General features: G+C 63.8%; 45 protein-coding genes (1 of these 45 running past the window's edge). 25 read left to right on the forward strand and 20 right to left on the reverse strand.

What is annotated here, in order from left to right; all coding sequences use genetic code 11:
• On the forward strand, positions 1-170 hold a 170-nt coding region (locus F3J17_RS09585), incomplete at its 5' end, for an oligopeptide/dipeptide ABC transporter ATP-binding protein (protein ID WP_345891172.1).
• Between the two features lie 176 nt (positions 171-346).
• Here F3J17_RS09585 and F3J17_RS09590 read toward each other — a convergent pair.
• Positions 347-982: a lipocalin family protein gene (locus F3J17_RS09590; RefSeq protein WP_167057716.1), complete on the reverse strand. Its 636-nt coding sequence runs from the start codon at positions 980-982 to the stop codon at positions 347-349.
• Between the two features lie 147 nt (positions 983-1,129).
• Positions 1,130-1,981, reverse strand: coding sequence for a cytochrome c (locus tag F3J17_RS09595; RefSeq protein ID WP_167056686.1), 852 nt, complete (start codon positions 1,979-1,981; stop codon positions 1,130-1,132).
• Positions 1,982-2,486: 505 nt separating this feature from the next.
• Here F3J17_RS09595 and F3J17_RS09600 point away from each other — a divergent pair.
• A complete protein-coding gene (locus F3J17_RS09600; protein ID WP_167056688.1) occupies positions 2,487-3,650 on the forward strand; it encodes a porin in 1,164 nt (387 codons plus the stop codon).
• A 67-nt stretch (positions 3,651-3,717) separates the two neighbouring features.
• On the opposite strand, the gene F3J17_RS09605 is transcribed toward F3J17_RS09600, so the two are convergent.
• On the reverse strand, positions 3,718-4,662 hold the full coding sequence (locus tag F3J17_RS09605) for a LysR family transcriptional regulator (protein ID WP_167056691.1): 945 nt from the start codon (positions 4,660-4,662) through the stop codon (positions 3,718-3,720).
• 177 nt (positions 4,663-4,839) lie between these two features.
• Between F3J17_RS09605 and F3J17_RS09610 the strand changes: the two genes are divergently transcribed.
• Both F3J17_RS09610 and trpS read left to right on the forward strand, forming a co-directional pair.
• Positions 4,840-6,054 carry an FAD-dependent monooxygenase gene (locus tag F3J17_RS09610; protein ID WP_167056693.1) on the forward strand — a complete coding sequence of 405 codons (1,215 nt, stop codon included), beginning with the start codon at positions 4,840-4,842 and terminating at the stop codon, positions 6,052-6,054.
• Positions 6,055-6,372: 318 nt separating this feature from the next.
• On the forward strand, positions 6,373-7,383 hold the full coding sequence (gene trpS, locus F3J17_RS09615) for a tryptophan--tRNA ligase (protein ID WP_167056696.1): 1,011 nt from the start codon (positions 6,373-6,375) through the stop codon (positions 7,381-7,383).
• A 33-nt stretch (positions 7,384-7,416) separates the two neighbouring features.
• Here trpS and F3J17_RS09620 read toward each other — a convergent pair whose 3' ends face one another.
• Together F3J17_RS09620 and F3J17_RS09625 are read right to left on the reverse strand one after the other, a co-directional pair.
• Positions 7,417-7,968, reverse strand: coding sequence for a GNAT family N-acetyltransferase (locus tag F3J17_RS09620; protein ID WP_345891157.1), 552 nt, complete (start codon positions 7,966-7,968; stop codon positions 7,417-7,419).
• A 116-nt stretch (positions 7,969-8,084) separates the two neighbouring features.
• Positions 8,085-8,462, reverse strand: coding sequence for a gamma-glutamylcyclotransferase family protein (locus F3J17_RS09625; RefSeq protein WP_205194715.1), 378 nt, complete (start codon positions 8,460-8,462; stop codon positions 8,085-8,087).
• 181 nt (positions 8,463-8,643) lie between these two features.
• Here F3J17_RS09625 and F3J17_RS09630 point away from each other — a divergent pair, with 181 nt between their 5' ends.
• On the forward strand, positions 8,644-9,195 hold the full coding sequence (locus tag F3J17_RS09630) for a YbaK/EbsC family protein (RefSeq protein WP_167056699.1): 552 nt from the start codon (positions 8,644-8,646) through the stop codon (positions 9,193-9,195).
• A gap of 283 nt (positions 9,196-9,478) precedes the next feature.
• Positions 9,479-9,805, forward strand: a complete 327-nt coding sequence (locus F3J17_RS09635; RefSeq protein ID WP_167056703.1) for a DUF4148 domain-containing protein — start codon at positions 9,479-9,481, stop codon at positions 9,803-9,805.
• Between the two features lie 53 nt (positions 9,806-9,858).
• Here the strand turns inward: F3J17_RS09635 and F3J17_RS09640 are convergent, their stop codons facing one another.
• The 3 genes from F3J17_RS09640 to F3J17_RS09650 all read right to left on the reverse strand — a co-directional run bounded on the left by F3J17_RS09640 (position 9,859) and on the right by F3J17_RS09650 (position 14,085).
• On the reverse strand, positions 9,859-10,674 hold the full coding sequence (locus F3J17_RS09640) for an alpha/beta hydrolase (RefSeq protein ID WP_167056704.1): 816 nt from the start codon (positions 10,672-10,674) through the stop codon (positions 9,859-9,861).
• Between the two features lie 81 nt (positions 10,675-10,755).
• Positions 10,756-11,412, reverse strand: coding sequence for a helix-turn-helix domain-containing protein (locus tag F3J17_RS09645; RefSeq protein ID WP_167057723.1), 657 nt, complete (start codon positions 11,410-11,412; stop codon positions 10,756-10,758).
• A 303-nt stretch (positions 11,413-11,715) separates the two neighbouring features.
• Positions 11,716-14,085, reverse strand: a complete 2,370-nt coding sequence (locus tag F3J17_RS09650) for a bifunctional diguanylate cyclase/phosphodiesterase (protein WP_167056707.1) — start codon at positions 14,083-14,085, stop codon at positions 11,716-11,718.
• Positions 14,086-14,268: 183 nt separating this feature from the next.
• On the opposite strand from F3J17_RS09650, the gene F3J17_RS09655 reads away from it, so the two are divergent.
• Positions 14,269-14,667, forward strand: a complete 399-nt coding sequence (locus tag F3J17_RS09655; RefSeq protein ID WP_167056710.1) for a VOC family protein — start codon at positions 14,269-14,271, stop codon at positions 14,665-14,667.
• On the opposite strand, the gene F3J17_RS09660 is transcribed toward F3J17_RS09655, so the two are convergent.
• Positions 14,664-15,092: a hypothetical protein gene (locus F3J17_RS09660; protein ID WP_167056713.1), complete on the reverse strand. Its 429-nt coding sequence runs from the start codon at positions 15,090-15,092 to the stop codon at positions 14,664-14,666. The two genes, F3J17_RS09655 and F3J17_RS09660, sit on opposite strands and share 4 nt — an antisense overlap.
• A gap of 18 nt (positions 15,093-15,110) precedes the next feature.
• Positions 15,111-16,388, reverse strand: coding sequence for a transglycosylase SLT domain-containing protein (locus tag F3J17_RS09665; RefSeq protein ID WP_240160884.1), 1,278 nt, complete (start codon positions 16,386-16,388; stop codon positions 15,111-15,113).
• Between the two features lie 905 nt (positions 16,389-17,293).
• Between F3J17_RS09665 and F3J17_RS09670 the strand changes: the two genes are divergently transcribed.
• From F3J17_RS09670 to F3J17_RS09680, 3 genes are read left to right on the forward strand one after another with little or no spacing between them, the layout of a single operon-like run.
• On the forward strand, positions 17,294-18,193 hold the full coding sequence (locus tag F3J17_RS09670; RefSeq protein WP_167056718.1) for a glycosyltransferase family 9 protein: 900 nt from the start codon (positions 17,294-17,296) through the stop codon (positions 18,191-18,193).
• Positions 18,194-18,201: 8 nt separating this feature from the next.
• Positions 18,202-19,527 (forward strand): O-antigen ligase family protein, encoded by a 1,326-nt coding sequence (locus tag F3J17_RS09675; protein WP_167056721.1) that lies wholly within the window; start codon positions 18,202-18,204, stop codon positions 19,525-19,527.
• Positions 19,472-19,951 carry a hypothetical protein gene (locus F3J17_RS09680; protein WP_167056724.1) on the forward strand — a complete coding sequence of 160 codons (480 nt, stop codon included), beginning with the start codon at positions 19,472-19,474 and terminating at the stop codon, positions 19,949-19,951. The genes F3J17_RS09675 and F3J17_RS09680 overlap by 56 nt, the downstream gene beginning before the upstream one ends.
• Here the strand turns inward: F3J17_RS09680 and F3J17_RS09685 are convergent.
• A complete protein-coding gene (locus tag F3J17_RS09685; protein ID WP_167056727.1) occupies positions 19,887-21,245 on the reverse strand; it encodes a hypothetical protein in 1,359 nt (452 codons plus the stop codon). The two genes, F3J17_RS09680 and F3J17_RS09685, sit on opposite strands and share 65 nt — an antisense overlap.
• Before the next feature lie 360 nt (positions 21,246-21,605).
• On the reverse strand, positions 21,606-22,673 hold the full coding sequence (locus tag F3J17_RS09690; protein ID WP_167056730.1) for a LacI family DNA-binding transcriptional regulator: 1,068 nt from the start codon (positions 22,671-22,673) through the stop codon (positions 21,606-21,608).
• 173 nt (positions 22,674-22,846) lie between these two features.
• On the opposite strand from F3J17_RS09690, the gene F3J17_RS09695 reads away from it, so the two are divergent.
• The 9 genes from F3J17_RS09695 to F3J17_RS09735 all read left to right on the forward strand — a co-directional run bounded on the left by F3J17_RS09695 (position 22,847) and on the right by F3J17_RS09735 (position 41,819).
• Positions 22,847-23,923 (forward strand): fatty acid desaturase family protein, encoded by a 1,077-nt coding sequence (locus tag F3J17_RS09695; protein ID WP_345891158.1) that lies wholly within the window; start codon positions 22,847-22,849, stop codon positions 23,921-23,923.
• A gap of 39 nt (positions 23,924-23,962) precedes the next feature.
• On the forward strand, positions 23,963-24,271 hold the full coding sequence (locus F3J17_RS09700; protein ID WP_167056735.1) for a non-heme iron oxygenase ferredoxin subunit: 309 nt from the start codon (positions 23,963-23,965) through the stop codon (positions 24,269-24,271).
• A gap of 3 nt (positions 24,272-24,274) precedes the next feature.
• Positions 24,275-25,531 (forward strand): FAD-dependent oxidoreductase, encoded by a 1,257-nt coding sequence (locus tag F3J17_RS09705; RefSeq protein WP_167056738.1) that lies wholly within the window; start codon positions 24,275-24,277, stop codon positions 25,529-25,531.
• 39 nt (positions 25,532-25,570) lie between these two features.
• Complete coding sequence (locus F3J17_RS09710) at positions 25,571-26,404, forward strand: sugar phosphate isomerase/epimerase (RefSeq protein ID WP_167056741.1); 834 nt, start codon at positions 25,571-25,573, stop codon at positions 26,402-26,404.
• A gap of 220 nt (positions 26,405-26,624) precedes the next feature.
• Complete coding sequence (locus F3J17_RS09715) at positions 26,625-27,857, forward strand: SpoIIE family protein phosphatase (RefSeq protein ID WP_205194716.1); 1,233 nt, start codon at positions 26,625-26,627, stop codon at positions 27,855-27,857.
• Positions 27,858-27,874: 17 nt separating this feature from the next.
• Positions 27,875-28,435, forward strand: coding sequence for a SiaB family protein kinase (locus F3J17_RS09720; RefSeq protein ID WP_167056744.1), 561 nt, complete (start codon positions 27,875-27,877; stop codon positions 28,433-28,435).
• A 14-nt stretch (positions 28,436-28,449) separates the two neighbouring features.
• Positions 28,450-28,836 carry a DUF1987 domain-containing protein gene (locus F3J17_RS09725; protein ID WP_167056747.1) on the forward strand — a complete coding sequence of 129 codons (387 nt, stop codon included), beginning with the start codon at positions 28,450-28,452 and terminating at the stop codon, positions 28,834-28,836.
• A gap of 8 nt (positions 28,837-28,844) precedes the next feature.
• Positions 28,845-29,615, forward strand: a complete 771-nt coding sequence (locus F3J17_RS09730; RefSeq protein ID WP_167056750.1) for a GGDEF domain-containing protein — start codon at positions 28,845-28,847, stop codon at positions 29,613-29,615.
• Positions 29,616-30,323: 708 nt separating this feature from the next.
• Positions 30,324-41,819 (forward strand): autotransporter-associated beta strand repeat-containing protein, encoded by an 11,496-nt coding sequence (locus F3J17_RS09735; RefSeq protein WP_345891159.1) that lies wholly within the window; start codon positions 30,324-30,326, stop codon positions 41,817-41,819.
• Positions 41,820-41,916: 97 nt separating this feature from the next.
• Here the strand turns inward: F3J17_RS09735 and F3J17_RS09740 are convergent, their stop codons facing one another.
• Together F3J17_RS09740 and adh are read right to left on the reverse strand one after the other, a co-directional pair.
• Entirely contained in the window at positions 41,917-42,306 is a 390-nt protein-coding gene (locus F3J17_RS09740) for a DUF779 domain-containing protein (protein WP_167056753.1), read from the reverse strand.
• Between the two features lie 130 nt (positions 42,307-42,436).
• Positions 42,437-43,957 (reverse strand): aldehyde dehydrogenase, encoded by a 1,521-nt coding sequence (gene adh, locus F3J17_RS09745; protein ID WP_167056755.1) that lies wholly within the window; start codon positions 43,955-43,957, stop codon positions 42,437-42,439.
• Between the two features lie 284 nt (positions 43,958-44,241).
• On the opposite strand from adh, the gene F3J17_RS09750 reads away from it, so the two are divergent.
• A complete protein-coding gene (locus F3J17_RS09750) occupies positions 44,242-44,631 on the forward strand; it encodes a BON domain-containing protein (RefSeq protein WP_167056758.1) in 390 nt (129 codons plus the stop codon).
• 43 nt (positions 44,632-44,674) lie between these two features.
• Here F3J17_RS09750 and F3J17_RS09755 read toward each other — a convergent pair whose 3' ends face one another.
• Both F3J17_RS09755 and F3J17_RS09760 read right to left on the reverse strand, forming a co-directional pair.
• A complete protein-coding gene (locus tag F3J17_RS09755; RefSeq protein WP_167056761.1) occupies positions 44,675-45,418 on the reverse strand; it encodes a type IV toxin-antitoxin system AbiEi family antitoxin domain-containing protein in 744 nt (247 codons plus the stop codon).
• Positions 45,419-45,565: 147 nt separating this feature from the next.
• A complete protein-coding gene (locus F3J17_RS09760) occupies positions 45,566-46,321 on the reverse strand; it encodes an SDR family oxidoreductase (protein ID WP_167056764.1) in 756 nt (251 codons plus the stop codon).
• A gap of 266 nt (positions 46,322-46,587) precedes the next feature.
• Between F3J17_RS09760 and F3J17_RS09765 the strand changes: the two genes are divergently transcribed.
• Entirely contained in the window at positions 46,588-47,394 is an 807-nt protein-coding gene (locus F3J17_RS09765; protein WP_167056767.1) for a hypothetical protein, read from the forward strand.
• Here the strand turns inward: F3J17_RS09765 and F3J17_RS09770 are convergent.
• The 4 genes from F3J17_RS09770 to F3J17_RS09785 form a co-directional block, all read right to left on the reverse strand.
• Positions 47,391-48,221: a Sir2 family NAD-dependent protein deacetylase gene (locus tag F3J17_RS09770; RefSeq protein WP_167056770.1), complete on the reverse strand. Its 831-nt coding sequence runs from the start codon at positions 48,219-48,221 to the stop codon at positions 47,391-47,393. The genes F3J17_RS09765 and F3J17_RS09770 overlap by 4 nt on opposite strands.
• 84 nt (positions 48,222-48,305) lie before the next feature.
• Positions 48,306-49,520, reverse strand: coding sequence for an Ig-like domain-containing protein (locus F3J17_RS09775; protein ID WP_167056773.1), 1,215 nt, complete (start codon positions 49,518-49,520; stop codon positions 48,306-48,308).
• Positions 49,521-49,863: 343 nt separating this feature from the next.
• Entirely contained in the window at positions 49,864-50,847 is a 984-nt protein-coding gene (locus F3J17_RS09780; RefSeq protein ID WP_167056776.1) for a DUF6492 family protein, read from the reverse strand.
• Between the two features lie 24 nt (positions 50,848-50,871).
• Positions 50,872-52,896 (reverse strand): hypothetical protein, encoded by a 2,025-nt coding sequence (locus F3J17_RS09785; RefSeq protein ID WP_167056779.1) that lies wholly within the window; start codon positions 52,894-52,896, stop codon positions 50,872-50,874.
• Between the two features lie 338 nt (positions 52,897-53,234).
• Between F3J17_RS09785 and F3J17_RS09790 the strand changes: the two genes are divergently transcribed.
• The 4 genes from F3J17_RS09790 to F3J17_RS09805 all read left to right on the forward strand — a co-directional run.
• The gene (locus F3J17_RS09790; RefSeq protein ID WP_167056782.1) at positions 53,235-53,975 is read left to right on the forward strand and encodes a polysaccharide biosynthesis/export family protein; all 741 of its coding nucleotides are present in this window, start codon (positions 53,235-53,237) and stop codon (positions 53,973-53,975) included.
• 118 nt (positions 53,976-54,093) lie between these two features.
• Positions 54,094-55,335, forward strand: a complete 1,242-nt coding sequence (locus F3J17_RS09795) for a hypothetical protein (protein ID WP_205194717.1) — start codon at positions 54,094-54,096, stop codon at positions 55,333-55,335.
• Positions 55,313-56,983, forward strand: a complete 1,671-nt coding sequence (locus tag F3J17_RS09800; RefSeq protein ID WP_167057732.1) for a glycoside hydrolase family 44 protein — start codon at positions 55,313-55,315, stop codon at positions 56,981-56,983. The genes F3J17_RS09795 and F3J17_RS09800 overlap by 23 nt, the downstream gene beginning before the upstream one ends.
• A gap of 76 nt (positions 56,984-57,059) precedes the next feature.
• Positions 57,060-57,671 carry the 5' portion of a hypothetical protein gene (locus tag F3J17_RS09805; RefSeq protein ID WP_345891160.1) on the forward strand. The gene runs 741 nt beyond the window's last position, so the window shows 612 of its 1,353 coding nt (coding positions 1-612); the start codon lies at positions 57,060-57,062; its stop codon lies beyond the right edge, outside the window.

The following is a 57,671-nucleotide window of genomic DNA, read 5'->3' on the forward strand; positions in this document are numbered from 1 at the left end:
AGATCAAGCTCGAAGGTGAACTGCCTTCGCCGCTGAATCCGCCGTCGGGCTGCACGTTCCATCAGCGCTGCCCGTATGCGATCGAGCGATGCCGCCAGGAAGTGCCGCAACTTCGCGAAGTCGATGGGCGTCAGGTATCCTGCCATCGTGCTGAGGAGGTGGGGGAATAGGGATGCGCTGGCAGGGTGGTGGGGTTGCCCTGTCATGACGATGAAATCCAGTCTCGGCTTATGCGCGAGGCTGGATTTCAGCGCAGGAGCGCCCGATGCGATTCACGCCTTGATTCGGGCCATCTGCACAATCGCGTTTGATCCAGCGGTTCAATATCCCTACCGGCTCTGGCCCGTCAGTCGCTACCGTCCTGCCGTGCGAATCCTGGCTGGCCAGTCTGAGCCGGAACCTGGGGCACGCGCCGGAAACGCGAGGTGTCGTAGCCCATCGCGTCGAGGCGGCCCAATAGTGATCGATAGGTCTCCTCGCTAATCTGCGGATCACGCGCAAAAATCCAGCCAAGCGTCTTGCCCGGATAGCCCAGGATCGTATAGCGATACTCGGGATCGACATACAGGGTGAGTTGCGTCACGTGGATCGGCCAGAACAGCCGCACGCTCCACTCGCCACCGCCGCTGCCGGGCTTGACCGTGTCGAGAAACTGGTAGCGCCGCTCAGGTCCATCGAAACCGCCTTTACGGCCGATAAAAACATCGTCGATACGGCCGTCGTCGCGCAGCGTCCATTCGGCGCGGCTCGCGACAAAGCCACGCTCGGCCACGTACGGAATATTGGCGATCACATACCAGCGGCCCATATAGCGAGGCAGATCCACGGGCACGGTTTGCAGCGGCAATCCGGCGCGCGGATTCGGGTTCGGCGGACTGTTCGTGCATCCCGCGTCGAGCAAAGAGGCCGTTGCGGCGAGCAGCGCTGACACGAAGACCGGGGCGCTTTTAGCGCGCAGCCGCAAAGCTTGCGCCCGCGCCATTTCAATTGCGAACGCGGCGATGAAGACAATGGGATGCATCCTGAGAGCGCTCCGTTTGACGACGTCAACGCTAATACGGACGCGACGGTGTAACGGATGCATCAGCCGGCGGACCGGCGCAACTTTGGGGCAAAGCGTCAGCGTGCCTTACTGCTGGACCTTGTGGTGTGCCATGTACGTCAGGTAGTCGATGACGAGTCCGATTTCGCGATCGCTCAGTTGCTCCGGGGAAAACGCAGGCATGGTGCGCCCGGGCCAGTCGCGCACCGAAGCGGGATTGCGAATGTAACGGCGCAAGGCGGCGGCCTGAAAATACTCGACGGGATTCATCGGCACGTTGAGGTCTGGCCCGATGCTGGCGTTGCCCGCGTGATTAAGCCGATGGCAGGCCAGGCATTGCGTGATGAACAGACTCTGGCCGGTGCGGATCGGGTCCGTCGCCGCCAGGCGCGAATCGACGGCGAGCGCCGGCCAGCGTGCGGCCGGTGAGGGTTGCGTGGCGAGTTGCGCGATCTGGTACGGCCACTGCTCGCTACGCACCGAGGTCGCCTGCCTGCCGACCCACACCAGATAGAAGGGCCCCGCACTGACGGATTTGCCCGGCAGATCTGGCCAGCGATGCGCCGGATCCTCGATGGCGAGCCAGGCGACGGCGGTTGCCGTATCGCGATTGCGTACGAGATCCATCGGCAGTTGTGCGGCAAAACCGTCGGTCGCGCGCGCTTCGAGCACCTGATCGGCGGGGAGCGCCGCGTTGCCGAGCAGATCGGCCAGCGGCACGGCCCGGAAGGTCATCGCCGTGCCGTACGCAATGTCCTTCTCAACGCGAATCGTCGCGATGTCCGTGCGGGCAAGCAGCGCGCGCTGGCTGAAGGACTGGACCGTGCCGCCAATCCTGAGTTCGAGCGCGGGCGTGGCGGGTGTCTGCGCATTCACGTAGGGAGCGCTCACGCATTGCAGCAGCACCATCGTCATCGCAAGCCAGATCCGTCTGAACATTCCCGCTCCGTCGTATCAGAACCCTCACCATCAATTGGCCACAGTTGCGCGTCGCGGTGAGATTGCCAGCGCCCGGATCGCTGGTTCGGATTGTCGACGATTCCCGCGCCTTCTGTCGAAGGCGTGCCGTTGAGTGTACTGAACCAGTTGACCCGTTATCTCATGTAAATGGGGAACAATCAACCTCACACGGAGTCTTCGCCGAGCACTACGGTCGGAAAACCTCGTGCAGGATTATGGTATTCCATAATATTTTCAATTTTTTCCTGTCTATACTATGGCATACCATAATATTTGTGACGCGAGACCGAGGTGGTCTGATCGATAGTCAACGATAGTCAGCCGATGCGTCCCGCCATCTGAAAGCCAGGCTCCGCACGCTGATCGATCGCGTGCGCCTTCGGCTATCGAGGCAAGCCAAACAATCAGTACACCGAATAAAAATGCAGGCCATGGCGGAAAGTCCAAGCGGACAGTAGCGAATTTGACGAGGAGAGGGGAAAGCATGAAGCATCGTTCTATCGGGAAGGCGCATCTCGCGTGGTTGCTGGCGAGCAGCGCGCTGGTTTCACTGAATGCACACGCGCAATCGTCGGTGACGCTCTACGGCGTGATCGACGAAGGGATCGATTACGTCAACAACAGCGGCGGTCATTCACTGTGGCGCATGCGCGATGGCACCTATGACGGCGTCTACGGCAGCCGCTGGGGTTTGAAGGGCACGGAGGATCTTGGCGGCGGATTGAGCGCGATATTCAAGCTCGAATCCGGCTTCAGCACGGAAAACGGCCAGAGCCGTCAGGGCGGCCGGCTATTTGGCCGCCAGGCCTACGTGGGACTGTCGGATACCCGCTTTGGCACGGTGACACTGGGCCGACAATACGATTCGGTCGTCGATTATCTGCAACCGCTTACCGCGCCCGGCCAACTGGGCGGCCCGCTCGTGCACGCCGGCGATATCGACAATACGGACAACTCGTTTCGCGTCGATAACGCGATCAAATATGCGAGCCCGAAGATTGGCGGCCTGACGTTTGGCGGCCTGTATTCCTTCACCAACACGAATGCGGCGGGCCGCGGCACCACGGGACTGTGGAGCATCGGCGCGAACTACGCCTTTGGCGGCTTCAACATCGCGGGCGCGTATCTGTACGCGAAAGACCCGGCCGTATTGCTCAGCGACGGCGATTTCATCGGCAACACCACGGGCGCGGCGATCGGCGCGAGCGGCCCGTTCAGCTACGTGGGCAATCCGGCCAATGAACAAGTATTCGGCGCAGCGGTGAATTACTCGCTGGGTTCGGCCACGCTGGGTGTCGATTACACCAATACCAAGTTCAACGATGCGAACGGAACGCGCAGCACGGTGATCTTCACGAATTACGAAGCGTGGGGCCGCTACAACCTGACTTCGGCGTGGTACGTAGGCGCGCAATACGTTTATACGCACGGCAACATCGGCTATAGCCAGCAGGTGCCGATCTACCATCAGGTGGGTCTGACGACGGCGTATGCCTTGTCGAAGCGCACGTCGATCTACGCGATGGGCGTCTGGCAGAAGGCGGCAGGCGCGGCATCGAACGCGGATATCTTCGACTATTCGGTGGCGTCGGCGTCGTCGAACAACCATCAAACGATGGTGCGCATCGGCATGTATCACCAGTTTTAAAGCCACGATTTAATAATGTTTTAAAACCGTTGCTTCGCGCGATCCGGCTAAACGCCGGCTCGCGCGTTCATTTCTTTTTGGTGGTTGCGGCCTTGCGGGCATGGCTTGCAGTATCGGCGAACAGATCGATCACGACGCCGCGCAGCCAGCGATTGCCTTCGTCCTGTTGAACCCGTTCGTGCCAGAGCAGATGAATCGGCGCGGAAGGCAAGGCGATGGGCAGCGCGCACATGCTCAGCGAAAACAGCGGCGCCAGTTGCAGCGCAAGCCGTTCCGGCACGGTGGCGATCAGATCGGTGCGCTGAAGAATGTAGCCCACGCTCATGAAGTGCGGCACCGTTAGCCGTACCTGCCGCCGCACGCCGCGCCGTTTCAGCCACTCGTCCACCTGACCGTGACCCGTGCCGGCCGACACCACGACCAGATGCTCCGCCTCGCGCCAGGCGGCGAGCGTCATTGGCGCGTCGTCCAGCGGATGGCCTTGCCGGTACAGACACACATAACGCTGATCGAACAGGCGGCGCTGATAGAAACCACCTTTGAGTTGCGGCAGCAAACCGATCGCCAGATCGACGCGGCCATCGGCCATTTCGTTGCCCAGATTGACGCTGGTGTTGCGCACCGTATTGAGCGCGACGCCGGGCGCTTCGCGCGACAGTCGCTCAACCAGCGCAGGCAGGAACACGACTTCGCCGATATCGGTCATGCCGATCGTGATGGTCCGCGTTGCGCGCAGCGGATCGAAACCCGTCATGGGATTGAGTGCGGCGTGCAGCGTGGCGAGCGCCTGCGAAACTGGCTCGGCCAATCGCAATGCATACGGCGTGGGCACCACGCCGCCCGGCGCGCGCACGAATAGCGGATCGCCCAGCCGACGGCGCAGTTTGGCCAGTGCGTTACTCACGCCCGGCTGGCTCATGTTCATCTGCTCGGCGACGGTCGCCACGCGGCGCTCCTGCATCAGTCGCTGGAATAGCAGTAGCAGATTGAGGTCGATCTCGCTCAGCTCCATCCCGGTTTCCTCCCCTTCACACGGCCCCTTTTGCGTCACCGACGCTCATTCATTTGAGTGATGAAGACGATTCATTCCATCTTATTGAGCAATGAAAGTCCAGTGCTGAAAATACGGACACGGTTCGCGTTCCAGCAGGTCCGGGCCCATAAATCCAGTACAAGGAGACAATTCATCATGCAGATGGATATGAAGATTGCGATCGTCGGCGCAGGAATCGGCGGTCTGACGCTTGCGCTTGCGTTGCGCGAGCACGGTATCGACGCACGGCTTTACGAACAGACCGACGCGCTGCGCGAAGTCGGTGCGGCAGTCGCGCTGTCCGCCAACGCGACGCGCTTTTACGAGCGCATGGGCCTGCGCGCCGCGTTCGACAACGTCTGCGCCGAAGTGCCAGGCCTGGTCTATCGCGATGGACGCAGCGGCGAAGTCATCGGCCATCATCGCGGCGCGCCCAGCTATCGCGAGCAGTTCGGCGGCTCGTACTGGGGCGTCCATCGCGCCGATCTGCAAGCCATCCTGTCCACCGCAGTCGGCCTCGAACATATCAAGCTCGGCCATCGACTGATGGATCTCACGCAGCATCCGGACCGTGTGAGCCTGACATTCGAGAATGGCCAGCGTGTCGATGCCGATCTGGTGATCGGCGCGGACGGCGCGCGTTCGATCACGCGTCGCTGGATGCTGGGCTACGATGACGCGCTGTACTCGGGCTGTTCAGGTTTTCGCGGGGTGGTGCCGGCCGATCGCATGGCTCTTTTGCCCGATCCGGAAACCATCCAGTTCTGGGTGGGGCCGGGCGGCCATCTGCTGCACTATCCGATTGGCGATCAAGGCGACCAGAATTTCCTGCTGGTCGAACGGCATCCCTCGCCGTGGCCATCGCGCGACTGGGTGCTCCCCGCAAGCGAGGGTGAGCAGCTGCGCCTCTTCAAGGACTGGCACCCGGCTGTTGTGGAGATGATCACGGCGGTGCCGGTCAGCCAGCGCTGGGGCCTGTTCCATCGGCCGCCGCTTGGGCGCTGGAGCAAGGGCCGCGTGACGCTGATCGGCGACGCCGCGCACGCGCTCGTGCCACATCACGGGCAGGGCGCCAACCAGTCGATCGAAGATGCCGTGGTGCTGGCCGATCAACTCGCAAAAGCCGGCCCGCGCAACTGGCGCGAGGCGCAGGAGGCTTATGAACGTTTGCGCCGCGGCCGCACGCGCAAGGTCCAGTACGCGTCGATCACCACTGCGGACATGCTGCATCTGCCGGACGGACCCGCCGCGCAGGAGCGCAATCGCCGTCTGGGGACGCGCGAAAGCATGCTGCACCATCTGGACTGGATTCACGATTTCGACGCGTTGAAGGACGAGCCAGGCGAACGTCAGGGCGGCACCTGGCTTTGAATGCGCAGTGTTTGCGGCGCGTTTGCGCCGCGTTTGCGCGGCACATCCGGGCACATCCGGGCACGCGTCGACGGAGGGTTTGAACGCCCGCTCTCGGGGCCGCCGCCGACGTGACCTGCCTCACTGCGCTATACTCGCCCACATGAATACGAAACCGAACTCGCTGAATTTGCAGGGTTGGTGGCGCGCCTGAATCCGGCGGCCCGTTTTCTCACGCGTATCCCACGCAAATCGCAAACGTGATGCCGCCAGTCCTGGCGGCATTTTTGTTTCTGCGCGCTCAAGACTGGTGTCATCGATATTTTGAGGCTCCAGTTCATGACTCACGCAAACCGTCACACCATCCTGACCGGCGACCGCACGACCGGGCCGCTGCATCTTGGCCACTATATCGGCTCCTTGCGCGCCCGGGTTCAACTGCAGCACGAAGCCAACCAGTTTCTGCTGCTTGCGGATACCCAGGCATTGACCGATAACGTCGGGCGCCATCAGAAAGTCACGGCGAACGTCATTGAAGTCGCGCTGGATTATCTGGCCGTTGGCATCGATCCGGCGAAGTCCACCATTCTCATTCAGTCGCAGGTGCCGGAACTGGCGGAGCTGTCGCAATATTTGCTCAACCTGGTGACGGTTGCGCGGCTCGAACGCAATCCCACCATCAAGGAGGAAATCCGGCTGCGTGGGTTCGAACGCGATATTCCCGCAGGATTCCTGACTTATCCGGTCAGCCAGGCGGCGGACATTACGGCGTTCAAGGCAACGCAGGTGCCGGTGGGCGACGATCAGTTGCCGATGATCGAACAGACCAACGAACTGGTGCGCCGCTTCAATAACACCGTCGACCGGCCGGTGCTGGTCGAATGCGAGGCCGTGCTGTCGCAGGTTACCCGATTGCCCGGCATCGACGGCAAAGCCAAGATGAGTAAATCCCTTGGGAACGCAATTACGCTGGGCGCGACGCCCGACGAAATCACGAAAGCCGTGAACAACATGTATACCGATCCGCTCCATTTGCGAGTCAGCGATCCGGGTCGCGTGGAGGGCAACGTTGTCTTCGCGTTCCTCGATGCATTCGAGCCCGATGTGCAGAAAGTGGACGAGCTCAAGGCGCATTATCGTCGCGGAGGTCTGGGCGACAGCGTGGTCAAGCGGGTGCTCAACGAACGACTCCAGGCGCTCATCGAGCCGATTCGTACGCGTCGTGGCGAACTGAAGAAAGAGCCGGGAGAAGTGCTCGCGATCTTGCGTAGCGGTACGGAGCGCGCGCGGGAAGTGGCGGGGAAGACGCTTTCCGAGGTGAAAGGCGCGCTCGGTCTGAATTATTTCTAACGGGCGCTCGCAGTGCGTCGCGCGTTCGAACCCCTATCTGGACAGAACGTGCCGACGTCGAAACACGGTCACGTCTTTGTTCTTGTAAGTGACGGTGCGATCCGCCTGATAAGCCAATTTTGTGGCCAGTCTGATCGAGGCGGCGTTTTCGGGCGAGATGATGCAAACCGTTTCGCCGCCAGGCCAGCGCTCATCCGACCAGCGCAGCGCGGCCTCGACCGCTTCTGTCGCATAGCCTGATCGCTGCGATTGTCTGGCCAGCATCCAGCCTGTTTCGGGCGCGGCGTCAAAGTCTTCGCCGATACCGCGCATCAACCTGACGAAGCCAACTTCGCCCACAAAGTCGCCATTGCATTTGTTCGCGACAATCCAATGGCCGAAACCCATCGCGGCCCAATGGCCCAGACTGCGCAGGAGTCGCGCCCAGACGTCTTCCTGCGTGAGTGCCGCACCCGTCACGTGGCGCACGACTTCCACATCGGACCACATGCCGTAGAGCTGACGAAAGTCGCTCAGCTCGGGCGGGCGCATGACGAGACGTTCGGTTTCGATGATGGATCCGGAAGCAGACATATCGGGAGGCACGGATGATTGGATGAAGGCGTTGCGCTGGAAGCGTCAACCAGGCTGAAATCTGCACGATCGTCGTGTGCATCGACGCGCTCAGGCGATTGCGCCGCGGCTGCGCCGACGTCGGATCCTCAGGCGGAGGCGGGAGAGGGCGAGTTGGCGTCCACATACACCCACGCCGATACGCCCGATGCCAGCGTGACCCGGTCGCGACGGTATGCGGCCACTTCGTATTCGTCGGCCTGAGCGAGTTCTTCCGGCGTGATCGCGAACACCGCGCCGCTGACGCGATCCGCGGGATTGCCGGTCCAGGCGACCACCGGGTGATGCGTCTTGCCGCTCGTCGCGACGACCTGCGGATCCTCGATCTTCAGCATCGTGAGCGAGAAACCGGGCATGTCGTCGGTCTGGCCGTCGAGCTTGCGGCCGAAGGTGGCGATCTGCACCTGTTCGAGCTGCAACGTGCCGTAGGAGAAAAGGCGTTCGGAGAATGTCGGATCGATGGTCATGGTGTTCGAGGGTGCAGGGAATTGACGTGAGGAGACGTAAGGAGGGCGCGGACACGACGCGAAGTGGAACGCGAAGCGCCAGATCATTCGTCATTATAGGGAGCGTTGCGGGCGAGCGTCGACGCAATGGCAACCGATAGAATGCCTTGCAAGACCCTGAAATCAATGGAGACCCGCTTTCATGAACGCCCCGCATCACAGCCTCGACATCGTTCCCGACGCGCAACGCGAACACCACGTTCCGCACAATGTCATGGCCCGTCTGCCCGCACAGGGCGTAACGGTCTTCACGGTGGCCGACGACGCGTCCGATACCGCGCAATTCAGCGAGCGCTATGGCTTTGGCCTCGAAGACTGCGCGAACACACTGGTGCTGCGCTACAAGCGCGACGGCGCGGAGCATCATGCGGCGGTGGTGACGCTCGGATCGCGCCGCCTCGACGTCAATGGCGCGGTCAAGGCGCGGCTGGGCGCGCAACGTCTGTCCTTCGCGAAGCGCGAGCAGGCGGTCGAACTCACGGGCATGGAGTTTGGCGGCATCACGGCGTTTGGCGTGCCATCCGACTGGGTCGTGCTGGTCGATGCCGCCGTGATGGCGCGCGAGCGTATCGTCATGGGCGCGGGCGTGCGGGCCACCAAGTTGCTGCTCGCGCCCGCGCTGCTGGAGCATTTGCCCAACGTCGATATCGCGCCGCTCGTTTTCGACGAAGACGCCGGCGGCGAGGCTTCCTGAGCAATCAGGCGGTTCCAGCGGAGGCATCGGATAAAGGGTGAGATCCGGGTAACGGTCGCGGCGGCGCAGATTTGTATCGCTGTGTATCCGCAGGGCGGTGAGACAAGAACGCATGCGTAGCGGCGGGTTGGCGCAAACATGCCGGATACGTTGGGGGCGTCAAATACCTCCATGCCAGCCAGCGACGCAACGCTTCCGCGAAACGCCGCAACTGGTAACGGCGCAGCGCCCGCCATACCGGCTGGTACGCGCAGAACCTCACTCTCACTCGAAGGTGCCCATCATGAAGCTCGTCCAGTCGCTCATCGTTGCCGTTGCCATGGTTGCCCCGGTTGCCGCGTTCGCACAGTCCAGCCAGCCGCTCACGCGTGCCCAGGTGCAGGCCGAACTCGCTCAACTGGAACAGGCTGGCTACAACCCCGCGAGCAACGACCTGAACTATCCGCAGGATATTCAGGCTGCGGAAGCGAAAGTGCAGGCGCAGAACGCGGCTTCGGGTTATGGCGGCGTGGCGAACGGGTCTTCGGCTTCGGGTTCGGTGTCGTCAGGCGCTTTCGCTCAATCGCAGGATGACACGCCCGGACTCGGCCCGATCTTCGCGCATCCTTGAGCGACGCTGTGCTCTCCAGCTGCGCTCCCCAGTTGTGCTCTTCAACTGCGCGCTCAGTCCGTTCGCAGCGCGCGCCGCGCCACGCGTTCGATGGCATCGACGATGGCTTGCGGCGCGTCGCGCTGCACGAAGTGCTCGCTGTGCGGCACGCGAATGAGTTCGGCGCGCGACGATAAGCCCAGAAAGCTCGCCTGCATCGCTTCCCATTGATGCTGCAAGTCGGCGCGCCGCCGCTCGTCGAAGAAGGGCGAGTGCGCGAACGAATCGGCGATGAGCACCGCGAGGGGGAGATCGCCCAATGTGCCGATCGTCCGCGCCGCGCGAAAGCTCGCGGGAAAGTCGATGCCTTCGGGCGTCGTGCGCGCCTCGCGCCAACCGTCACGCCAGAGTGCGCGCATGGTGGTAAGCGCGGCGGAATCATCCGGCGCGGGCGCGACGAACGCCGGGCCGAATGCGTCGAACTGATCTTCGTGCATGGCCTCGACGAGCACGAGGCCGCAGGTCTGCGCACGAAAGCGCCGGGCGAACAACCGCATCAGCAACCCGCCGTACGAATGGCCGACCAGCAGCCAGGGCGCGGGCATGTGGGCGGCGTGGAGCAGCCTCGCAAGATCGTCGGTCATTGCGATCGCGTCGCGTGGCCCATCGACGCGATCGCTTGCGCCGCGTCCCGCGCGGTCATAGCGGAATACGCGAAACCGGTTTTCGATGGCGGCCTGCACGGGCTGCCATTCGGCGCTCTCGGCGCCCAGACCCGTCTCCAGCACGACAGTCGGCGCGCCGCTGCCCGACGACCACCAGGCAAGACGCCTGCCATCGATATCGGCGAAATGCGCAGGGGCAGCGGACGGGAGGGATTTTGAGGACATGGCGCGCGAGACCCCGGCGAAGGCGACAGGGCCACTATAACCGCGTAGCCCGGCGCCAGCCCTCGGCCTCGCGCGCAGCGCTTACAGCGCACGCAGCCCTTCGATATCGACGATGCGGATCAGCTTGCCCTGCGCGTCGATCAGATTGCGCTTCTGGAAGCGCGACAGAATGCGGCTCACGGTTTCGAGCGTGATGCCCAGATAGCTGCCCATATCCTCGCGCGACATTCGCAGATGGAATTCGGCGTGCGAATAGCCGCGCTGCCAGTTGCGCTCCGATACATCGAGCAGGAAATTCGCCACGCGCTCTTCGGCGGAGAGCGAGCCCAGCACCATCATCTGCGCGGCTTCGCGGTTGAACTGGTCGCCCATCAGGCGGTGCAGGCGGTCCTGCATCGTCACGGTTTCGCGGCACAGATTCTTGAGCGCGGCGTAGGGCAAGGTGCAGATCGAGCTGTCTTCCAGCGCGATCGCGCTGAATGCATGCGTGTCATTGGCGATGCCGTCGAGGCCGAGCGCTTCGCCCGCCAGTTGCAGTCCGGTGATCTGTTCGCGGCCGTCGCGATGGACGATGAGCGTCTTGAGCGAACCGGACCGCACGGCGTAGAGGTTGTCGAAGTGATCGCCCGCGCGGTAGAGCGCTTCGCCGCGGCGCACCTTGCGCACGCTGCAGATCAGGGCTTCGAGTTTGGGGACTTCGTCGGAGGCGAGTCCTTGCGGCATGCACAGATGGCGCATGGCGCAGGCGGAGCAGCGTGCCGCCGTCTGGCGCGCCGGCGCGGGTGCAGGCGCGAGGCTGGCCGGGTTGATCTGACGGACTGCGACTGGGGATACCGCGGTAGGCGACAGCATCGAAACACTCCTCTGATCGGTTCCGGAATATTGTCCCCTTACAGAGTAAGGTTAAATAGGCGTCAAAATGACGCGCCTGAGCGACGATCTTATTGGAGCCTTGTCAGGCGGCGCTTTGCGAGAGCGTGCTAGCGCCGCCTTGCATCGAAAACAACATCCATCGTGCATCGATAAAACGACGCGGCACGGTCATGCCGCTTCCGGCCAGGGCAGATCCGGCGAGGCCCAGTCCAGTTCGACCGCAATCAGTACCTGCTGATTGCTCACGTCGATTGCGATCGAGGCGATCACGCACAGGCAGCCTGTCAGCGGCGAGAGCATCGGGCCGGAGTAGACCGCCTGACCGTTCTTGCGCGTCGCCTTCCAGAAGAATGCGCGATGATCCCAGCGCCCGCCCGCTGCGTCGCTGCCATTGTGCAGGCTCAGGGGCGGGTCGGTGCGCGCCGCGCCACGCGCTTCGAACAGCGTCGGCCGCCCCGTGGGACCTAGTGCGAAGGCGCGCACGCATTGCCGCCCGGCCAGCAGTTTCGCGAGCGATTCGGCGTAGGGCACGCCCGCCTGCACCTGATGGCTGGCCTCGGCGAGATCGGCGAGCCACGGCCGGATCGCGCAATCGAAGCGGCTCATGCGTACCGCGCGGGCTTCGGCAGCCAGATCGAAAGCGTGGTCGATGCGCGTGGGCGTGGTGCTGGCGGGCGCCAGCGAGGCGTTGGGCCGTCCCAGCAGGAAGCCCTGAGCGATATCGACCTTGGCTTCGACGGCCAGCACGAGTTCCTCGGTCGTTTCGACACCCTCGACCACCACGACGATGTCCGACTGATGCAGCAGCGTGACCAGGTCGCGCAGCAAAGGGCGGCCCGAGCGGCGGTTGCGCGCGCGGATCAGTTCGCCGTCGAGCTTCACGAGATCGGGCTGGATGCGCAGCAGGCGGTCGAGATTCGAATAGCGCGCGCCGAAGTCGTCCACCGCGATCAGGAAGCCGCAGTCGCGATAGCGGTTGGCGGCCAGCGAAAGCGCGTCCGGTCCCGCGTCGTCGGATTCGAGCAGTTCCAGCACGATGTCGCCGGGCGCGAGACCCGCCGCGTCGACCATGCTGGCGAGCTCCGCTTCGTAGCCGGAGCGAATGAACGTGGACGGCAGGATGTTGAGGAACAGGCGCGCGCCTTCAGGCATGCGTCCCGCCGCGCTTTGCAGATGGCAGCGATGCGCGAGCACGTCCAGCTCGCCCAGTTCGACCGCCGATAACCCGCCGAACAGCACCATCGGCGTCACCAGCGCACCGTGTTCGTCTTCGCCGCGCAGCAGCGCTTCGATGCCGATGAGCTTTTCGCGCGGCAGACTCCATAGCGGCTGGAAATGCGAAACCAGCGTGACATCGCGCCAGCGCAGACGCGGCATGGTTGCGGGCGCAACCGTTTGTTGGAGCGCATCGTTGGCCGCCGTGTTGCGCACCGCCACCAGCGATGCGCCGCGCTCGAACGCCACCTGATTGCGTCCGGCCTGCTTGGCGCGGAACAGTGCTTCGTCGGCGCGTTCGAGCAGCGCTGCGAGATCGTCGCCGTGATGGCCAGCGTCGCTGCCTTCGCCCTGCATGCGCGCCACGCCGATGCTCACGGTCACGAAGCCATCGGGCCGCTCGATCTGCGAAATTGCATGGCGCAGCGATTGGGCCAGGCCGGCGACAGGCGTGGGCGGTTGTTCCTCTACCAGCACGACGAATTCCTCGCCGCCCATGCGCGCGACCAGCGCGCCCTCGGGCGCGTGCTGCACGATCGCATCGGCCACGTTCTGCAGCGCCTTGTCGCCCGCGCCATGGCCAAATTGCTCATTGATCGATTTGAACTGGTCGATATCGACGAACAGCAGGGCGATTGCACGGCCCGTCTTGCGGCGCGTGGCGATAAAGCGCGTGGCGTCGTCGAGAAAGGCGCGGCGGTTCATCACGCCGGTCAGCGCATCGGTGGCGGCGAGCGACGTGAGCGCTTCCTCCAGCTTGAAATGGCGATAGCGAAAGTGATAGAAGCCGAAGTGAAACACCACGGCCGTGGTGAACGCGATGAACACCCACACGCCGAAGATCGCAAGCTGCGCCACATCGTGCGGCAGGCTCAGCACGAAGGGCAGCGTCGAGGCGTAATAGCACGCACTGCCCAGCAGGAAATGGCGCGGCGTGAGCCACAGCGGCGCGGCGCAGAGCGTGATCGCCACCACGGCGGGCGTCATCCAGACAAGCGGATCGCCGGTGTCGCGCGCGAGTGCGTTGGCGGCGAGCTGCATGATGACCACGTAGGCCGCGCCGATCATGCCGAATTCCGCCGTCGAGCGCGAACGCGGAATGGCAAGCACCAGCAGCACGAGTCCGAGGCCCGCCAGCACGGCGATCCAGAACGGAAAGGGCGCGGCGACCAGTTGGGCGCGCGCCGCCGCGAACAACGCATAAGCCCCGATCGACAGCGCCATGGTGACGAACGAAAGCGGGCGCTGATGCTGAAGCGAGCGCGCGTGAAATCGATTTCGTTCGGCCGCGTTGGTCGGTAGCGGAAAGACGGAAGACCCCATGACTCGCACTCCGGCGATTTGTCGGACAAAAAAGGAGGGCCCAGTATAGCCGCCGGGGATGTTTTGCGGATATGCACGCCAAAACGAGCGTGGCGAGATGCGCAGGCGCGTGCGGGAGCGGCGCCCCGGATTTGCCGGAATAGCTGTATAAAATAGGCCCGATCTCAACCTGGGCCCATGCGCATGCAACTACTCGACCATGTCTCGATTGGCGTACCCGACCTCGCCGCGGCGCGCCCGTTTTATGACGCAATCATGACAGCGCTCGGCGCGCGCAAGGTCTATGACCGCGAAACGGCGCTGGGTTATGGCGAACGTTGCGATGCCAACGACAGCGCATCGACCTGCCTTGCCGTTTATCTGGACCCGGGCGAGATCGCGGAAAACAAGCGCCATTGGTGCTTCAAGGCGGCGACGCGCGCCCAGGTGGAGGCGTTCTTTAGCGCCGGACTGGCGGCAGGCGGTCGCTCCGATGGCGAGCCGGGCCTGCGCGAGCACTATCACCGCGACTACTACGCGGCTTTTCTGATCGACCCGGCGGGCAATCGCGTCGAGGCCGTCTGCCACGCCGCGCAGGCCTAACCGGCGCGGCGCTCCCACGGCGCGTCGCGCCCGCTGCGCGCGAAATGAGCCAGGCGCTCCTGCGCCTTGAGCACGGTAAACACCGGCGCGCGCCGCAATTGCTGTTCATGCAGATCGAGCAGCCAGACGGCGAGCGACTTGTCGTCCTCACGCAGCGCGTAGAGATCGAGATCGGTATCGTGCGCCGTATTGCCGATCATTCGTTCGATATCCTTAAAGTCGGTGTGATCGGCGTGACAGACACCCGCATCGCATAAAAACCACGTGAGATAGGCGGTTTCGATCAACACAGCCAACTGGTGGCCGTTGCCTTTGCCGGCCAGCAGCGCCGCGAGCGCAAGGTGAATACGCAGCACGCGATCCTGAACCGACGCGGGTGAACCGGGTAACAACATCGACTTGCTGAGGGGTTTCTTGCCGTACATGGTGCCGTTCAGTCGATGTCACTTCGTGACGTACCACAGGGCGCTGGGCGCTGCGTTGCCGGTGGTGGCCGGTTTGGCCGGCGCGGTGGGCGACGACGGCTTCGCGCCGGGTATCTGCGCAACGGGCCACGTGGCGCCCGGGGCGGCGGTTTGTGCGGCTTTATCGGCGGCAGCGGTGGTGGCAGTTGTAGCAGTGGTAGTGGCAGCGGGCGTGGGCGGAACCTGGGCCTGAGCTTGAGTCTGAACTTGAGCTTGAACCTGCGCGCCCTGGCGCGGCACCGAGAGATACCAGAGCGCGTCGGTCGAAGGCGTCGATGCCGTGGATGACGCCCCGCGCGCGCTGGCAACCTTCTCCTTTGCAGGAGGCAACACGCTGCCGCCAGGCGCAGCAGCGGTCTGCGCGCCAGCAGGCGCAGCGCGACCGGCATCGCCATTGGCGGTCTTCTGCGCGCGCGCCTCGGTCGTGCCGATCTGGAAAATCAGCGTGCGCTCCAGCGACGAAATCACGGCATAAGGCGGCTGCGCCTCCCAGCGCAACAGCACCCGGCCGCGCGGCGTATCCGCGAAGATCGCGGGCGGGCGCTTCATGTCGCTGAACTGCACATAGACCTTCGCGCCGTCGTCGAAGACCTGTACGGGCTTCACGTCGTCCGCGCCCGTGACCGTCCAGCCGAAGCTATACGCGCCGGGCGCCGCGCCCTGGGCGATCGCCTGCGAGGCCGGCAAGGCGGCCGGAGCCGATTGCGCGGTGCGCGGCGCGTTCATGCGGACCTGGGTGACCTCGAGATTCGAAAACGGGTTGTAGCCGCCTGCGGGCGGCGTGTAAGAGGGCGGGAGGATAGGCATGGGCGAGTCCGGCGAACTGGTGATGGATTGCGCGGTGGCGTAGACCTTTTGCGCGTAGGCGAGCCGCTTGTCGGGCGACGCGGCGTTATACGCTCCGATCGCATTCCATGTCGGGCCGAACTGACGGATGTTTTCCGCCAGAATCCAGGCCGCGACGTAGGCATTGGTGCAGGGGTCGTAGAGACTCTGTTCGGTGATGCCCACCTGCGCGAGGCGCGGCAGCCACGAACTGTTGATCTGCATCAGGCCGATATCGACCGTGCCGTTGCTGTTGCGGTTGACGACATTGGTCTGGGTGCCTGACTCCACCTGCGCGATGGCGCGCATGAGGCTCACGTTGACGTGCTGGAACGCGGCCGCGTCGTCGATGCAATCGGCGAGGGCGAGTCCGGGCGTGGCGCCCAGCAGCGCGGCGAGCGCGATGAACTGAGGCGGGATAGGGCGTAGCAAGGGCGTGGTCGGGCACTGCATGATTGGTCTGGTCTATGCGTGATATTTCGCCGTGCGACGGCGATCGTTTTTCTTGTCGGTGACATTCCCCGGTCATGGTGGATTTAAATCGCGCCGCTCTTTCAATGAGCTGGCGGCGAATCGACGGCACACTGCGCTTTCGTCATTTTTGCCGGTTTGCCGTCGGCAGGTATTTTATGCTGATGCTGTTGTTCTCACGCGGCGTTAATTCGCGCGGTGCGGTATTTTAATTTGAATTCACCGAATGATGATAGATGGTGAAGTGAATAATATCGCTGATGGGTTTTTTATTGAGGGGGACGGCGGCTTGTGCGGCGCGAGCCTTGATCTGGCGCGGCTCGGCGAGTATCGACGTGCTCCGGTAAAAAGTCCCGTCATATGCCGTGTGCATTGCTTTAAGGGAAATTTTTTCGTGCAAAGTGTTCGCATGCGCCTGAAGATCTTTAAATTAATCAAGATTCATATGGCGGATATATAAAAAGTTCACGGTGAATTTCGTCATAAACGAAAGCATTTGCAGAAGCGCCCTTCAAGGCTCTCAATATCGCCATTCCGGCCGCGGATCGGATTCACCTGGTGGCTCTCATGCAGGCACAAGCGGAAACCCGCTGCCGATCATCACGGCCGCTCACCAGCCACCCCGATTGCACGCATCCAGGCAATCTGGTCGGGTTTGCAGAGATATTGTTAGTCTTGTAATAAATCCGGCGTTATACTCGCGCGGGCTCGCGCTCAAGGCGCGGGCGGTGCGTGCTCCTTTATCCGGGAGCGCCGGGCGATCACCGGTTTGCGCAGATATTAAATACAGACCGGATTGCCACGGTGGGGAAGAAGTCGCTGCGCTCAATGCGCGGACGCCGGCAATCGATGCAGTTGGCATAGTCATGAAATTTCAAACCGGCAACACACTGGCGATCGCCTTACCGCCGCCAATCGGGGATAGCCTTATCGGCATGGTCCTCGTGAACAACCTCGTGCGCAACGGTTACCGGCCCGTGGTTTTCGGCTGGGTCGCGCAGGAGTTGAAGGACTGGTTTCCCGCTGTCGAGGTGGGCCGCGTGGACGACCATCTGGGCGCCTTCGACACGGTCATCGAACTGAGGCCAACGGACTTTGGCAAATCGCTGAGCCGCGACGGCCAGACCCAGGTGCTGGCCGATCTGCCGGAATACAGCGGCTCGAAGCATATGGTCGACCGTGTCGTCGACATCGCGGGCAAGCTCTTCGAGTTGCAGGACGTCACGCGTTCGAACGGCATGGTGGTTCCGCCGGGTTGCCAGCGCAATCGCCATCCGAATCGGGTGGTGATTCACCCTACGGGGAGTCACCCCGAAAAAATGTGGAGCCGGCACAAGTTTCTCGCGCTTTCGCGCGCGCTCTCCCGTCTGCATCTGCGCTCCAGTTTCCTGGTTGCACCGAACGAATATAACGCGTGGCGCGACGCCAGCGCGGCGGGCTTCGACGTGCATGCACTGAACGATCTCGACGAAGTGGCGCGCTGGATCGCTGAATCGGGCTGGTTCATCGGCAACGATTCGGGGCTGGGGCATATTGCTTCGGCGATTGGCGTACCCACGCTGACGCTCTTCATGCGCCGCGGCCTCGCGCGCTCGTGGCGTCCAGGCTGGGGACCAGGCGACATCGTGTTGCCGCCCAATGTGATTCCGTTCGGGGCGCTCAAGGAACGGTTGTGGAAGCAACTGCTTTCCGTTAGCCGCGTGATGTCCAGTTTTCACGCTTTACGCACCACAAGCACTTCGAACACCTCGGTTCTTCCCCGCTAGAAAAGTACATGTTTTTATCTCCTGTAGTTTGCTGGTTTGTTGCACTCCTGCTGTTGCTTGCTCCCGCGGTAAATCTGATCTGGCAAGGTGGCACCGGTTATTGTTTCTTCGCGCTACTGGCGCTGGCGCTGTTTTCCGCTTTCAGCACACGGCGGCCCGCCGGTTACTTCGCGGGCCTGAAGCGCTACCCGTGGTATGTCGCCGGAATGGGCGCATTTCTGGTCGCCATTGTCATCCAGCAAGTGGTCCATGGCTGGTGGATGCCGCGCCAGTTCGACGCGATTTCCCGCTTCGCGCTGGCGATCCCCGTGTTTCTGCTGTTGCGTCAGCTGCCGTCGCGCTACTTCCCCGCAATCGGCTGGGGATGCGCCGCCGGTGCGCTCATCATCGGCGCGATTGCGCTCGCGCAGCGCCCGTCGGGCGGATGGACGGATGTGGATCGGCTCAACAACTACTACACGAATGCGATTCCCTTCGGCGATACGTCGCTGCTGCTGGCGTTCCTTTCGATTTTCACGCTGGGATGGGACGAGCGCTGTAAAAAGGCGTCGCGGGTGCTCAAGCTGGCTGCGCTTCTGGCAGGCGGCTTTGCGTCCTATTCGTCGGGTACGCGCGGTGGCTGGGTCGCTGTTCCCGTATTTCTCTTCATGCTGGGCGTGCAGTACGGCGTGTTCGCCACGCGCAGGCGCATCATGCTGGCCACGCTGACGGCCGCCATTTGCGTGGGCGGCCTGCTGGCGACGTCGCGCATCCAGCAACGCATCGCCGATTGTGTCAGTGACCTCACGCTCTTCTCGCAAGGCAAGACCGATAGTTCGACGGGAATCCGCCTGGAGTTGTGGAAGGGCGCTACGCGCCTTTTCGTGACGCATCCTGTCTATGGCATCGGCAAGGGCAAGCTGGAGGATTCGTACAACGCGCTGGCCGATCAGAACTATATTCCGCGACAGTTCGTCAACGAGCGCGCGCACAGCGACTTCTTTTCCACCATTGCGGAAAGTGGCTCGATCGGCGTGCTTTGCCTGCTGACGTTCTATTACGGTTCGGCCGTCTATTTCTGGCGCAAGCGGCGCGCGGCCGATGCGTTCGTCCGCACAGCCGCATGGTCCGGACTGGCCGTTGCCTTCAGCACGATGATCTTTGGGCTGACCATCGACGTGCTCGTGCCTGTCATGGTCACGACGCTGGTTGCCCTGCTTGTCGCCGTACTACTCGCAGCGATCGACGCACGCGAGCGAGAAATAAATGAAAAGGCCGCAAAGCGGCCAGCATCGGGGAATGAAGTTGCAATCGAACAGCTCTCAAACGCTCAAGTACCGGGCCAACCCGGCTGATCGTCAGCAAGCCGGCTTGCCGCCCTTGCAAGCCGGTGGAATCGGTCCGGGCGCGCAGGCGGGTGACGTGCAGCATCAGGTTCGGATCGACGATGTGATCGTGCAGGTGGTGCGGCTGGGCCGCACCTTCGATTGCAGTTTTGCCGTGAACGTGTATGACGCGGCAAGCCGCACGATCCGCGCGCAGCGCACCTATACGCCGTTGCAGGGCGAAGCCTGGTTGCTGGGCACGGCGCGCGACGGCAGGGGGCGTCTTCTGCTGCGCTTCATGCAGGGCAGCCACGAGCCCGAAGAAGTGATTCTGCGCATCGACTACCGACGCTTTTCGATCCCGCTGCTTTGGCCGCGCTTGCGCTTCGTCAGGATGGCGCTTGCGTCGCTCGATCCGGCGCTGGCGTGGTCGCTCGATGCCGCGGGGCGTTAAGCACGGAAAGCTCACCCGGCGGTTGCGCCGGGCGACGACCCTGGCCGCCCCAGCCGCGCAACGCCCCAATCCCCAGCGAGCGCCGCATGAGGTTCACCGTCTTTGCCGACAACCCCACGCGTTTGGCGACCTCGAAGTCCGATATCCTGCCGAGCAGCGCAATTTCCTCCGCCGTCCACGTATGTTTGACAGGCGCAATGCCTAGCTCCGTACGCTTCTTGTACACCGTCGTGTTGCTGCAGCCGATCCGTTCGGCCACGACGGCGTCGCTTACCGTTCCCAGCATCGCAATCTGTTCGTCGGTCCATTGGCGGCGCGCGCGCATGGCGGGCAGGCCGCGCTTGACGCGTGCGTAGCGCACGGTGTTGTAGCTCTTGCCGAAGCGCCAGGCCAGTTCCAGGTCGGGCACGATGCCGAGCAGCGCAAGACCCTCCTCATGCCAGTTGCCGGCAGCTGGATTGCCCTGGTTGCCCTGGTGGTCGTGGCCCGGCGGGTTCGCTGCGATGCCTGGCGTGTGCCAGTTGCGTGACCTGTCACGCTGCCCCTTGCCGCCGCGATCGGCCACTGCCGGAAGTCCCAGTTTGCGGCGCTGCAGGCGTACCGACACGGTAGAGAGCCCAATGCGCCGGGCGACCCGCGCATCGGGCAGTTTGCCGAGCAGTTGCAGTTCCTCGGCGCTCCAGTGATGCCGCGCGCTGCCGATTCCGAGCCGCCGCCGCTTCTTGTTCACCACCGTTTCGGACAGATCCAGCTGCCGCGCGACCCTGGCGTCGGACATCGTGCCGAGCAGCGCGATCTGGTCGTCGGTCCAGGCGTGCACGGTCTTGCAACTGGCTATGCCGCGGGCGAGCCGCGCGCGCTGGATCACGCCGGTGCTCACGCCCACCTGCCTCGCCAGCGACGCATCGCTTTGCCTGCCCAGCAGCGCGAGTATTGCTTCGCTGAGTTCGATGGCGCGGGTCCTGGGCGCGATGCCGAGTTTCTGCCGCATGGCGCCGACCGTTTGCGGCACGATGCCAAAGCGCTGGGCCGCTTCGGTGTCGGTAATCGTGCCGAGCAGGGCGATTTTCTCGCGGGTCCAGCGATGGCCGATCGCGCCGCGTGTGCGCGCGGATTCAATGCCGAGTTGTCGCCGCTTGGCGCTGACGGTGGGCAAGGAGGCGCCGGTGATTTTTGCGACCTTCGAATCGGTCATGGTGCCGAGGAGCGCGACGATTTCGGGCGGCCATTCATAGCGCGGCGGGCGGCCCCGGCCGTCGCGGCGGCAGGGTGGGCGCAACGTGGTGGGCGCCACGCTGGACGCGGCTTCGGCCGTCGGGCGGCGAGCCGGCGTTTGAATGCCGGGTGGCGGACTGCAAGGGTTGCGAGGCGTCGAGTCGCTGAGCAAGGGAAAAATGGGCATTTAGTTGGTCATCCTGATGAATGGAATGAGGCGACGCGCCGAGGGTGGTCGACGTGTCGATCATGCGTGTCGCCTCACGCGATGAATTCACACAGGGGACTCACGCTAGCTGGAGCGTGGCGCCGCCGGTTTCGCTAGATTGAGCTAAATGTCGCTTTTGAAATACGCGAAAAATCCGAATTTCGGCGTTCAGCCGGGGCGAGCGGCTCCAGACGGCAGCGATTTCACCATCGATTGACATTCGACAACTCGTCACGGCCGCAGATACGCGCTTTGCCGCACGTTCGCGGAGCAGAACACGCGGAATTCGACCGGTTCGTCGGCGCTGGCGCGCTCGACGATGCCGCAGGCGTGCAGCGCATGCTGAAGCGCGGACATCACCTGGCCGTCCGGGTCCTGATCGATGACGATGTCCATGATGCCGGCGTCGATGTACTGCCGGTGCGCGTCGAACATCTCGTGACCGACCCAGACGACCTCGCCCGCCAGTCCCGCCTTGCGCAGGGCGGCTTCGACGCCCGCCGAGCCGTAACCCGTGTTGTAGATGCCGGCGAGCTTGCCGCGCCGGATCGCCTCGTTCATGGCGCGATAGCAGTGCGCGTCCTGATCGAGCGATTCGACGGGCGAGACGTCGCAAACCAGATGATCGAAGTGGGCGGCGATCTCCGTGCGGCAGCCTTCGATGCGGTCAGTGTGCGCGCGGTAGTCGAGTCGCGCGGGCAACAGCAGCACGCGGCCGGGTTGCGCGAAGCGGCCCAGAAAATAGCCGGCGGTGCGGCCCGCGCGCAGGTTGTCGATGCCCGCGTAATGCAGACGGTCGATTCCGCCGATATCGGTGACCATCGTGATCACCGCCTCGCCGCGCGCGATGGCCGCGGCGAGCGCGGCGCGCACCTCGGGCGTGTCCTGGGCCGTGACGATCAGCGCCGCGCGCCGGTGGCGCGAGCGGCCCGCATGCGCGATGGAGGCGGGCAGGCGCGCTTCGTCGGCGGCGGACAGCATGGTGCGATGGACGATCACGCGCCGGTCGAGCATTTGCGCCGAGCGTTGCAGCGCTTCGCGCAGGCGGCTGAAAAATGGCGATTCGCTGCCCGGCACCATCACGTCGATGTGCACGAGGCCGTGCTGGGTGTCCGGCAGCAGGCGCGGCACCGCAAGCTGCTTTGCGGCGGCGATCACCCGTTCGCGCGCCTGCGCCGACACGCTGCCGCGCTCATTGAGCACGCGGTCGACTGTGGTGGGGCTTACGCCCGCGAGTTCGGCGATCTCGACAAAGCGCGCGGTGCGCTTGCGCCAGCGCGGCGGCGTTTCCTGGGTCACGGTGTCTCCGGTTCGACAGGCCAGTCGCCATGGTGAAAGAATGACGAAATTTCGTCAATTTTCCCGTTGAGGCCGATGCGTCCCTGGCCTATGTTCATGACATGTGTTCCGCGCAAAACGCGCCCGCATCGAACGGGAGCCGAGCCGGAACCGCCTCGAACAAGGAGACAACAGTGGCGCAAACCGACCCTACCCAGAGCGACGCGCACGGCCCGCGCGATGCCTACCGGCTGATCGGCGGTGCGGGCGAGCGCGCCCGCGCGGCGGGCCTCGTCAATGCCGACTGGTACAAATGCGCGGTCGCGCGCCCCGTGATGAAGCGATTGATGCAGCGCAGCGACGCGCGCGCGATCCGCGACACGCTGCTCTGGTACGCGGCGATTGTCCTGAGTGGAGCGCTGACGGGCTACGCCTGGCATGCCCATTCGCTTTGGGCGATTGCGGCCTTCTTCGTCTACGGCACGCTCTATTGCAGCCCGGCGGATTCGCGCTGGCACGAGTCGGGCCACGGCACGGCGTTCAAGACGCGCTGGATGAACGATGTGCTTTACCAGATCGCGTCGTTCCAGGTGTTCCGGCGCGCGACGGTCTGGCGCTGGAGCCACGCGCGCCACCATACCGACACGCTGGTGGTGGGCCGCGATCCGGAAATCGGCGCGCCGCGTCCTACCGACTGGCTCGGCATCGCGCTCAACATTTTTGCGATCAAACACGTCTCTCACGAACTGCCCAGGATGGTGAGCGCGGCGTTCGGCAAGGTGGGTGCGGAAGAGGAGACCTTTATCCCCGCTTCCGAATGGCCGAAGGTGGTGCGCGAGGCGCGCATTTCGCTTGGCATTTACGCGCTGGTGCTGGCCGCGTGCATCGGCTTTCACTCGATTTTGCCGCTGCTTTATATCGGCCTGCCCAGCCTTTACGGCGCGTGGCTCTATCTTTACTTCGGCCTTACGCAGCATGCGGGCATGCCGGAAAACGTGCTCGATCATCGCCGCAATTGCCGCACGGTGCGCATGAACCCGCTGTTCCGCTTTCTTTACTGGAACATGAACTATCACGTCGAACACCATATGTTCCCGATGGTGCCGTTCCATGCGCTGCCCGAACTGCACGAAGTCGTGAAGGCCGATATGCCGCCACCCTATCGCAGCACGATCGCCGCCTATGCGGAGATCATCCCGGCGCTAGTGCGCCAGACCCGCGATCCTTCCTATGCCGTCGCGCGCCCGATTCCGGATGCCGCGCAGGCCTGATCGATCAGCATGCCGAATCAAATAAAACGGGAGACAGACATGACGCAGTGGATCGACGCCGCGGCACTGGACGATATCGACGACGAGGACGTGATGCGCTTCGATCACGCGGGCAAGACCTTCGCGATTTATCGCGTGGGCGGCGATGTCTATGCCAGCGATGGTCTGTGCACGCATGAACAGGTGCATCTGAGCGACGGGCTGGTGATGGGGCATGTGATCGAGTGTCCGAAACATAACGGCCGCTTCGACGTGCGCGACGGCAAGCCGCTGTGCGCGCCGGTGTGCGAAAAACTCAAGACGTGGCCCGCGAAGGTCGAGGGCGGTCGCATTCTGATCGAGGTCTGAGCAATGAACGCCGATCGAGTCATGGCTATTGTCGGCGCCGGCCACGCGGGCGGCATGGCGGCGCAGACGCTGCGCGAAGCAGGATGGGCGGGCGGCATCGCGATGATAGGCGCGGAACCGCATTTGCCCTACGAGCGGCCGCCGCTTTCCAAAGGACTGCTGACTGGCGAGCGCGACGCGCAGCAATGCCAGTTGCGCGCCCGCGATGCCTGGCATGCCGACAACATCGAACATATCGTCGGCGCGGTGCAGGCGATCGATGCGCAGGCGCGCACGCTGCAACTCGCCGACGGCCGAAGCTTCGCGTATGAAGCGCTTTTGCTGGCGACGGGCGGCCATTTGCGCAGGTTGTCGATTCCCGGCGCGCAACTCGACGGTGTATTCGGCCTGCGAACGCTCGACGATGCCGCGACACTTGCGCCGAGGTTGAGCGCCGGCGCGCGCGTGCTGGTGATTGGCGGCGGCTTTATCGGGCTGGAAGTGGCGGCGTCCGCGCGCTCGCGGGGATGCGAGGTATGCGTGGTGGAGGGCGCGGCGCGTTTGCTGGGCCGGTGCGTGCCGGCGGCCATCGGCGCACATGTGCATGCGCTGCACGAGCGCAACGGCGTGCGCGTGGTACTGAACGCATCCGCACGCGCAATCGCCCAGCGTGATGACGGCGCGTTGGCCGTTACGCTCGATACGGGCGACGTGCTGGACGCGGATACGGTTGTGGTCGGTATCGGCATCGAACCGGCCGATGAACTGGCGCGCGCGACGGGGCTGGAAACGGGAAAGGACGCGGCGCGTGGCATCGTCGTAAGCGAGACCTTGCAGACTTCGGCAAGCGGCATTTACGCGGCCGGCGACGTTGCACTTTTTCCCAGCCGTTTCGGCCCGCATCGTATCCGTCAGGAAACCTGGCACAACGCCCAGACGCAGGCCTGCGTGGCGGCGCGCAACATGCTCGGCGCGGGTGAGTCGTATCGCGAGGTGCCCTGGTTCTGGTCGGATCAGTACGATCGGCAACTCCAGGTGGCGGGCGAACCGGCATTGGGCGTGCGTACCGTCGTGCGTGAAGTATCCAGCGATATCTCTAGCGATATGCAGATTCATTTCGCACTCGACGGCGGCGGGAATCTTGTTGCCGCAAGTGGCTTCGGCGCGCCGCAGGGCTTTGCCCGAGAGATGCGCCTCGCGCGCATGCTGGTGGAGCGCGCCGCGCCAGTTGACGCAGACGATCTTGCGAATCCCGACGTCAAATTAAAAAGCCTGCTTTAAAGCGTTTGATAAAAGCCATTTAAAAATATCGGAGTTACGATGGGACAACGCCTGCTCGTCTTTCAATCGCTCTGGGCAATGGAGCGCCGTCACACCGATGGTGCTGAACGCACACTTGAAGAAAACCTGCGCATGATCGCGCAAGCGGGTTTCGATGGTGTGAGCGCGCATTACACGGATCGCGCAGCGGTGCGCCATCTCGCGCAATTGCGCGCCGAGTACGGCTTGAATGCCGAAGGGCAGTGCTTCCCACGCACGATCGACGATCTGCAGCCGGTGCTGGAAAACGCGGTGGAATACGGCGCGCACCATATCGACATTCAACCCGACGTGCGCCTGCGCACCGTCGCGCAATGTGTGCAATTGCTGGACGGCTGGCAACGCCTTGCTGAGCAGGTCGACATTCCGGTCTATATCGAAACGCATCGCGACCGGATGACCACCGACCTGTTTTTTACGCTCGATCTACTCGATGCACGTCCCGACCTGAAACTGCTCGGGGATATTTCGCATTACCTCGTTGCGCGTGAATTCGCATGGCCGGTATCGGAAGAGAACCACGCGCTGATGCATCGCATTCTTGATCATTCGTGGGCATTTCATGGCCGCGTGGCGAGCCGCGAGCAGGTGCAGATCGAGTTGTCGTTCGCGCCGCATCGCATGTGGGTCGATCTGTTTCTCGACTGGTGGCGCTATGGATTTGCATCGTGGCGACGCCGCGCGGGCGCAAACGATACACTGGCGTTCACCTGCGAACTAGGGCCGAAGCCGTACGCGATTATTGGCCGCGACGGCAACGATACGACGGATCGTTGGGCCGAATCGCTGCTGCTCAAAGACTGGATCCAGACACTCTGGCGCGAGCTTGAGTGAGTGGTGTGCGCCGCTTTTGCGTCATTGCTGCGATGTTTGCATTTCCGGGCATTACCACACAGGCTGCAATAAAGCCCGGATCGCAAACGTTGTCGCCGCAACCGGATTACACCAGGCTGAATTAAAGAATTTACGCTCGAGAATCATTGCGTGAATGTAACGAAAATGACATAAAGAGTCTTTAGCGTGCTGATTTTCTCTTCCGACGAATCAGTTCGCCATGCACCCAGCGCTTGCGCAATTTCACCGTTCCGGTCCGACCGGAGGTCCACGTTGCGCCGGCGATCTGTGTCAGTCCGCGCCCGCCATCGACGCGTCGGATTCCAACTCGCGCGTGATGGAAGTGTTCTACTCGCGCCGCGATCTGATCAGCCTCGCTGTCATTGAAGGCGATCGTCCCATTGGCCTGATCAACCGCGATATCTTTCTGTCGCAGATGAGCAAGCCGTTCCATCGCGAGCTGTACGACAAGAAAAGCTGCATCGCGTTCATGGACAAAGAGCCATTGATCGTCGACGCCGACATGAGCATCGAAGCGCTCACGTTCAAAACCGTCGAGGTGGGGGAAAAAGCGCTGGTGGACGGCTTTATCGTCACGCGCGAAGGGCGCTTCTCGGGCGTGGGCAACGGTCTGCAACTGCTGGGTGCGGTGGCCGAAACCCAGGCCGAGAAAAATCGTCAGATCATGCAGAGCATCGAGTATGCGAGCGTGATCCAGCAGGCCATGCTGCGCGCCTCGCGCGAAACGCTTTCGACCATGCTGCCCGACGCGGCGCTCGTCTGGGAGCCGCGCGATGTGGTGGGCGGCGACTTCTATCACTTCGCGGCGTTCGCGGACGGCTGGTTTGGCGCCGTGGCCGATTGCACGGGACACGGCGTGCCCGGCGCGTTCATGACGCTGCTGGCTTCGGCATCGCTTTCGCAGGCGCTCGAACGTCTGGGGCCGCGCGATCCGTCGAAGCTGCTGGCGGCGGTCAATCGCAACGTCAAGGGCCTGCTTGGTCAGGTCAAGGGCGCGGGCGACGCACCGCAGTCGAACGACGGGCTGGACGCCGCGTTCTTCTGGTACGACGCCGCGCAGCAACAACTGCTGTTTGCCGGTGCGCGCGTCGCGCTGCATGTGCTGCGCCCCGAAGCGGAGCAGTTCGAAACTATCGCGGGCGAGCGCGTGGGCGTGGGCTATGTGGACAGTCTCGCGGAATATACCTGGCCGCTCCACGCGGTGGATTTGCCCGAAGATAGCCTCCTGTTCGTTTCGACGGACGGGTTGACCGACCAGATCGGCGGTGCGCGCAAGATTGCCTTTGGCAAGCGCCGCTCGCTCGACCTGATTCTTGCGAATCGTGCGCAGACGCCTTCCGCCATCTGTGCGCGCCTCGTGGATGCACTGACCGAATGGCAAGGCGCCCAATCGCGCCGCGACGACGTCACCTTATTTTTTGCACGCGTTTAAGATTGCTGATCAAACTTATGTCTGAACTCCTGGAGCAGAACAGCGCCTTTCTAGAGCTTGCGCAGAAGCGCAATCTGATTTTCTATCACAAAGGCTACTTCTCCCAAAACATCGTCGCGGCCATGAGCGAAGTGGTGAAGCTCCAGCTCGAAGTCGCGGGCGTCAATGGGCCCACGCGGCGCAAGCTCTTTTCGTCGTTTATCGAACTGTCGCAGAACATCGTGCATTACTCGTCCGAAACGCTGCCGGCGGATCAGACGCAGGGCGGTATCCGCGAAGGCGCAATGTGCATCACGAGCGACGGCGAACGCCATCTGATGGTGTGCGTCAATCCGATCGCCACGAACGCGGTGGACGAACTGCGCGAAAAACTCGAGCCGCTGCGCAGCATGTCGGTCGATGAAATCAAGCAGGCCTACAAGAATTCGCTGCGTGCCGAAACGCCGGCGGAAAGCAAGGGCGCGGGCATGGGATTTCTGACGATGGCGCGCGACGCCAGCGCGCCGCTTGAATTCGCCTTTCATCCGCGTGAGGACGATCCCGCGACCACGCTGTTTTGCCTGAAGACCATCATCTGAATTCCGCGACTGCCATGGAAAACCTACATATTGCCGCCACGGCGACTTCGCCGGAAATCGACTTCCAGTTCGACCAGAACACGCTTTCGCTGCGTGGCGAGTCCTACCCGGAAAATGCCGCTGCGTTTTACGCACCCGTGATCGAACGGCTGGGCGCGTGGCTCGCGCAATGCGACGACGTTGCCATTACGGTGGATGTGACGCTTACGTATTTCAACAGCTCCAGCACGAAAATGCTGTTCAGTATTTTCGACGCACTCGATCGCGCAGCCGCCGCGGGCAACCGCGTGCAGGTGAACTGGTATCGCGATGAGGAAGACGAAACGATCCAGGAGTTCGGCGAAGAACTGCAAACCGACTTTACGGCGATCAAGTTCACCGATTGCCCAGTGGCGATCTAAGGATAGCGATGGTGGTGACGACTTCCTCCGCGGACGCCTCGACGAGTGACGCGCCAGACCTGTTTCAGAGCGAGAGCGAGGCGCTGGAAAAGGCGCGCGCGATCCGCGCCGATGCCAACGCGGATGCCCAGCGTTACCGCCACGCACTGGGCGAACTGATTGGCCACTATGAGCGCCTGATGCGCGAGACGCGCCGCCTGATCGGCCGCAGCGACCGCGCCGAGCGCGAGATGCATGCGCTTACGCAGCAATTGCAATATCGCGCGACTCACGACGCCCTGACCGACGTGTTCAATCGTAGCGCCGTGATCGAGCGCGCGACCAAGGCGCTGCGCACCGATCGCGCGGTCATGGTCCTGCTCGACATCGATGAATTCAAGAAGGTCAATGACGACTACGGCCATCCCGCCGGGGATACCGTGATTCTGGGCATCGTCGATTGCCTGCGCCGCATCGTCGGCAACCAGGGCATTATCGGGCGCGTGGGCGGCGAAGAATTTACCGTGGTGCTGCCTGGCTACAATCTGACCGATGCGCTGACGCTGGCCGAAACCATGCGATCGAGCATCGAAGCCCATGTATTTGGCGCGCCGGTGACCCGGCGCATCACCAGCAGCTTCGGCGTGAGTGCGAACGAGGTGGGCACGAGTTTCGATACGGCCTATGGGCTGGCTGACGCCGCGCTCTACAAGGCCAAGCGCAGCGGTCGCAACCGGGTGGAATTCACCGGCGGCGATTGTGGGGCGGATGATTTGCCGTCGGGCGAACACCGCGAATAAGCGGGAGCGTCGCCAGGCGCTTCACATGGGCACATAGGGCAGGGCGCATTCGACGCCCCTCGCAATCCTCACGCCCGCTCCTCATTGATTTTCTGTCACGACATGCCGTTGCTCGCGCAACGGCCATGCCTGCGTTTGTCGTCGCTCGACATGCGTTTCAAATTTCATTTCCGATAGATTTAAAGGCATTTAAAACGCAAGTTAAAAGCGTCATTAATACCTTTCATGCAAAACGCAACACCATAATTACCGGTGTTTTATGCGTATCGCAGAAATCGATTTAAATCATGATTTAAAGCTTGAAAAGACGGTAAGAAGTTGTCTATCCTCAGGACGAAAGCCAATTGTATGTACTGACCCGTTCTTCCAGAGCGGCTCACAGGAGGCGCGTTCCATGAAGCTCCCCGAAGCTCCCTTCTAGTTGTTGTCCGACCGACATTCCGGTCGATCCGTCATGCCTCGATCCGGACGGCGCCTGCACTGGCGCCGCGGGTTCGTGCACGCCTCGGTTCAGGGCGACGCCTGACGGAGATTGCATCACCCCGACGCCTGTACCGGCGTCCTGCCAGCCTGTCATTCGTTGACCGGGCGGGTCGCGGTCATACATCAGGAATGCGAAGCGTTTAATGCATACAGCAAGACATCAAAGACGATTTTAAAAATTTCGATTGAGAGAGAGCGGTTCGACTAATTCCGAGGGGAAACGCCGTGAGCGAATCGACCGGGACGGGCAGGCGGCTGCAACGCGGGGCGATCCATGCGCTGGGGCAGGTGATCGCAGTGGGGGTCGTGATGGGTGTGGCGGCGAGCGATGCCTATGCCACCTGTGCGATCAGCGGTTCAACGGTGAATTGTACGGGGGCGGCCAATCCGCTTGCTCCCAATTTTGCAAGCACTACGAATAATCAGACCGTCAACATCGCATCGGGAGCGGGCGTGGGGGTGCTGCTGGGTGTCGGCGGGACGGCGCTTTCGCTTACCGGCAACAACGTCACGCTGAACAACGCGGGCACGGTCGATCCATCGCTGCTCGGCGTGCTCAGTATTCTGTCGAGCGGCACCGTCATCGGCAACAGCAATGCCAGCACGGTCAATATCACCAATTCGGGCACGCTGAACGGCACGATGGGCGCGGTTACGCTCAACGTGGCAAGTCTCACCGGGCTTGCGCTTGCAGTGCAGAACGGTGCGGGCGGCGTCACCAACATCACCAATACGGGCACTATCGGATCGGCGTCGATTGCGGGCGTGTCGATCGCGCCGGGCGATCGCACGTCGGTGGCCGTGTATGGCGGCAGCCAGGTCAACTTCACCAACAGCGGCACCATCACGGGCCGCGTCGGCCTGCAGGCTTCGTCGACGGCGGGCACGGGCAACACGTTCACCAACGCGGGCAGCATTATCGGCAGCGTGTCGATGGGCGCGGGCAGCGCCAATACCTTCTATGCGCGCACGGGATCGTCGGTGACGCCTGGCGCGGGTGCTTCGCTAGACGTGCTCGGCATAGCAGGGTTGACGCTGGGCTTCGCGCAGGCCGGTTACGTGGATGGTGGCGCAGGCGGCAACAATACGTTGCATCTGCAACAAGATACGGGCGGACCGGCGACGGGTTCGATCACGCTGACCAACTACATCAACTTCAATCACCTGGCCATCGATAGCGGAAGCTGGACCTTGAGCGGTGCGTCCAGCGCGGCCGATGCGACACTCGGTGCGGCCGCCACGGCGATTCTCGACAATGCCCAGGGACTGGGCACCGGCACGATCACGGCGACGGGCGGAGCGCTGCAAAGCAGCGCGGCGGGGCTCATTATCGCCAACACGATTTCGCTGGGGACGGGCGGCCTGATTGCTTCGGGATCCAATCCATTTACGTTGTCGGGCGTGATTTCAGGGACCGGCACGCTGACGCAGTCGGGCACGGGCGCACTCACGCTCGCGGCGGCTAACACGTATTCGGGCGGCACGACGCTCAATTCAGGCTCGATCGTCGTTGGCAACAATGCGGCGCTGGGCACGGGCGCGCTGACGCTGGGTGGCGCGGGCACGCTCGACAGCAGCACGGCGGGGCTGTCGGTCGGCAATGCCGTCAATCTGGGCGCGAACACGCTGACGCTCGGCGGCAGCAATGCGCTCACGCTGTCCGGCGTGGTCGCGGGCACCGGCGCGCTCGTCAAGAACGGCGCGGCGACGGTGACGCTGACCGGCATCGACACGTACACGGGCGGCACGACAATCAACGCGGGCACGCTCGCGATCGGCGCGGGCGGCGCACTGGCGCCGACGGGGGCGCTCAACGTGGCCTCGGGTGCGACCTTCGATATCGGCGCGGCAAGCGCGAACCAGACTGTGGGCGCGCTGTCTGGCGCGGGTAATGTGTCCCTGGGCGCGCACACGCTGACCTTTGGCGATGCGACAAACCCGACCTTCAGCGGCGTGGCAAGCGGTACAGGCGGTCTCGTGAAGCAGGGCAGCGGCACGCAGACGCTGACGGGTGTGAACACCTACACGGGCGGTACCACGGTCAATGGCGGCACGCTCGCGCTGTCGGGCAGCGGTGCGCTCGCTTCGACAGGCGCGGTCAATCTGGCAGCCAGCGGCACGGCGTTTTCGATTGCCGCGGCGACGGGCGCGCGAACCATCGGGGAACTTGCGGGTGTGACGGGTTCGAGCGTGTTACTCGGCACGAACGCGCTGACATTCGGCGATGCCACCAACCAGAGCTATGCAGGCGCGATAAGCGGTACGGGCGGTATCGTCAAGCAAGGCAGTGGTACGCAAACGCTCAGTGGTGCGAATAGTTATACGGGCGGCACGACGATCGACGCAGGCACGCTCGCGCTTGGAGCGGGCGGGTCGCTCGCCTCAACGGGGGCGGTGACGCTTGCTAATAGCGGCACCACCTTCGACATCAGCAACGCGGGCGCGGGAGAGACGATTGGCGCGTTGTCCGGCGTGGCGGGTAGCGCTGTGGCGCTCGGCGCGAATGCGCTCACGTTCGGCGACGCCACCAGTCAGACCTTTGCCGGAACGATTGGCGGCACGGGCGCGCTGGTCAAGCAGGGCAGCGGTACGCAAACGCTCACCGGCGCGAATACCTATACGGGCGGCACGCTCATCAATGCAGGCACCCTGGCGCTTGGCGCGGGCGGCAGTCTTGCCGGCACGGGCGGCGTAACGTTGGGCGGCACCGGCGCATCGTTCAATATCGGCGCGGCCGGCAACCAGACGATAGGCGCGCTGGCTGGCGTCGCGGGCACGACGGTGGCGCTGGGCGCGAATACGCTCACGTTTGGCGGTGCGGGCAATCAGACCTTTGCGGGTGCTATCGGCGGGACTGGCGGCATCGTCAAGCAAGGCAGTGGCACGCAGACGCTCAGTGGTGCGAACAGTTATACGGGCGCCACGACGGTCAATGCGGGCACGCTTGCGCTTTCGGGAACGGGCGCGCTGGGTGTGGCTTCGAACCTGAATCTTGCCAATGCGGGCAGCGTGTTCGACATCAGCGCCGCCACAGGCGCGGCCAGCATCGGGTCGCTCAACGGCGTCGCGGGCAGCACGGTCGCATTGGGCGGCAATGCGCTTACGCTCGGCAGTGCGGTCAATAGCGCTTTCGCGGGCGCCATCGGTGGCACGGGCGGTCTCGTCAAACAGGGGAGCGCTACGCAGACGCTGTCGGGCGTCAATACCTATACGGGCGGAACAACCGTCAACGCGGGGACGCTGGCGCTGGGTGCAGGCGGCGCGCTGGTGTCGACGGGCGCGGTCAATCTCGCCAATGCAGGCGCAACGTTCGATATCAGTGCGGCGGGCGCGAACCAGACGATAGGCGCGCTGAGCGGTGCGAGCGGCAGCACGCTCGCGTTGGGCGCGAATACGCTGAGTTTCGGCGATGCGGGCAACGCTGCCTTCGGTGGTGCGATCACGGGCACGGGCGGGATCGTCAAGCAGGGTAGCGGCACGCAGACGCTCACCGGCGCAAATACCTTCAGCGGCGGCACTACGCTCAATGCGGGCGGCCTCGTGCTGGGCAATGCGTCGGCGCTGGGTACGGGCGCGCTCACCGTGGGCGGCCCGGCCTCGCTCGACAACAGCAGCGCGCTCACGCTCGCCAACGGCATCGTGCTCGATGGCGGTTTGAGCGTGCTGGGTTCCAATGCGCTGACGCTGTCCGGTCCGATCTCGGGTGCAGGCAGTCTGGCCAAGAGCGGCGCGGCCACGCTTACGCTCAACGGCGCGAACACCTATACGGGCGGTACGACGGTCAACGCTGGCACGCTCGCGCTGGGCGCGGGAGGATCGCTGGCGGCGACGGGCGGCGTGAATCTCGCCAATGCGGGCGCGACCTTCAGCATCGCCAACGCCAGCGGGGCGCAGACGATCGGCGCACTGAGCGGCGTGGGCGGCAGCGCGCTCGCGCTGGGCGCGAACACGCTCACCTTCGGCGATGCGGGCAACGAGACGTTTGGCGGCGTGCTGCAAGGCACAGGGGGCATCGTCAAAGCGGGTAGCGGGACCGAGACGCTCACGGGCGCGAACACCTTCACGGGCGGCACGACGATCAACGCGGGCACGCTGGCGCTTGGCGCGGGTGGTTCGCTGGCGGCGACAGGCGGCGTCAATCTCGCCAACGCGGGCACGACCTTCGACATCGGCAATGCGGGAGCGGCGCAGACCATCGCGGGATTGAGCGGTGTCGGCGGAAGCACCGTAACGCTCGGCGGCAATACGCTGACCTTCGGCGATGCAGGCAGCGAGACCTTTGGCGGCACGATTGCGGGTACGGGCGGCATCGTCAAGGCGGGCAGCGGCACCGCAACGCTCACGGGCGCGAATACGCTCACCGGTACGACCACAGTCGATGACGGCACGCTGGCGCTGGCGGGCAACGGCACGCTGTCGTCGAGCGATGTGAATCTTGCCAACGCGGGCGCGGCACTGGACGCAAGCGCGGCGACGGGCACGCCGGTCATCGGCGCACTGAATGGAGTGAGTGGCAGCACGGTTGCGCTTGGCGGCACGACACTCACGCTTCGTAGTGCTAACAACGGTGTGTTTGGTGGATCGATTGGCGGCACGGGCGGCATCGTCAAGCAGGGCAGCGGCACGCAGACGCTCACGGGCGCGAACACCTTCACGGGCGGCACGACCATCGACGCGGGCACGCTCGCGCTCGGCGCAGGCGGCTCGCTGGCGACGACGGGCGGCGTCAATCTCGCCAACGCGGGCGTTGGCTTCGACATCAGCGGTGCAAGCGGCGCGCAGACCATCGGTGCATTGAGCGGCGCGAGCGGCAGCGCCGTCACGCTGGGCGCGAATACACTCGCCTTCGGCGATGCAGGCAACGAGACCTTCGGCGGCGTGCTGCAAGGCGCGGGCGGCATTATCAAGCAAGGCAGCGGCACGGCCACGCTCACCGGCGAGAACACCTACACAGGTGGCGCGACCATCGACGCGGGCACGCTCGCCATCGGCGCGGGCGGTTCACTCGCGGCCACGGGCGGCGTCAATCTCGCCAATACGGGCACGGCATTCGATATCAGCAATGCGGGCGGCGCGCAGACCATCGGTGCACTCAATGGCGTAGCGGGCAGCGGCGTGAACCTCGGTGTCAATACGCTCGCTTTCGGTGATGCGGGTAACGCTACGTTTGGCGGCGTCATTGGTGGCACGGGTGGCATCGTCAAGAACGGCACGGGTACGCAGACGCTCAACGGCGCGAATACCTTCAGCGGCGGGACGACGCTCAACGCGGGCGGACTGATCGTCGGCAACGATGCGGCGCTGGGAACCGGCGCGTTGACGGTGAACGGCGCATCGACGCTCGATGCATCGACCGCAAGCACGCTCGCCAACGACGTCACGCTCAACAGCGCGTTGAACGTGGCGGGCAGCAATGGCCTCACGCTCGGCGGTACGCTGTCCGGCGCGGGCAGCCTCACGAAGAACGGGGCGGCCGCGCTCACGTTGAACAACGCCAACACCTACACCGGCGGCACCACGCTCAATGCGGGCGCGCTGCTGGTGGGCAACGATGCGGCGTTGGGCACGGGCGCGTTGACGGTGAATGGTGCATCGACGCTCGATGCATCGACCGCAAGCACGCTCGCCAACGACCTCACGCTCAACAGCGCGTTGAACGTAGCGGGCAGCAACGACCTAACGCTCAACGGCGTGCTATCGGGCGCGAGCAGCCTCACGAAGAACGGCGCGGCCACGCTGACGCTGAATAACGCGAATACCTACACCGGCGGCACCACGCTCGACGCGGGCACGCTCGTGGTGGGCAATAACGCGGCATTGGGCACGGGCGCGGTCACGGTGAGCGGCGCGGCGTCGCTCGACAGTTCAACCGCCACGGCGCTTGCGAACGACTTCATCCTGAACGGCGGGTTGACGGTGGCGGGCAGCAACGACGTCACCCTCAACGGCGTGCTCGCAGGCACGGGCAGCCTCACCAAGAACGGCGCGGCTACGCTCACGCTCAACGGCGCGAATACCTATACGGGCGGCACCACGATCAACTCGGGCACGCTGGCGCTGGGGGCGAACGCGAGTCTCGCGGCAAGCGGCATCGTCGATGTGGTGACGGGCGCGACCTTCGATCTTTCGGCGGGCAACGGCCAGCAGCAATTTGGCACGCTGACCGGCGGCGGCACGGTGTTGCTGGGCGCGAACAATCTCACGCTGGGCAGCGCCGCCGACGGCACATTTAGCGGTGCAATCGGCGGTAGCGGCAGCCTCACGAAGATTGGCACCGGCACGGAAACGCTCACGGGCGCGAACACCTTCACGGGCGGCACGACCATCGACGCGGGCACGCTCGCGCTGGGCGCAGGCGGCTCGCTGGCGTCGACCGGCGCGGTCAATCTTGCCAATAGCGGCACGGGTTTCGATATCAGCGGCGCAAGCAACAGCAGCGGCGGGCAGACCATCGGCGGCCTGAGCGGCGTGGGCGGCAGCACGGTCACGCTGGGCGCGAACACACTCACCTTCGGCGATGCGGGCAACGAGACGTTTGGCGGCGTGCTGCAAGGCATGGGCGGCATCGTCAAGCAAGGCGGCGGTACGGCCACGCTGACTGGCGTCAACACTTTCACGGGCGGCACGACGATCAACGCGGGCACGCTGGCGATTGGCGCGGGCGGCTCGCTGGCGGCGACGGGCGGCGTCAATCTCGCCAACGCGGGCACGATCTTCGACATCGGCAATGCGGGCGCGGTGCAGACCATCGCAGGATTGAGCGGCGCGGACGGCAGCACGGTGGCGCTGGGCGGCAATACGCTGACCTTCGGCGATGCAGGCAATGAGACCTTTGGCGGCACGATTGCGGGTACGGGCGGCATCGTCAAGGCGGGCAGTGGCACTGAAACGCTCACCGGCGCGAACACGCTCACCGGTACGACCACAGTCGATGACGGCACGCTGGCGCTGGCGGGCAACGGCACGCTGTCGTCGAGCGACGTGAATCTTGCCAACGCGGGCGCGACGCTCGACGTGAGCGCGGCCACGGGTACGCCGGTCATCGGCGCACTGAATGGCGTGAGCGGCAGCACGGTTGCGCTTGGCGGCACGACACTCACGCTTGGTAGTGCTAACAACAGTGCGTTTGGCGGATCGATTGGTGGCACGGGCGGCCTCGTCAAGCAGGGCAGCGGCACGCAGACGCTCACGGGCGCGAACACTTATACCGGTGGCACGACGGTCAACACGGGCACGCTGGCGATAGGCGCAGGCGGTTCGCTCGCCTCCACCGGCGCGGTGACGCTTGCGAACAGTGGCGCGGGCTTCGACATCAGCGGTGCAAGCGGCGCGCAGACCATCGGCGCATTGAGCGGCGCGGGCGGCAGCACGGTGAGCCTGGGCGGCAACACGCTCGCTTTCGGCGATTCGGGCAACCAGAGCTTCGACGGCACGATCAGCGGCACGGGCGGCATCGTCAAGCAGGGCAGCGGAACGGAAACGCTCACCGGCGCGAACACGTATAGCGGCGGCACGACGATAGACGCGGGCGGCATCGTGGTTGGCAACAACTCGGCGCTGGGCACGGGAGCCGTCACGGTGAGCGGCGACGCGACGCTCGACAGCACCACGGCCACGACGCTCGGCAACGATTTCGTGCTCAACAGCGGCCTCACGGTGCTCGGCAGCAACGACCTCACGCTCAACGGCGCGCTGTCTGGCGCGGGCGGCCTCACCAAGGACGGCGCGGCCACGCTCACGCTCAACGGCAGCAACACCTACACGGGCGGCACGCTGATCAACTCGGGCACGCTCGCGCTGGGGGCGAACGCAAGCCTCGCCTCGACGGGCATTGTCGATGTCGCCGATGGCGCGACCTTCGATCTTTCGGCAGGCAACGGGCAGCAGCAGTTCGGCACGCTGACCGGCGGAGGCACGGTGAATCTGGGCAGCAACGATCTCACGCTCGGCAGCGCGACCGATGGCACGTACACCGGCTCCATCGGCGGTAGCGGCAGCCTGACGAAGATCGGCAGCGGCACGGAAACGCTCACGGGCAGCAACACCTACACGGGCGGCACGACTATCGACGCTGGGACGCTGGCGCTTGGCGCAGGCGGTTCGCTCGCCAGCACCGGCGCGGTGACGCTCGCCAATAGCGGCACCACCTTCGATATCAGCAACGCGGGTGCAAACCAGACCATCGGTGCTTTGAGCGGCGTGGGCGGCAGCACCGTGGCGCTGGGCGGCAATACGCTGACCTTCGGCGACGGCAGCGACGCGACCTTCGGCGGCGCGCTCACGGGTACGGGCGGCATCGTCAAGGCCGGTGCGGGCACGGAAACGCTCACGGGCGCGAACACCTTCACGGGCGGCACGACGATCAACGCGGGCATGCTCGCGCTCGGCGCGGGCGGCTCGCTTGCCGGCACCGGCGGCGTGAATCTGGCCAACGCGGGCACGACTTTCGATATCAGCGGCGCGAGCAACACCAGCGGTCCGCAGACGATAGGCGCGCTGAACGGCGTCGCGGGCGGCACGGTCAACCTGGGCGGCAATACGCTCGCGATCGGCGATGCGAGCAACGCCACTTTCGGCGGCACGATTGCGGGTACGGGCGGCATCGTCGTGCAGGGCAGCGGCAGCGAAACGCTCACGGGCGCGAACACCTACTCGGGCGGCACGACGCTCGCTTCGGGCACGCTCGATGTGGGCAACGACGCGGCGCTGGGCAGCGGCGCGCTCAACGTGACGGGTGCGGCGACGCTCGACAGCACCACGGCGACCACACTGGGCAACGACGTGACGCTCGGCAATACGCTCAACGTGGCCGGGTCGAACGATCTCACGCTCAACGGCACGGTCTCGGGCGCGGGCGGCCTCACGAAAAACGGCGCGGCCACCTTGACGCTGGGCGGCGCGGACACTTTCACGGGCACGACCACGGTGAACGCGGGCACGCTGGCGCTGGCGGGCAACGGCACGCTGTCGTCGTCGAGCGACGTCACGCTCGCCAACGCGGGCGCCGCGCTCGACGTGAGTGCGGCCACAGGCGCGCCCACCATCGGCGTGCTCAATGGCGTGGACGGCACGACCGTCGCGCTGGGCGGAAACTCGCTCACGCTCGGCAATAGCGGCGACGGCAGCTACGGCGGCACGATTTCGGGCGCGGGCGGCATCGACAAGACGGGCAGCGGCACGCAGACGCTCACGGGCGCGAGCACCTATACGGGAGCCACGACCGTCGATGGCGGCACGCTGGCGCTGGCGGGCAACGGCACGCTGTCTTCGTCGACCAGCGTGAACCTCGCCAATGCCGGTACGACGCTCGACGTGAGCGGCGCGGCCAGTGGCGCGACGCCGACGATCGGCTCGATCTCGGGAGTCACGGGCAGCAACGTCACGCTTGGCGGCAGCACGCTCACGCTCGGCGGCGGCGCGGACGGCAGTTTCGGCGGCACGATTTCGGGCGCGGGCGGCATCGTCAAGGCGGGTGCGGGCACGCAGACGCTCAGCGGCGCCAACACGTTTAGCGGCGGCACCACGCTCTCGGGCGGCACGCTCATCGCGGGCAACGACGCGGCGCTGGGCACGGGCACGCTTACGGTGTCGGCGCCGGCCACGCTCGATGCTTCCACGGCCGTCAACCTCGCCAACGCCATCGCACTCGATGCGGGCGCAACCATCGGCGGCAGCGCCGACACCGTGCTCTCCGGCGTGATCTCCGGTACGGGCGGCATCGTGAAGAACGGCCAGGCCGGGCTCACACTTACCGGCGACAACAGCTACGCGGGCGGCACGACGGTCAATTCGGGCACGCTCACGCTCGGCTCGAACGGCGCGCTGGGCACGGGTGGACTGACGATGAACGGCGGCACGCTGGCGCTGGGTGTAGCGGGCGGTGCGCCGCTTGCGGTGACGCTTGGCTCGCTCGATGGCGTGGCGGGATCGACGCTCGATCTCGGCAATTCCGGCCTCACCGTGAACGGCGGCGGCAGCTTTGGCGGCACGCTCGCGGGCAGCGGCTCGCTTACCAAGGCAGGCACGGGTTCGACGCTCACGCTCTCGGGCACCAACAGCTACAGCGGCCCGACCACGATCGCGGGCGGCACGCTCGCGGTGAGCGGTTCGGCGGCCAACTCGACGGTGACCGTGCAGTCGGGCGGCACGCTCACGGGCACCGGCACGGTTGGCGGTCTGATCGTGCAGAACGGCGGCACGGCGGCGGCTTCTACGCCGGGTTCGAGCCTCAACGTGGGCGGAAACGTCACGTTCGAATCAGGCTCGACGCTGCAGGTCTCCACCACCGCGCAACAGAGCGGCAAGATCGCCGCGGGCGGCACGACGACCATCAACGGCGGCACGGTCACGGTCACGGCGAGCCCGGGCGTCTATACGCCGTCGACGCAATATCCCATCGTCACGGCGGCCAATGGCGTCAGCGGCACCTTCACGGGTGTCACCTCGAATCTGCCTTTCCTCACGCCGACGCTCAGCTACGGCTCGAACACCGTCACGCTGGGCTTCACGCCGAACGGCGCGGCGCTCAGCTCGGCCGCAACCTCGCCGAACCAGTTGAGCGTGGCGACGGCAATCGGCAGCATGCCGGTCACTGCGCCGCTCCTCGCGGCAGTGACTTCGGGCGATGTCGAGAGCGCGCGTCAGGCCTTCAATATGGTGGACGGCCAGTTGATCGCCGATGCCAAAACCGTGTTCCTGCTCGATACGCGCTATCTGCGCGACGCCGTCACCGACCGTCTGCGTCAGGGGCTTGCGCCTTCGAATGGCTCGCTGTCCGCGCTGGGCGGCGGCCCGGCGCTGTGCGATCAGCGCATGAGCCAGGGCGCGATGTCGGTGGGGCAGTCGGACGCGGCGCGCGGTGGTTCCGCCGGGGCGTGCGTCGATCAGCGGCCGTATCAGCCGGTGGTCTGGGCGCAGGGTTACGGCGCGGATAGCCGCCTTGCCGGCAACGACAACTCCGCGGGGCTGGACCGTACCTCGGCGGGCGTGATCGGCGGCGCGGACATGGCGCTGTCCGACAACTGGCGCGTGGGCGCGGCAGGCGGCTTCGCGCATAGCTCGCTGGAGAACGGCCTGAACTCGTCGGCTTCGGTGGACACGTACCACGTCGCGCTCTACGGCGGCGCCCAGTACGGGCCGGTGGGCGTGCGTCTGGGTGCGTCCTACACCTGGAACGACGTGAGCGAAGACCGTTATCCGGCCTTCACGGGCTATAGCGACCACGACAGCGCGAACTACGATGCGAAGGCCGCGCAGGTGTTTGGCGAAGTGGGCTATGCGTTGCCGTTCGAGCGCTTCGCGCTGGAGCCGTTCGCGGGCCTCGCCTACGTCAACCTGCATACCGATGGCTTTACGGAAAGCGGCGGATCGAGCGCCTTGCGTGCGCAAGGCGACAGCGAAAACATCGGCTATTCGACGCTGGGTCTGCGCATCGCGACGCGTCTGGGCGAGTTGCCGCTGGCGAGCCTCAGCGCGCACGCCATGGCGGGCTGGCGGCATGCCTTCGGCAACACGCAGCCGGCTTCGACGCTCGCCTTTGTCGATGGCGGGTCGTCGTTCTCGGTGGCAGGCGTGCCGATCGCGCGTGATACGGCGGTGGTCGAGCTGGGCGTGGATGCGAATCTCGCGAAGAATCTCTCGCTGGGTATCGCGTACAGCGGCCAGTATGGCGGCGGCTCGCACGACAATGCGATCGGCGGACGGCTTGCCTGGCGGTTCTAATCCAATTCGAAGCGCAAGGAGGCCATCAGGGAGACCATCAGGCAGACCGCAGGGAGACTTCGGGGAGCATGTGAGCGCGCGCGGCGGGCCTGAGCGATCAGCTTGCCGCGCGCTCGACGGGATGCTGGTCGAGCCACGCCGATTCGGTATCGTCGTAGAGGCGTGAGCGCGTGAGAAAGCGCAACCCGCTTGGTCGTTCGAGCGAAAACATGCCGCCATTGCCCGGCACGGCGTCGATGATGAGTTGCGTGTGCTGCCAGTACTCGAATTGCGATTCGCTCATGTAGAACGGCACGCCCGCGATTTCGCCGAGCTTCACATCGGCGCTGCCCACCATGAATTCGTTGGCGGGGAAGCACATGGGCGCGCTGCCATCGCAACATCCGCCCGATTGATGGAACAGCACCGCACCGTGCTCGGCGACGAGCTTTTCAATCAGCGCGACCGCAGCCGGCGTTGCGACGACGCGAAGCACTGCATCGGTCATGATCTGCACTCCTTGTTTTTGTCTATTTCCCTGATTCGCCTGCTTGAAAACGAATGCGCCTCGCCGGGCGGCGAGGCGCGTGCCTGATCGGCTTAATGCCCGGCTTGATTCCCGGCTTGATGCGTGCCCGTTAGAAGAAGCCGAGCGGCTTGTCGCTATAGCTCACGAGCATGTTCTTGGTCTGCTGGTAATGGTCGAGCATCATCTTGTGCGTTTCGCGCCCGATGCCGGACTGCTTGTAGCCGCCGAACGCCGCGTGAGCCGGATACGCGTGATAGCAATTCGTCCAGACACGCCCGGCCTGGATCGCCCGGCCAAAGCGGTACGCGCGCGTGCCGTCGCGCGTCCAGATGCCTGCGCCCAGACCATAGAGCGTGTCGTTGGCAATCTGCAGCGCTTCTTCCTCGTCCTTGAAGGTCGTCACCGAAACAACCGGGCCGAAGATTTCCTCCTGGAACACGCGCATCTTGTTGTGTCCACGAAAAACGGTTGGCTGTACGTAGTAACCGTTTTTCAGTTCGCCATCGAGCGCATTGCGTGCGCCGCCCGTGAGACATTGCGCGCCTTCCTGCTTGCCCAGATCGAGGTAGGAGAGGATCTTTTCGAGTTGCTCCTGCGAGGCCTGCGCCCCGATCATGGTCTTCGTGTCGAGCGGATGACCCTGCTGGATGGCTTCGACACGTTTGAGCGCGCGTTCCATGAAGCGGTCGTAGATCTTTTCGTCGATCAGCGCGCGTGACGGACAGGTGCAGACTTCGCCCTGATTGAGCGCGAACATCGTGAAGCCTTCGAGCGCCTTGTCGATGAAACTATCGTCATGATCCATGACGTCGGCGAAAAAGATGTTCGGGCTCTTGCCGCCCAGTTCCAGCGTCACGGGAATCAGGTTCTGGCTCGCGTACTGCATGATGAGGCGGCCCGTAGTGGTCTCGCCGGTGAAGGCGATCTTGGCGATGCGCTTGTTCGAGGCGAGCGGCTTGCCGGCCTCCAGCCCGAATCCGTTCACCACGTTGACCACGCCCGCAGGCAGCAGGTCGTGAATCAGTTCCATCAGCACGAGGATGGACGCGGGCGTTTGCTCGGCGGGCTTGAGGACCACGCAGTTGCCGGCCGCGAGCGCAGGCGCGAGCTTCCAGGTGGCCATCAGGATCGGGAAATTCCACGGAATGATCTGGCCGACCACGCCCAGCGGTTCGTGGAAATGGTAAGCCACGGTGTCGTTGTCGATCTGCGAGATCGAACCTTCCTGCGCGCGGATCGCGCTGGCGAAATAGCGGAAATGATCGATGGCGAGCGGGATGTCGGCGGCGCTGCTCTCGCGCAGCGGCTTGCCGTTGTCGATCGTTTCGGCCACGGCGAGGCGCATGAGATTGGCTTCCATGCGATCGGCGATCTTGCTCAATATGTTGGCGCGGTCGGTGGGCGAGGTCTTGCCCCAGGCGTCCTTCGCCTTGTGCGCTGCGTCGAGCGCGAGTTCGATGTCGGCTTCGCGTGAGCGCGGAATCGAAGTGAACGGCTCGCCCGTGATCGGCGAAATATTGTCGAAGTACTCGCCCCCCGCGGGCTTGATCCACTGTCCACCGATGAAGTTGTCGTACTGCTTGCGGTACGGATAGTCCGTGGTGAGATATTGCAGCTCTGCGTGGTTCATGGGCGTGCTCCTCGCAAAATGTCGTCGATGGTGAGGGGGAAAACCTGCGTGGAAAAGCGGTGTCGCGATGTATCGCAAGGAATACTACGCCCGTCGATGCCCGACGTCCGAAGTTTTGATTTTGCGCTGCACAAGCGTGTGGACTCCGCTTACGGACCGCGAATGGACCGCATATGGACGCTCCGGAGGAGCGCGCGTCCGTTTCGGCGTACGGTACGTATATCGACCGGCGCGCGATGGAGAAAAAAGGCGCGCGTCCCCACGTCGATCACCTGGAGACTCTCATGAAGACGGTAACTTTTCGCCCTGCTTTTCGCCTTGCGGCCGCTCTGACCCTTGCACTATCCGCGACGGCGGCCTATGCGCAATCCGACGCCATGCCGGCCAGCATGCCGATGTCGAACGACGCGGCCCCGGCCGCGCCTGCCGCGCACAGCGGCCACGCAACCAAGGCCGATCGCGCACTGGGTCGTGCGGTGCGGCGAGCGCTCGGCAAGACTCAGGGATTCGACGTCTCGGGCGTGTTCGTGCGCGCGCGTGACGGCGCGGTGACGTTGAGCGGCACCGTGCGCAGCGGCGATCAGATTCGCCAGGCCGAGGACGTGACGCGCTCGGTGCAGGGCGTGACGTCGGTGACGAACAAACTCACGCTGTTTCATGGCGGCAATGGCTGACGAAGTGCGCGGATCAGGCGCGATTCATTAGTGATGCCAGGGATCAGGCCTTGAGGTTGAGGGCAGGCACGCCCTTGCGGCTGCTCGACCAGCGTTTTCCGGGGCCGAGCCGGTCGACGTGACGTTGCAGATCCTTGCCCCACGCATGGCCGCTGGCCGCGCCCAGATCGCGCACCAGCTTGACCACTTTCACGCGCGTGCAGTGGGACAGCAGGCGGTCGAGCACGGCTGGGCGCAGATCGTGCAGCTTTGCCGCGATGGCCATCGCCTCGTCGAGCGCCTGGCCTTTGCCGCCGCGCTTGCCAATATCGCTCGCGAGTTCGAGCAGCGCGCGTTCGGGCCGCGAAACGAGAATCGACGGATCGAGGTTGGGCAGCGGCGCGACGGCATGGCCGGACGGCAAGGCGTCGTCGAAAAGACGCGTGGTTTGCAGCCAATGGGGCAGATGCGCGTCGGCCCATTCGGGCATGACGTAGGGGCGCGGGGCCCAGAGCGCGAAACGCACGTGTGCGTCGATGCTCAGCCGCCCGCCTTGCCAGTCGAGCGCGGTCTTGCCGCCGATATGCAGACCGCTGACGTGGCGCCCCAGATACGCGAGCACGCCCGCGCGCGTGGGCATGTCGCCCGCGAGCAGATACGCGCCTTTGGAGAGTCGTTGCAGCCAGCCGGCGCTGACGAAGTAGGTGGTTTGCTGGGCGCTGACGCCGCAATCGCGCAGCATCTGCGGGTCGAGCGGTTGTCCGCGCGGGACGCCTTCCATGAGGCGTAAAAGTGTCTTGCTGGCCATGTGTCCGAATGAGTTTTTTGCAGGCGGACCGGCAGGCCAGAGGCTCGATCACGCATGATTTATTTTAATCGAACCGGGTATATTTTGTATTTGAAGAGAAAAAAGAATGAATCGGGTGAGACGGCGAGTGTGTGCTTCAGTTGAACCTCAGGTCAGGTTCAAACCGCCATCCGCGAGCAGGATTTCGCCGGTCAGATAGTCCGAAGCCACCAGCATGGCGACGGCCTGGGCGATGTCGTCTGGGGTGGCGGCGCGGCGCATCGGCGAGCGGTCTTTCCAGAGCTGTTGCGCGCCGGTCCAGTCGGCCGTGAGCGGCGTATCGACAAGGCCAGGCGCCACGGCGTTCACGCGAATCTCCGGTGCAAGCGAGAGCGCGAGCAGGCGGGTGACGTGATTGAGCGCCGCCTTGCTTGCGGCGTAAGGGATGGACGCGCCTTTGGGTCTCACGCCCGCATGCGAACTCACGTTGACTACGCAACCGGGCTTGCCGTTGCTGGCGGCTTCGCGCAGCGCTGCCTGCGCCTCGGTCACGAGGCGAAACGGCGCGACCACGTTGACTTCGTGAAGCTCGTGCCACACCTCGGGGGTGGCGGCGGCCAGATCGTCGTGCGGGATCACGCGGCTGATGCCTGCGTTGTTGACCAGCACGTCGAGCCTGCCCCAGAGCGCAATCGATTCGCGGATCAGTCGTACGCGCTGGGCGTCGTCGGCGAGATCGGCCTGAATGTAGGCCGCTTTCCCGGATTCCTGCGCGAGTTCACGGGCGAGCGCCTCGCCCGCTTCGGCGGAACTGCGCGAATGCAGGACGACGGCGTAGCCCTCGCGCGAGAGGCGTCGTGCGATCGCCATGCCGATGCCGGAAGTCGAGCCGGTGACGAGGGCGACGGGGTGGGGAGCGTTCATCGACAGGGCTCAGGTATGAGGGGTGTAAGCAATGTGTGAAATGCGCGATAAGAATGCGAAAGCAGGGCTCACAAAGCATTATTGTCGATGAACGCTTAGTCGATGTCGAATCGCCGCGCGCATCGGACGCCTTGCCGAACCACCTGAATGGCCTTGTGTCAGAATCCGTTCAACTGTATCTCGCAGTGCGCATGGGCACGAGACATACAGCTTGACACGACAGTTCATATAAGAGCGCCGGCAAAGCGGCGCATAGGGGGCGGCGCATGAATCCGGTTACGTTCGGGCAATGTGTGAAGGGCGCGTGGCGCGACGGTTTGCGCTATGTGAAGGCGCAACCTGTGCTGCTACTGATTTTTTGCGTACTGGCTTGGTTGACGTTTTTTGCCGAGACCGCGCTGGTTCCTGTTGACGTCCCGCCATTCAGGCTTCTGGCTTATGTTCCATACAGCGTATTTGAGCTGGCCAAAATGGCGGTGTTCTCGACACTCACGATACAGGTCACGCGTTTCGCGCTGCTGGGCGCATCCGCGAGTAATGGGCCGCTCTTGAGCCGTCCTTTTTGGCGCTATCTTGGACTGAATTCAGCGCTCATCGTGTCGTTTCTGATCGTGACCGCATGTGCCGTGGCGCTCGCATACGGACTTCTGCTTGTGCTGGCGCGACACCATGTTCTTGCGCCTTTGTTCGTGCCGCTCATGCTCGGCGGCGGCGGCGCAATTGCCGCGTGTGCGATGATTTTCGTGTATTTCAGGCTCAGTCTTTTATTCACTCACGTTGCGGTGGGGCGCGAGTTGCAATTTCGCGCTGCCTGGATCGATACGCGCGGGCATTGCTGGAGCATCCTGTTGACCCAGATGGTGGTGACATGCCCGCCATCGATACTTATGTGGTTCCTCTCGATCACCGCGGGCCCGGCACGGCAGCATGGATGGGGCAGTGTTGAGGCGGCGCTCAATGGCGCCGTCTGGGTCATCATGCTGTGCGTTGGCGGGACGTGCTCCGCATGGTTGTACCGGCGCTACGCTGGGGCGCTGCTCGATTATTCAGCAACGGCCGTGTCTGGCGGCTAACTGCGCCCCCGTTGCGCGTCGATGGCTTCCAGCACCTGTCGCGCGCCACCCTGAATCCCGATGCCGCTGGCTGGATCGATCTGCGGTTCGCGCGGATTGATGCGAACCACTCGCGGCCCATTGCGTTCACTGAAGCGCCGCACGGTCGGCAGGCTCGTGCCCGCACCCATTTCGATCACAACGGGTCGTCGGACGTTGCCAAGCCATGCTTCCAGACGTTCAAGCTGCGCATCGGTGCGTTCGGGCAGCCAGGCGGCGTCGCCGAACATCAGTACATTGGGCCGCGCCATCTCGCCGCAATGCGCACAGCGCGGCAACGCGCTCACGAGCCGGCATGCCTGAGCGTCGATCTGCGGATCGAAGGCCTCAGCGGCCCAGATATCTTCGCAGCAAGGTACTGAGCACTGCAGATGATGTATCGAGCCGTGATATTCGACGACGCGTTCGGCGTCGAAACCGGCACGCTGGAACTGGCCATCGACATTGCTGGTGAAAACGAACGCACCATGCTCAAGACCGCGCGCCCACTGTTGCAGGATCGCGAAGCCGCCATGCGGCTGCGTCTCGCGATACAGCTTCATGCGATGGCCATAGAAGCCCCACGCGAGTTGCGGATTCGCGCGAAACGCGGCGGGATTCGCAATCGATTCGAATTCGATCCGGCTGGCCTTGAGGGCGGGATAGGCCCGCCAAAGGCCTTCGTTGCCGCGAAAATCCGGCAGTCCCGAATCGACGCCCATGCCCGCGCCCGCGGTGACGAGCAGGCCGTCCGCTGCGCCGATCCACTGCGCAGCCTGCTCGATCGTGTGTTGCTGTTGTGCGTTCATACCCGTCCTGTGATGCGTCGTCGTGATGCGGTTCGATCAGTATGAACGGGGATTGGGACATTGCGTGTCCGGAGTCAGGTTTGCTCAGGCAGCCGAAGCCATGAAATCCAGCACTGCCTTGAACCAGCCCGAGGTCGTGTCGATCACGAGCAGCTTGCCGGTGGACGGATCGATCTGGCCGCTGGAGATCCACAGCACGCAGCCGTCCGCGCCTGCGCTGCGCAGCGCCTTGAGCCGATACATCATCTGGTCGTAGGTAAGGAACTCGCTCACGCCGCTGCTATCGGTCCAGACGGGCGTGATGTAGGGCAGCACTTTCTTCGACGTGCCGTTGAGCGTGTCGAAGGCGTGCGACTGGTCGACGGCGTAGACCGCCGCGCTGTTCCAGTTCGCGTCGCCGGTGGCGGTGCCGTCGTAGCCGTAGTTGTAGAGCGAAGGGCTGTAGTAATCGACCAGCGCGGCCACCGACGCATATTGCGGGTTGAGCGCGTCATAGGTCGCGGTGGTTGTCGCGCTCCAGCCGAAGGTGTTCTGCGGCACTTCCGCATAGAGGCCCACACTCGCGCCGGGGTTATCGGCCTTGAACGCGGTGAGCGCTTCGGTCAGATTCTGCACGATGCTCAGGCCGTTGCCGGTCGCCGCGGTGGGGTAGAAGCGCTTCGTATCCCACACTTCCAGATCGAGCGAGACGGGCGTGCCGCCGGTGCTGTCCGCGCTGGCGGCCGCAGTAGCGATCTTGGTGGAATCGACCACGTATTCGTCGGTGCAACTGGTGAGCGGGCAGGTCACCAGCTTGCTGGAATAGATCAGATTGAGCGGCGTAATGCCGAGGCCGCGAAACCATGTATCCGAGATCGTGTTGACGCCGCTTGCGTCCTGATACGACTTCAGTTTGAGGAATTCGTACACCGCGAATGGCTTCACGCACGTCACGCTTGCCGTGCCCTGCTGGCCGTCGCTGGTCGATGCCGTGATCGTCGCGCTGCCCACTGCCGCGCAGGTGACGGCGCCGCTCGCTACGGTTGCGACGCTGGAATCGCTGCTGCTCCAGGTCAGCGCGGAATCGGTGGCATCGTCGGGTTGCACGCTGGCCGTCAAGCTGGACGATTTGGCGACGGTGAGCGAAAGCGTGCTGGGCGAGAGCGTGACGCCGGTGACTGCCACTGCGGCCGTTGCGCCCGATGTGAGAACGGCGGCGTTCGAACCGCCACCGCAGCCCGCTAGCGCGGCAAGCGCCGTGAGCGTGACAAGGCCGCTTGCGAGTGTGCTCGAAAAATGGCGTCGTGTTTTAAATCCCATCAAAACGGTCCTGCTCCTTTCAATATTTCCGCTTCTTTCAGTTTTCGGCGAATTCGATGAGCGAATAATTCGTTTTAATCAAATGGCAAACGTTTGCCTTAATGGCGAATATCGCCCATTCAATTAAATTGACCGGAATTTTTTACTCACTCACCATCGAATGGAAATGCGCCTACCTTCGTCTTATCGGACGAATGGCGGAAAAATTGAGGGGCAAAGCGTCGCACGACTGGGTGCACGCATCATACGGGCACCGGGAAATGAAAAAGCCGGCTGATGACAGCCGGCTCTTGCAAGACGATGGGCGCAGTTGCCTGCAGCAACCACCCGCAACAGTTGACACTTAAGCCGTCACTCTGCCGCGCATTTTGTTGAGCAGTTTGAGCCCGCGCCGCGCAATCGCGGAGTAGAGTTCCGCGCCCTTGAGCGCGGCATCGAAGTGTCGCTCGTAGGGCTGGATCCTGATCGGAAAATACGGCGACAGTGTCTCGACGACCTGTTCCAGCGGAATGCGCGTGTTGCTCTGGACCACCGCAAACAGGCCGTCGCTGTTTTCAGCGAAGTGCTGCGCGGCGTTCCATTCCTTCATTTCGTTGGCGAACCAGACGCTTTCGGCGGCGTGCAGCGTACGCTGGCCCGGTTGTGCCCACGTGTGGTACTGATCGACCAATCCCTGCTCGCAGGCGTTGAGCCAGTACAGCGTGTATTCGGTCCAGTCCACCGCATAGTTGGCGAGCAGTACGCGGCGCCAGTCGGTGCCGTGGATCTGCGCGAGGCGCTCATGCAGTTTCAGGCAGAGCGTGCGAGAGAGCATGGTCGGGGTCCACCAGAGACCGTCGAGATCAAGGCCGGGATCGACATTGAGCAGTTTGGCCGACGCTTGCCAGATATCCGGGTGCAGGTTGCGCGCCCCGCGGTGCGTGAGCGCGCGGCCGCCGGGCACCAGCGTCTGGGCCGTGAACGGATGCGTGGCGAAGCAGTCCGGGTCGAACACGATGAAATATTCGGTCTCGATCCACTCGGGCGCGTTGAGCTTGATGATCTGCTGGCGATGCCAGTTGCGGATCTGATGGCGCTGCGAGAACTCCGCGAAGATGCCCATATGGAGCGATTCGTCGATCACCACGATCGGGAAATCCGCCCATGCCTTCGCATAGCCTTTGACTTCCTCGACTTCTTCGTGCGGCACGACGAGCACGATGCGATGAAACGTATCGGGCGTGGTGAAGTGGCGCAGCGACGAAAACAGGATGTCGCAGCGGCCGATGTTGTCGGCGTAATGCCGTCCCCGGGTCTTGATCGGCAGGATCGCGCTGATTTGGTCCATGGTGTTCCGGTCTGTCGCCGGTATTTAGAAGAATCGGTAGATGAAGTCGGGAATATAGCCGCGACGATGCGTGAGCGCGAGACCCACCAGTCGGCCGCCCGCGTCCTGCACCTGCGTTTTCAGGCCCAGCGCCACGGGCTTGCGGGTGGCTTCGGCGCGCACGGCCATGATGGTCGCGTCGGCCAGCGCGGCGTTTTCGACACCGGCGAACGACTGGCTCGCGGGCGGCGCGTGCAGCACGATGTAGTCGTGCGATGCGCGCAGCGCGTCGAAAAGCTCGCGGGTCTGTTGCCACGACGCGGGGAACATGCCGTTACGCGGGCGCGCCACCACGATATTGTGGCCGTCGACGCGCTCGTAGATCAGGCCGTCCGTGCTCAGGGCGTGCGACCCGGTTGCGGTATCGGCGCCGGCGTTCGCGGCGCGATCGCGCGCGGCGGCGTGACCCGGCCAGGGCAGCAGGCCCTGCGCATCGGGCTGGCCATAAAGCGGCGTCGCGTCTGGTGCGGATGCCATGTCGAGCACGAGCACGGGCCTCGCCGAACGGTTTTCCAGTTCGACGGCGAGGCCGCGGATCACGGCCTGCAGACCATCGTTCTTGCCGAAGGACAGCGCCATCACGACCTTCGAGTTCGCGTCGGTGCTCGCGTTGATCGCGGCGATCATGCGGCCATAGGCCAGATGCGCGGGGCGGCTCACGACAGGCGGCTCGACAGTCGCGAGGCCTGGCGTGCCGGCGCGCGGGCGGCCACTGGCTGCGCCGCTGAGCATGAGCGGTGCAGCCAGCACTGGCAGCAACAGCGAGCGCTCGACCTGCTCCGGGCTCAGGAAAGTTTCGCGCGTGCTGGCGAGCACCAGCACGACGAGCGCCGAGATCACCAGCCCGGCGGCCACCGCCGACATGACGATCAGGCTGGCCGGAATGCTGCGCACCGAAGGCGGGAACGGCGCCTGGATCACGCGCACGTTCGTGCTGTTGACCTGGCTGACCTGGCCCTGCTGGATCTTTGCCTGTTCGACCTGGCGCGAGCGGTCCTTGAAGCTGTCCGCGAGGATGTCGCGGTTGGACAGCAACTGGCGCATCTGGCTCGAAATGTCGCTGAGGTTTTTCAGGCGCGTGCGCGCGTCCTTGATCTGTTCTTCGAGCGCGTGTTGCAGCGCCAGTTCGCCGGCGATGCTGGCATTCAGTGAGGACAGTTTGCCCTGCACCACGTCGTAATAGTCGTTGTGGCCCAGGCGCGTGGTCGTGGCCAGTTCCTGCTTCTGGCGCGCGATATTGGCGCGCATGTCGTTGACTTGCTGGTCGAGTTGCTGCACGAACGGCGAGTTCGGCAGGTAACGCGCGGCGAAATCGGCGCGACGCGTTTGCAGCTGCATCAGCGAAAGCTGCATCGTATCCAGCGCGTGCGCGGCTTCGGAATCGTCGGTGTAGATCGGGATGGTCGCGTGCACGCCTTTGGACGAAGCCTGAATGGATTGCAGTTCGCCCCTGTCCTGTGCGAGTTTTGTGTCGTTATCCAGTTTGTGCTGGACGAGCTGGCTTTCGAGCTGCACGGCGCGGGAGATCTGGTCGTCAACATCGACGATGCCGTGTTTTTTCTGGAACGTAAGCAGGTCGGCGTTGGCGCGATCGAGCTGGGCCTTGACGTCGTCGCGCTCGCCGGTCAGGAAGTCGACGCGACCCGAAGTAAAGATCGTGGCGCGGCGGCGAAAGTATTTGTCGAGCAGGCGCGCGAGGGCATCGGCGGCGACTTTCGGGTCGGCATCCGAGTAGTTCAGCTGGATGGTGTTGGCGAGATCGTTCTGTTCGATGTGCAGACGACGCTCGAAGTCCCCCAGTTGGGCGTTGATTTCGCGCTCGCTTGCGCTCGGCCCCAATTTCGAAATGATGACGTCGCGATGGAGTTCAGGGCTGCTGAGGATCTGTGCTTCGACACTGTCGAGCTGGCCGGCCGCGGGCTGCAGCCCGGCAGAGCCATTGGTATTGTTGGACTGGTCGTAGTAACCCGCGAACAGCACGAGCAGCGTCGCCTGAGCGCGATAGGGCATCGGCACCGCCAGTGCCACCACCACCCCGATTGTGACAATGGTAAGAAATACCGCTGCTGCAATCTTGCGGTAATAAAAAAAGGTGTTGAGATAATCCCGGATCGTCAAATCAACAACTGCTGCTGTGCGGTCAGGCCTGGTTCTAGTTGTAATAACCATGTGCTGTGGTTCCCGGCCCACAAGTTAGATACCGAAGGCGCATATAATACGTAAGAAAACATGCCTCAGTCTGTATTTCTATAAATTTAGCGCGGTCCCTGTCGTTCCCTGATGACACTTTTCGGCCTCGATCCGATCTTGATCGTTTGCGCCGCGGGAATAGCCAGTCAGCGCCATCCATGACACGCACTACACGCTCGATGAAGACTTTTCGCCCGGCTCTCGGTCTGGTGCTGCTGACGCTGACCGCCTGTTCCCAGACATGGGTGCAGCCTCAATACCAGCAGCGCGCCAGCTTCGCCAAATGGGTCGATTCGACCCCTTCCATTTATCGCATCCAGCCCGGCGACGAACTCTCCGTCTTGCTGCCGTTCAATGGCGAGCTCAACTATCGCGGCCCGGTCGCGCCGGACGGAACGCTGACGATGCCATTCGCGGGCACGCTGCAGGCCGCGGGTCTTTCGGTCGTGCAACTCGGCGAGAACATCAACAAGGCGCTCGCGGCCAATGGCGTGACGGGCAATGCGCACGCGGCGGTGGCCATCGCGCAGACTTCCTCGCATGTCTATGTGGGCGGTCAGGTGGGCAAACCCGGTGAAGTCGAATTGCGCCCAGGCATGAGCGTGCTGCAGGCTGTAATCGCCGCGCAAGGATTGCTCGACACGGCGCGCACCAATGAAGTCGTGCTGATCCGCCGCAGCCCGGACGGCCGCCCGATGCTGCACACGATCAATCTGGATTCGCTCACGCATCAGGGCGATTCGAATCAGGACGTCGTGCTGCAGTCCTCGGACACGATCTTCGTGCCGAAGTCGTCGATCGCCGAAGTCGATCAGTGGGTCGACCAGTACATCGACAAGGTGTTGCCGTTCAATCGCAGCCTCGACTACTCGATTTCGAACAATCACATCCTGTATTAAAGGTATCGAGGGCAGAGGAAGTCTTTCCGGGCAGAACACTTTGTACGAAATGGAAACCGCCTCGTCGCAGGCCGCGCTCCCCCCTGTCTTTTCAGCCGAACCGGCCAGAGCGCGTGTCATGCTATGGCTGCTCGCGCTGTTGCCGCTGTTCGGCCAGACCTTTCACTACATCAGCACGCTTGCGCCTTTGTGGGCCTTGTCGAAGGCGTTTCCGATCCTGTCGCTGCCCGCCGCTTTCCGGCTGGCGGGCTATCCGCGCTTTCCGGTGACCCGGCAGATTCTCATCAGCTTTGCGTGGCTCGTGCTGTTTCCGAGTTTCGCCGCGATGTTTTATTTCCACGAAGGTTTTTTCACCAGTATTACAGCGCAGGTGAAACTCCTGCCTTTACTTTATTTCTTTTCCTTCCTTGCGCTGCTGCTGACACTCGAACCGACGCTGCACGAACTCCAGCGCAGTTTCGTCGTCGCGGGCGCGATCGTGATCTGCGCACTGATCGTGATGGCGGTCATCGTGCCGGACAGCTGGTATAGCGGCAGTTACGTGGTCGGTCAGGCGTCCTTTTTCACGAACGATTCGCGCGGGCATCGCATTCGCATGTCGATGTACTTCCCGATCATCCTGCTGTTTTTCTGCTATCGGCGCGCTTTTTTTGAGCGGCATCTGGGTTATTTTCTCGGCGCGGCAGTGGCGTTCGCCGTGACGCTGCTGATCGTCAAAACGCGCGCGATGATTATCGGCATCATGGGCGTGCTGGTGATCAACGCCTTCGTCTGGGCGCGGCCGATGGCGCGTCTTGGGCTGCTGGTGTGTGCGCCGTTTGCGCTCGTGGGCGTTTTCTCGGCGGGCTATCTGGCGACCACGTTCAATCTGAGTTCGGAAAACGGCTTCGACACGCGGCGTATTTCGATCCAGCTTGCTTCGGGCTTTCTCGGCAGCGACCCCATGCGCTGGCTGTTTGGCGTGGGCACCATCAGCCCCACGAGCAGCGACAGCCTGATCGACTATTTTCACCACTTCTTTTTTCTGGCCGACATCACGTGGCTGGGCATTGTGTTCGAGTACGGCGTGATCGGCGCGACGATCCTGCTGTTTTTCCAGCTGCGCGGACTCTTTCTCTACCGGCGCCTGCGCGCGAAGGTGGAGGACGATTTTCTCGGCGCGCTGTTCGATTACCTCGTCTATATTCTGGTGATTTCGTTCTTCTACCCGCCCACGCTGACGCCGGGCGAGACCACGGTGATTCTCGCAATTTTCGTCTACGTCTGGCACGCGGGCAAACTGGGTGAAGACATCGATTACGCCATTCCTGTTCATGACGCCGATTCCCGGAGCGACCATGCCGCGCACGCGACGCCCTAAAACCCTCATCGCGCCGCTTGCGGCCGCGTTGCTGATTGCGGGCCTGGCCTCGTGCACCGAAGCGACCTCCGGCACCGCGCCAGTCGCCATTGCCGTGGATGCGGCGGCGAACCGTCATCCCATCAGCCCGCTGATCTACGGCATCAACTTCGGCAATACGGCAACGCTGCGCGATCTGCGCGTGCCGATCAACCGTTCGGGCGGCAATAGCGCATCGGCCTATAACTGGCGGCTCGACGCACGCAATGCGGGCAAGGACTGGTATTTCGAAAGTGTCGGCGTGAGCGCGACCGATATCAATGACCAGTTTGGCGATCGCTTCGTGACGCTGACCCAGGCGGGCGGCGCCACGCCCATCGTGACGATTCCGATGCTGGGGCGCGTGGCGAAGCTCGGCCCGCAGCGTCAGTCGCTGGCGAGTTTTTCGATTGCCAAATATGGCCCGCAGCCCAATCACGACGTCGACGGTTTGACCGACGCGGGCAATGGCATGGCCGCGGGCGACGTGCCGATCACGGGCAACGATCCGAACGACGCAACCGTGCCCGACGATGCGCAGAATGAACAGGCGCGCGTGGCCGCGCTGGTCGCGCAATTTGGCAATGCCAATGCGGGCGGCGTGCGTTACTACGCGATGGATAACGAACCCAGCCTTTGGCACGAGGTTCATCGCGACGTGCATCCGACCGGCGCGCACGCGCGCGAAATCGCCGACAAGGTCGTGACGTATTCGCGTGCGGTGAAGGCGGCCGACCCGCATGCGAAGGTGGTGGCGCCGGAAGAGTGGGGCTGGGCCGGCTATTTCCATAGCGGTTTCGATCAGCAGAATGCGGCCGCGCACGGTTACGATCACGCGCCCGACCGCGAAAACGAAACCCAGGGCATGGACTATGTGCCGTGGCTGCTTTCGCAATGGAAAGCGGCGGGGCATCCCGTCGATGTATTCAGCCTGCACTTCTACCCGCAAGGCGGCGAATACACGGATAGCAACGCCGCGAATGGATCGTCGAATGCAAACGACCTCGCGCTCAAGCGCAATCGCTCAACGCGCGATCTGTGGGACCCGCACTATACGGACCCCACGTGGATCAACAGCGTCGTGGCTTTGATTCCGCTGATGCGACATTGGGTTGATACGTACTACTACCCAGGCACGCCCATCGCGCTGACCGAGTACAACTGGGGCGGCGAAACGCTCATGAGCGGCGCGACGGCGCAGGCGGACCTGCTCGGCATCTTTGGGCGCGAAGGGCTCGATATCGCTACACGTTGGGGCACGATCGATGCGTCGATGCCGGTGTACAAGGCGATCAAGCTCTATCGCAACTATGACGGCAAGGGCGGTGCGTTTGGCGCGACCAGCGTTGCCGCAAACGTGCCCGACCCTGATACGGTGGCGGCGTTCGCGGCCTTGCGCAATAGCGATCACGCGCTCACGCTCGTCGTCATCAACAAGCAGCTGGACCATTCCGCCGAAACCGCGATTTCGATTGCGAACTTCGCGGCAAATGGCGTAGCGCAGAACTGGCAGCTTGCGAATAACCAGCTCGCGCGCGCACAGGACGTGCATTACACCAACGGTGTGCTGCGGGCGACGCTGCCGCCGCAAAGCGTGACGCTGTTCGTGCTGCACGGCGGGGCGTCCTGATTTCCTGAGTTCCTGCTTTGACTACCCGCTTGTCCGCTTTGACCTTTTACGATTTCTGCCACCGGAAAAACCGCCCGTGAGCGACACCCAAACCGCGCCCGCATCAAGCGGCGCTTCGATCGTCCGCGGCTCGCTGATCAGCCTTGGCGTGCGCCTGCTCGACCTGCCCAGCCGCTACGGCTTCCATCTGCTGGTCGCCGCCGCGCTGGGCGTGATCCAGGCCGGCAACTTCTATATCGTGTTCAGCACGATGGTGGCGCTCGCGGGGTTCGGCCGCTTGAGCATCGATCAGGCGCTGACGCGCCAGATCGCCATGGACATGGCATCGGGGCGCGCTCACGCCGTGCGCCCCGCGATCCGCCGCGCGTTGACGCTGATCGTGCTGGCGTCGGTGTCCGTGTCGGTGTTGCTGGCGGCGAGCGCCGCGCTGCTCGCGCAGCATGTGCTGAAGAAGCCCGATCTGGCATGGCCGCTCGTGCTGGGCGCGCTGGTGTTCGTGCCGCAAAACGTGGGCGGTGCGTTTGCCGGAGCGCTGGCGGGGCTGCAGCGCGTGGGCTTGAGCCAGATGATCTATTCGTGGTTGTGGCCGGCGATTTTCTGCGTTGTGGCGATTCCGCTTCAACTGCTGGGCGCCATGAACGTCGAGCACGCACTGATGTTGATTGCGGCCAGCTTCGCCTTGACCGCC

Origin of the sequence: Burkholderia sp. Ax-1719, assembly GCF_011753055.1 — a bacterium.
Lineage (GTDB): Bacteria > Pseudomonadota > Gammaproteobacteria > Burkholderiales > Burkholderiaceae > Paraburkholderia.

Bases quoted from the DNA above. Each gene is read 5' to 3' on its own strand.
- F3J17_RS09590 (WP_167057716.1), bottom strand. From the start codon at position 982: ATGGCGCGGGCGCAAGCTTTGCGGCTGCGCGCTAAAAGCGCCCCGGTC.
- F3J17_RS09595 (WP_167056686.1), bottom strand. From the start codon at position 1,981: ATGTTCAGACGGATCTGGCTTGCGATGACGATGGTGCTGCTGCAATGC.
- F3J17_RS09600 (WP_167056688.1), top strand. From the start codon at position 2,487: ATGAAGCATCGTTCTATCGGGAAGGCGCATCTCGCGTGGTTGCTGGCG.
- F3J17_RS09605 (WP_167056691.1), bottom strand. From the start codon at position 4,662: ATGGAGCTGAGCGAGATCGACCTCAATCTGCTACTGCTATTCCAGCGA.
- F3J17_RS09610 (WP_167056693.1), top strand. From the start codon at position 4,840: ATGCAGATGGATATGAAGATTGCGATCGTCGGCGCAGGAATCGGCGGT.
- trpS (WP_167056696.1), top strand. From the start codon at position 6,373: ATGACTCACGCAAACCGTCACACCATCCTGACCGGCGACCGCACGACC.
- F3J17_RS09625 (WP_205194715.1), bottom strand. From the start codon at position 8,462: ATGACCATCGATCCGACATTCTCCGAACGCCTTTTCTCCTACGGCACG.
- F3J17_RS09630 (WP_167056699.1), top strand. From the start codon at position 8,644: ATGAACGCCCCGCATCACAGCCTCGACATCGTTCCCGACGCGCAACGC.
- F3J17_RS09635 (WP_167056703.1), top strand. From the start codon at position 9,479: ATGAAGCTCGTCCAGTCGCTCATCGTTGCCGTTGCCATGGTTGCCCCG.
- F3J17_RS09640 (WP_167056704.1), bottom strand. From the start codon at position 10,674: ATGTCCTCAAAATCCCTCCCGTCCGCTGCCCCTGCGCATTTCGCCGAT.
- F3J17_RS09645 (WP_167057723.1), bottom strand. From the start codon at position 11,412: ATGCGCCATCTGTGCATGCCGCAAGGACTCGCCTCCGACGAAGTCCCC.
- F3J17_RS09650 (WP_167056707.1), bottom strand. From the start codon at position 14,085: ATGGGGTCTTCCGTCTTTCCGCTACCGACCAACGCGGCCGAACGAAAT.
- F3J17_RS09655 (WP_167056710.1), top strand. From the start codon at position 14,269: ATGCAACTACTCGACCATGTCTCGATTGGCGTACCCGACCTCGCCGCG.
- F3J17_RS09660 (WP_167056713.1), bottom strand. From the start codon at position 15,092: ATGTACGGCAAGAAACCCCTCAGCAAGTCGATGTTGTTACCCGGTTCA.
- F3J17_RS09670 (WP_167056718.1), top strand. From the start codon at position 17,294: ATGAAATTTCAAACCGGCAACACACTGGCGATCGCCTTACCGCCGCCA.
- F3J17_RS09675 (WP_167056721.1), top strand. From the start codon at position 18,202: ATGTTTTTATCTCCTGTAGTTTGCTGGTTTGTTGCACTCCTGCTGTTG.
- F3J17_RS09680 (WP_167056724.1), top strand. From the start codon at position 19,472: ATGAAGTTGCAATCGAACAGCTCTCAAACGCTCAAGTACCGGGCCAAC.
- F3J17_RS09700 (WP_167056735.1), top strand. From the start codon at position 23,963: ATGACGCAGTGGATCGACGCCGCGGCACTGGACGATATCGACGACGAG.
- F3J17_RS09705 (WP_167056738.1), top strand. From the start codon at position 24,275: ATGAACGCCGATCGAGTCATGGCTATTGTCGGCGCCGGCCACGCGGGC.
- F3J17_RS09710 (WP_167056741.1), top strand. From the start codon at position 25,571: ATGGGACAACGCCTGCTCGTCTTTCAATCGCTCTGGGCAATGGAGCGC.
- F3J17_RS09715 (WP_205194716.1), top strand. From the start codon at position 26,625: ATGCACCCAGCGCTTGCGCAATTTCACCGTTCCGGTCCGACCGGAGGT.
- F3J17_RS09720 (WP_167056744.1), top strand. From the start codon at position 27,875: ATGTCTGAACTCCTGGAGCAGAACAGCGCCTTTCTAGAGCTTGCGCAG.
- F3J17_RS09725 (WP_167056747.1), top strand. From the start codon at position 28,450: ATGGAAAACCTACATATTGCCGCCACGGCGACTTCGCCGGAAATCGAC.
- F3J17_RS09730 (WP_167056750.1), top strand. From the start codon at position 28,845: ATGGTGGTGACGACTTCCTCCGCGGACGCCTCGACGAGTGACGCGCCA.
- F3J17_RS09740 (WP_167056753.1), bottom strand. From the start codon at position 42,306: ATGACCGATGCAGTGCTTCGCGTCGTCGCAACGCCGGCTGCGGTCGCG.
- adh (WP_167056755.1), bottom strand. From the start codon at position 43,957: ATGAACCACGCAGAGCTGCAATATCTCACCACGGACTATCCGTACCGC.
- F3J17_RS09750 (WP_167056758.1), top strand. From the start codon at position 44,242: ATGAAGACGGTAACTTTTCGCCCTGCTTTTCGCCTTGCGGCCGCTCTG.
- F3J17_RS09755 (WP_167056761.1), bottom strand. From the start codon at position 45,418: ATGGCCAGCAAGACACTTTTACGCCTCATGGAAGGCGTCCCGCGCGGA.
- F3J17_RS09760 (WP_167056764.1), bottom strand. From the start codon at position 46,321: ATGAACGCTCCCCACCCCGTCGCCCTCGTCACCGGCTCGACTTCCGGC.
- F3J17_RS09765 (WP_167056767.1), top strand. From the start codon at position 46,588: ATGAATCCGGTTACGTTCGGGCAATGTGTGAAGGGCGCGTGGCGCGAC.
- F3J17_RS09770 (WP_167056770.1), bottom strand. From the start codon at position 48,221: ATGAACGCACAACAGCAACACACGATCGAGCAGGCTGCGCAGTGGATC.
- F3J17_RS09775 (WP_167056773.1), bottom strand. From the start codon at position 49,520: ATGGGATTTAAAACACGACGCCATTTTTCGAGCACACTCGCAAGCGGC.
- F3J17_RS09780 (WP_167056776.1), bottom strand. From the start codon at position 50,847: ATGGACCAAATCAGCGCGATCCTGCCGATCAAGACCCGGGGACGGCAT.
- F3J17_RS09785 (WP_167056779.1), bottom strand. From the start codon at position 52,896: ATGCCCTATCGCGCTCAGGCGACGCTGCTCGTGCTGTTCGCGGGTTAC.
- F3J17_RS09790 (WP_167056782.1), top strand. From the start codon at position 53,235: ATGACACGCACTACACGCTCGATGAAGACTTTTCGCCCGGCTCTCGGT.
- F3J17_RS09795 (WP_205194717.1), top strand. From the start codon at position 54,094: ATGCTATGGCTGCTCGCGCTGTTGCCGCTGTTCGGCCAGACCTTTCAC.
- F3J17_RS09800 (WP_167057732.1), top strand. From the start codon at position 55,313: ATGCCGCGCACGCGACGCCCTAAAACCCTCATCGCGCCGCTTGCGGCC.